Here is a 56,373-nt window from a genome sequence, read left to right as displayed (position 1 = left end):
CCTGCACACCGTGCGGGACATGGACGCCATCCGCGCCGCGCTGGGTGAGCGGAAGCTGACGTTCCTCGGCTACTCGTACGGCAGCCTCATGGGGCAGCAGTACGCCGAGGTGTTCCCGCACCGGGTCCGCGCGCTCGTCATGGACGGCAACATGAACCACAGCATCGACAGCGTGTGGGAGTTCATGCGCACCGAGACGGCGCCGATCGAGCAGGCGTTCGTCGAGTTCGCGAACTGGTGTGACACCACGGAGACCTGCGACCTGTACGGGCTCGACACCAAGGCCGTCTACGCCGACCTGAAGGCCCGTGCCAAGGCCGGCACGCTCGTGGACCTCGACGGCGAACCGGTCTCCTTCTACGACCTGTCCAACATCTCGTTCGCCACCTCCACCCCGCAGGTGTGGAGCCTGGTCGGCGAGTACCTCAGGCAGCTGCGGGACGGTGCGGGCGCGACCTCGACGGACATCAGGGCGGCGTTCGGCGAGCTCGTCAACTCCCCGTACCCGGTGATCTGGTGCAGTGACTGGCGTTTGCAGGTCCGGAGCTACGCGGAGTACGCCGGACTGCGGGCGCGGCTGGCGCAGCGTTTCCCGAACGTCGAGTACTCGCGGTACGTCGACCACGCGTTGACCTGCGTCGGCAGCGGGACGAAGACCACCAACCCGCAGCGTCCGCTCGACATCGACGACGCGCCGCCGCTCGTGATGATCGGCAACATCCACGACCCGGCCACGGTGTACGAGTGGACCCTGGCGGCCGCCCGGCAGAGCGGCGCCCGACTGGTCACCTACGAGGGTTGGGGCCACACCGCGTACGGCAACGGCGGCCCGAGCGAGTGCGTCAACGCCGCGGTCGACGCCTACCTGATCAACCTGAAGCCACCACGCCGAGGCCTGAGCTGCCCGTCAACAGACACCCCAGCCCTCACCACGGCAAAGGCACAGACACCACACCCCGCAGGCCCGTACCAGCACTAACCCCTCGCGTGTCCAACCGCACAGACCCGCGTGTCCAACGTTCTGGACCCGCGAGTTCAACAACTCGCGCATCGTCGATTTGTTGAACTCAGCGGTCTCCACTGTTGGACACGCGGGTCTCCAGCGTTGGACACGCGAGGGTTCAGGGCTTTTGGGTCAGGTAGGCGCGGACTTGGTGCATCGTGTCTTCTGGTTCGCCGTCGTTGTGGACCAGGAGGCGGGGGCCGTCCCGGGCGGTGTCCCACGGTTCGTAGACGAGTGCGGTGACCTGCGCCCACGTGGGCACGACGAGACCGAGGACGTCGCTCATCCGCGTCTCCACGCGGCGCCGGTGCTCGGCGGGGTCGGTCACCTCGACCTCGATCACCCAGAGGGAGGTGCCGGCCGCCTCGGCGAGCGCCACCCAGCCGGCGCGGGCGGCCGCGACCGGGCTGACGGCGTCCACGACCACATGCGAGCCGGCCCGTAGGCAGGACGCCGCGACCTCGTGCGCCACGGCGTAGCCGGCGACGCCGAGCGGCGGCGGGACACCACTGCGCAGGATCGCCGCCTCGATCTCGTCGATACGCAGGTGAGCGCCGGTGAGCTCCACGGCGGCCAGCCGCGCAAGAGTCGTCTTGCCGGTGCCCGGCCGCCCAACGAACACAACCAGCACTCGCTCATCATGCCGTGGCGGTGACCCGCTCGACGGATTCCTCGAGTTCTGTCAACAATGTGGCCACGTTCTCGGCCAGCAACCGCCCATGCCGCTTGACGATCCGCCCACCCACGAGGACGGTGTCGACCGCTCGCGTGTCCATCGCCAGTACCACCGAGCCGACCGCGTCGTGCACGGGCGCGACGCCCGGCAGGTCGGTGCGCAGGAGCACGAGGTCCGCGTGGCTGCCGGCCGCGAGGGTGCCGACCCCGTCGAGCGCCGCGGCCTTCGCGCCCTCGACGGTCGCGGCACGCAGCGCGTCGCGGGTGGTGAAGTCGGAGTCGAGCCGCGCGTGCGCGTAGGCCGACCGCATGAGGCTGAACATGTCGCCGGGGCCGTTGATCACGGTGTCCGCACCCAACCCGGTCGGAGCCCCGGCGGCGAACGCGCGGCTGGTGACCGGCGCGCCGAACCCGAGCTGCATCTCCACGACCGGTGACACCGAGAGTGCGCCGCCACTGTCGGCAATGGCCTTCAGGTGCTCGTCGGTGAAGTGGTTGCCGTGCGCGTAACTCGTGCGCGGGCCGAGCAAACGATTGCGCCGCAGGAAGTCCAGCCCGCGTTCCGCGCTCTCCACACCGTTCCCACCCATGTGGACGGTCACCGGGAGGTCGAGCTCCTTGGCGATCCGCCATTCCCGCAGCGCGGCCTCCTCGCTCACGATCTCGGGCCCGAACGGCGCGATGGCCATCGTGACGAGCCCGCCCGTTGCCGCCAGCACCCGGCGCGCGGTGGCGAGGTCGGGTTCCCTTGTGCAGTAACCGAAAACGACCCGGATACCGGCTCGCTCGAGCGCGTCGAGCGCGGCCGCGGTGTGGTCGGGCGTGTGCTGGATGTGGTTCCAGTCGACGACGGTCGTGATGCCGGCGTCGAGACATTCGAGCGCGCCGACGAGCGTTCCGATGTGGACGTCCTCCGGCCGGTACCGCGGCCCGACGGCGCCGAACACGAACTCGAGGTAGGTGGCGAGCGAGATGTCGGGGCGCCGGGCCCGCAACCCGGCCTGCCACGTGTGCCGATGCGTGTCGACGAACCCCGGCAGGACCAGCATGCCCGTGGCGTCGAGCACCTCGGTCTCCTCTGGCACGGGCAGGTCGGGCCCGACGGCCGCGATGCGCCCACCGTTGAGAAGAACGTCGGCGACCCGCACGGCGACGGGATCGGTGTCAACGACCGTACCTCCACGAATGATCATAGCCAGAAGACTATCTCAAAAGCTTTTCAGAAAGCAATCAGGACAGCTGTACGCTGATGATCGTGGGAGAGGACGAGGTCGACAGGCTGGCAGCCGGCTGGGCGACGTCCGGCATGTCACCGGCGGCCATCGCCCGGCTGGAGCTGAGCAAGCGGGTGTCGCGCCTGGCGCTCCGGCACGAGCAGGCCATGAAGCCGGCGCTGGCGGAACTGGGCCTCACGTACGCGGAGTTCGACGTGCTGGCCGCCCTCCTCCGCGCCGGCGGCCCCCTACGCCCGAGCGAACTGACCCGCGCGCTGTTCCTGACGTCGGGCGGCACGAGCAACGTGCTGCAACGCCTGACAGCGGCCGGCTACGTGGAACGCGAACCCAACGCCGAGGACGCCCGCGGCCGCTGGGTCCGCCTGACTCCCGATGGCGAGGCGATCACCACCAAGGCGATGGCGGTCTCGGCCCGTGTACACGAGGACCTGCTGGTCGGCATCCCGGACACGACGATCCGCGCCGCCGCCGACTCCCTCCGCGAGATCACCTCGGTGACCGACCGCCGCCACTGAGCCGACTCGTCTCCGAGAGCCGGCTGCCACCCAAACGTGATCTTCATCGACCAGGCTCACCTGATGCTGTTGAGACTGGGGGCAGTCGCGTTGCTGTGCGCGGCGCTGACCGGCTGCACGCCGGGGGAATACAAGGGCCGCGTGATCGCCGGCCTGGACGACAACGGGGCACTCGTCGCGGTACTGGGCGTGTGCGACGAGAACATACACGCGAAGATGACCATCTACACCGTGAGAGAGAAGCGCTCTGACGACCAAGGCCTGGACCGCGTCGCCGAGGCGGAACGTGACGACGCGAGCGTGGGCATGCGTGTCGAACTGCGGCCGGACGAGGCCCCGGACGCATGGACGAGTGACCTGTGGTCGATCCCTGACCACGGCACCATCAGGGTGGGCGTCCAGACGTTGTCATCGCGGGGACAGCAACACCAGATTCTGGAGGGCGCGGAGATCGACCTGGCCACCGCGCCGTCACTACCCGACGACGCGACGAAACTGGCCACCGAGGACTGCTGACCCGTCGCGAGCATGTCGCCTCAGCGCAGTCGACCGGTCACCACCGTCGCGCCGAGGTCGTCGATCACGACGTCGGGGGCCAGGCCCGCTTCGGCGACCATGGTGGCCGCGACCTCGGCCTGTCGGGTGCTGGTCTCGAACAGCAGGTGGCCGCCCCATCCCAGCCACACCGGGGCCCCGGCGATCACCCTGCGCAGCACGTCGAGCCCGTCGGCGCCGCCGTCCAGTGCCACTATCGGCTCGTGCAGCCGGGCCTCGGGTGGCATCAGGTCGACGGCCTCGGACGGCACGTACGGCGCGTTCGCGACCAGCACGTCCACCTGCCCGCACACCCGGTCCGGCAGCGGCTCGTACAGGTTGCCCTCGTACACGATGCCGCTGATGTTCCTGCGCGCACAGCGAACCGCGGCAGGCTCGATGTCCACAGCGAACAGTTCGATGCCCGGCACGGCCGCGGACACCGCGGCACCGACGGCGCCGGAGCCGCAGCACAGGTCGACCACAACGGCACCCGGTCGAGCCAGCGCGATGGCCTGACGGGCCAGCAACTCGGTGCGCCGCCGTGGGACGAACACGCCCGGCTCGACGGCGATCCGCAGGCCGAGGAACTCCGCCCAGCCCAACACGTGTTCGAGCGGAAGCCCAGAAACCCGCCGAGACACCATCGCGTCGAGGTCGGCCGGTGTCGTCGCCGCCTCCAGGAGCAGCCGCGCCTCATCCTCCGCGAACACGCAGCCCGCGGCACGGAGACGGGAAACAACAGAAGTGGACATGAGCGCCTCCCCAACACTGGGCGCTCTCGCCGGCTCGCTTCAGACCGGCGTAGGTGAGAGCACCCGACCCGTACGGACGGAAATGGTTCTCACCTCCTCGAGTCGCGATCGGACAGTGAGCACATTACCGCGCGGCCAGGCTGGCGAGGAAGTCGCGCAGGTGGGCCTGCGTACCGGCGTCACCCCAGAACGCCTCGGCCTCCGGGTCGTCCACGTCGCGCCGGGCAGCGATCCGCTCGTGCGCCGGCGCGTGCAGCTGTCGCTTGGCACGGGCGTACACGGCGGCGGGCGTGCCGGCCAACCGCTCCGCGCGGCGCACGGCCGCGGCCAGCAAATCGTCCGGGACGACGACCTCGTCGATCAGCCCGAGCCGGTGTGCCTCGGCCGGGTCGAGGCGGTCCGCGGTCAGGACGAGCCGGTTCACGGCCGGGCCCGCGGCGTACCGCATCACCTCCAGCGGCACGGTCGGGAACGGCACCCCGGCCGCCAGTTCGGTCAACCCGATCGTGCCGCCGGACATCAACCGCACGTCACAGGCGGCCGCCAGCACGCATCCGCCGGCGAGCGCGTGCCCGTTGACGGCCGCCACCACCGGGCGCGGGTGGTCGAACACGGCCAGCGCGGCGGTGCTGAGTGCCGGCAGGAACCGCTCGACGTACGGCAGGCCGCCGTCCACGATCCGTTTGAGGTCGACCCCGGCGGAGAAGCAGCGGCCGACGCCGGTGAGCACGACGGGCGCGTCGTTCGTCGCGCGCAGTGCCTCCGGCAGCGCGGTCAGCAGCTCCAGGTCGAGTGCGTTGACCGGCCCGTGGTTCAACGAGAGGACGGCGACGTCGCCGTGGGTGCTTGTCTCGATCACGGCTCTCAGCGTATGCGTCGGATGGCGGTACGTGGCACGGCGGGAAAGTCGTAAGGTTCTGCCGGTTCGGGGACTCCTACGTATCGCGTTGCCAAGGAGGTACCCCCGTGTCCGAGTACACCGACACCGAGCTGGTCGCCGGTGTGCTCGCCGGCGACCGGGACGCGTTCGCGGCCGTCTACGACCGCTACGCCGACCGGTTGCACGACTTCTGCCACTCCGTCCTCCGCGACCCCGACGAGGCCGCGGACGCCGTCCAGGACACGTTCGTCCTCGCCGCGCAACGCCTTGCTCAGCTGAACGACCCGGAGCGACTCCGGCCCTGGCTGTACGCCATCGCACGGAGCGTGGCGCTGCGCCGGGTGCGGGCCCGCAAGCGGGTCGTGCTCGACGAGGTAGGAGACATGGCGGACACGGATCCGGGGCCGCATCGCGCGGCCGAGCAGGAGGCGCTGCGTGAGCTCGTGTGGACGGCGGCCAGTGGACTGTCCGAACGCGACCGCGCCCTGCTCGACCTGCATGTGCGCCAGGGACTGGACGGCGCAGAGCTCGGCGAGGCGATGGGCGTCAGCGCCAGCCACGCCTACGTGCTGCTCACCCGGCTGCGTGACCAGGTGGAACGGTCGCTCGGCGCGTTGCTCATCACCCGCCTCGGCCGCGCGGACTGCGAGGAACTGGACAAGCTGCTGTCCGGTTGGGACGGAAAGTTCTCGCCCCTCATGCGCAAGCGGGTCGCCAGGCACGTCGACTCGTGCGAGGGCTGTTCGGAACGGCGGCGGGTGGCGGTCAGCCCACTGGCACTGCTTGCCGGTGTGCCGCTGCTGCCGGCGCCGCTGTTCCTGAAGGACCGCGTGATGGCGGAGGTGCGGCTGGTCGCCATGGAGCGCGACGTGGTCACGCCACTGCCTCCGCCCCGTGCCAGGCGCGGGCGCGTGGTGGCGGCGGGCGTCGCCGCGCTCGCGCTGCTGGGCGCGGGCTCGGCGGTCGTGTACTGGCGCACCGTCGACACCGGCGACAGTGCGCCCCTGGCCCTGGAGAACACCGTCACCCAGCCGACGACTTCCACCACGACGCCGCGGACCACCACCTCCCCGAGCCAGACGACCACGACGCCTGCGCCGACCACGACCACCAGCCCCACGACCACGACCCGACGCCCCACGACGACCACCCGCCCGACGACGACCACCACCAACGTGGTGGTGCCACCGCCCCCTCCACCACCTCCGCCCCCGCCTCCACCACCGCCTCCCCCGCCGCTCGACACCACCCGTCCGGTGATCAACAGCGGCACGGCCAACCCGCCGCGCGTCAACACTCCTTCTTGCGAGCAGGGACCGACCCAGAGCACCGTCGTCGTGACGGCCTCCGACGACGTCGGAGTGACCTCGGTGACCCTGACCTGGACCGGGCCGGGCGAGGACTCGGGGAGCGCGACGATGACCTTCAACGGCAAGACCTGGTCGGCCACCGTGGGCCCCTTCTCGTCCGGCGGCACCGTCAGGTGGACGGCGGTGGCCAGCGACAAGGCCGGGAACGCAAGCGAGGGACGCACCGGCACGATCACCGTCTCGAACTGCCCGATCATCGACTAAAAAATCTCTACGGAAAGTTGTAAGACCCTCCACAGCACGTGGCTCCTACCCGGCGACAGCGCCCACCGGGAGGAACACGATGACGAAAGCTCTACTCACCGCAACGCTTGTGCTCGGCACGCTGCTGGTCGGCGTCCCCGTGGCGACCGCCGCCCCGCCGACCGGGCCGCCGGACGTCGCCACGCCGGTCGCCCCTCCCGACCCGCATCCGTGCCGTCCGGAGCCGGTGGCCTGCGACCTCACCCTCGCACCGGCGACCGACGACCCGGGGACCACGGAACCGTCCACTCCGACCTCCAGGCCCCCGACCTCCGAGCCGACCTCGGAGACGGCTGAGCCCGCCGAGTCCCCCGAGCTGGCGGCGAACCCGCCGGTAACCGGCCCGACCGCCGGGTCCCGCTCCCGCGCCGTGAGCCCGGCCGGCACCACCACCCCGAGCGACATCAGCTGGTGGCTGGTCGCCGTCCCGATCATCGCCCTGCTCGCGCTCGCCGCCGCGGGCACCGCCCTGCTGATCCAACGAACCGAACGCCGCCCGTACTGAAATCCACACGCTGAGGGGAAACACCATGTTGGCAACCACACGCATCCACGTCCTGGTCCGTGCGACGGACCCGATCCTGCAGAACGGGATGTGCATGGCGCTGCGCACACGACCGGAGGTCTGGCTCGTCGACCAGAACGACGCGGACACGGCCGAGACCGTCGCGATCGTCGCCGCCGACCGGTTCGACGACCGGACCGGTGAGCTGCTACGGGCCGTGCAGGCCCGGGGTTTCGTGAAGATCGTCCTGATCGCCGGGGAGGTGGCCGAGGCGGAGGTCCTGACCGCGGTCGAGTCGGGGGTCTGCGCGGTCGCGCGCCGGGCGGAGGCGACCCCGGACGTGCTGGTGCGCCTGGTGAAGGCGGCGGCCGCCGGGGAGGGCGCCCTTCCGCCGGACCTGCTCGGCCGGCTGCTGAACCAGGTCTCCCGGCTGCAGCGGCACGTGCTCGAACCGCGCGGCCTGCAACTCCAGGGCGTCACGACGCGGGAGTCGGAGGTGTTGCGGCTGGTGGCGTCCGGTCTGTCGACGCGGGAGATCGCGGAGAAGCTGTGCTACTCGCAGCGCACCGTGAAGAGCATCCTGCATGACGTGACGAACCGCTTCCACCTGCGCAACCGGGCACACGCCGTGGCGTACGCGCTACGGGAAGGGCTGATCTAGCGGCGACTTGTGGTCGTTTTGGTCACACTGGGCGGCGGGGCGCCGGACGTGGTGTCGCCGCCGCCAGTTTCGCCGCAGGTCAGCGGGTTGCCGGTGGTCAGGGCTTCGCGCCGGGATATCCTGCCCGCGCAGGCCACGGTTGCGCGAGCCAGTAACCTGCACCGGTGTGGGCATTGCCTAACACAGGGGTTTCGCGGCAAGATCACCGAGCGTCTCCCAAGGGATGTGAAGATTTCCGTGCGCGATCAGACGGTGCAGGTTGACGACCTGAAGCTCGTCGCGCTGCCAAGCGCGGTGAACTGCGCCGACCTTTTCGTGCGGTTCACGCTGGTGGAGTGGCGAGTCGAGTCGATGGTGCCCGAGGTCCGGCGCGCCACGGAGGCGCTGACCAAGGCAGTGGTGGGCAACCCCAACCCGAAGGCGACGCCGACCATGCTGCTGTTCCGGCTGCGGCTGTCGGGCAACTGCCTGGCCATCGAGATCGAGGACGACCGGCAGACCCCCACGCTCGTGCTGCCGAGGTCACTTGCCGGCCCGCAGAGCGGCGTCACCATGCTGTCCTCGGGCAAGCAGCTCATCTGGACCGAGGTCCCACTGCCGAAGGGCATGGACGCGACGGTCGTCCCCCTCCCGCGCCGCGGCACCACCCGCGCCGCCGCGGCCGCCGCCCCACCCCCGGTGGAACTCCCGGCCGCCGACGACCTGTCACCCGACGTGATGGAACGCATCCTCGAAGGCCTACGCCGCGACCACGGCGAGCCCCCGCGAATCTGACCCTTCGCCACCCCTCCCGGCCTCGGCGAGGGCCCCGGGCTTCCTTGGGAACTCGCCGGCCGTGTATCCCGAAGGTGCGCTGAACCCAGCTACGCTACCGGCGCGCGGTTCTGGGACCCGGCAGGCAAAGCCCGCTTCGCGGGCGGTTTCCGCGCGCTGAAGGCCGCCTGCCACCGGCGCTGTCTCGAAAGACGCTTTCGGGTCGTTGAACGTCATCAGCGCGTCTTTCGAGACATCAGCGATGCCCCGAACGCGCCTTTCGGGACCCAGCGGGGTGCGCCTGACCAGGCCCACAACTTTCTCGCAAGGTGCGACATCCCGACAAGATCATCGGTGGAGCGAGGCGTTGAACGTCCCGAGGCCCTTCAGGACATCCAGGAACCAGCTTGGCCAAGCCGGTGCGGCGAAGGGAGCCTTCCTCGCGCTGGGCGTTATGAAGGTCGCCTTCCTCGCACGGCCACCGACTCGAGTCGCCCGCGAAGCGCGCTTCGCGGGCGCCCTGACGTGCTGCGAGAACAGCTCAGCATGATCCTGAGGTGAGCGTCCCGGAACGGCACGCTCGGCTCGGCCCCCACCCGATATCCGAACAAGCCGTTCATGATCAACGCCAACACAGATGGTTGCGTAGGCATCCCCCACCCATACCCGGGGGGCCACCCCGAGGCCATCGTACCAAGCCACACAGACAAAACCCCAAGTCACGGGGACCTGTGGACAACTTTCGTCGATGAGTCCGAGCGAAAGGGACATTCGTGCCCCAGTCCAGCGGCATGGGGGCGGTTTGACACGGCCGGCCTAATGTCGAACAATCACGACCGTTATACCCGTCCAACAGAAATCTGATGGCTTCCGAACCAAGGTAGACGCACGCATCAGAAATCGCGTTAATTCGACAAGACAACCGTGCGGACCCAGCCGCCACTCTCCGCGTCCGTCGAAAGCCAGCCTAATTCGGACGGGCTACCTCGAAAGCATGCAGAATCTCACTGCACGTACATGCACGTGCAGATGCACTTGCATTTTGTAATCGTTTCGGTGAATTTTCCCACCTGATCGATATCGAGACACAGCATCTCCGCAGGTCACGGGCCTACTCTCGTGTCAGACACCCTGCCGTTGGAGACCACCCATGATCAAAACGTCACGTATCGAAGTGGCCGGTAAGACGATTGCGAAAGCGTTGGGCGAGGAGTTGCGTCGCGCACGGGAGACGAAGGGATGGTCGCGCGCACAGTTCGTGGCCCGGCTGCCATCCGGAATCGGCGAGCGCACATTACTCGCGTACGAACACGGTCTGCGGCAGCTGACCGTGATACGACTCGTGGAACTGTGCGAGGCACTCGGCGTCACCCCACCGGGCACCCTCACGGTCGCACTGCAGAAAGCGGGAGAATATCTCCACAACCTCGAACTCCAGGTGGATCTGCGCCTACTGCTCGCGGACCGCGGCAACAAGTTCCGTTCCATCTTCCCGTGGGCGCGGAACCGACTCACCGAGGAACCCGAAGGAATCATCGAACTGGCGCCGTCAGCGGTCCGCGAGCTGGCCGCGTTCATCGGCTACCCGCATGACGACCTCGCCGGCTATCTCGCGAAGTTCACTCCGGAGGAGCAGTCAGGCGACCCCACTTGAGGCACGCCGGAAATTTCGTGACACTCGGCAATTGGCACCGACAACCAGCGGTGCCAACGGGTCGCCGTCATTAGCCGGAGGTCGACCATTCATCGCCGCGTTGTCGCTGGTCACACCGGCCATCGACCGACGTTCGGAACCGGTCAGACCTCTTTCGCCAAACTCGCTCACAACAATTCAGTTACGCAGGCGATCTGATCTATGTCGATTAGTAACATCGCTGCCGTTGGCAGGAGTTCTGGTCAGCTTTGTTTTGGGCCGGAAGCTGGGTGAACGCGATGTTGGGAATTCTGGGGACGACCGCTCTGCTGTTGGACAGTGGACCGGACGACGGGTGGGGCTCGCCGAAGGAGCGGGCCGTGCTGGCCACGCTCGTCGCGAACGCCGGACGTGTCGTCCCCGTGAAAACGCTGGTGGAATGGGTGTGGCCGGAAGACTCGGCGCCGCACGACCCGAAGCGGACCTGTCACGCGTACGCCACCCGGGTCCGCTGGGCGCTGGACCGGCTGCCGTCGCCGCCCACCCTGCGGTGCACCCAGGGCGGCTACCGGCTCGAGATCGACCAGTCACGCATCGACCTGCACCAGTTCCGTGGTGTCCTCGCGGAAGCACGCAAGCACATCGAACTCGCCCCGGACCGCGCCATCGACCTCGTCGAGGGCGCGATCTGGCTCTGGCGCGGGGAACCGCTGGCCGACCTCACCACCGAGCCGGCGCGGGCGTGGCGGCAGCGCGTGCTGCGGACGGACTGGCTGGCCGCGCACACACTGCGCATCGAGGCGCTGATCGGCCTCGACCGCTTCGACGACGCGCTCGCCGCGCTCGACGAGGTGCAGGAGGACTTCCCCGACGACGTCACCCTGGCCGAACAGCGGCTCACGGCGCTCTACGGCGGCCACCGGATCGCCGACGCCATCACGTACTTCTTCACGACCTGGCACCACCTTCGCGACGCGGGCGACGAAGACACCGCGAAGCGCCTCGCGCAGCACCACACCGCACTGGCCACCGGGCAACCCGACCCGATCAGCCCGCAGGCCACCACCGTGCCACGGCAACTACCGCACGACGTCAGGGACTTCGTCGGACGCCGCCAACAGTTCGCCGCGCTGGACCACGCCTGCGCGGAACCCACCGGCGTGGTGCTCCTCCACGGGCCCGGCGGCGTCGGCAAAACGACCCTGGCGATGCACTGGGCTCACCGCAGACGTTTCCGCTACCCCGACGGCGACCTGTACGTCGATCTGGGCGGCCACCAGGACCGGGCCGCACTCGACGCGGTGGTCGACGACTTCCTCACCGCCCTGGGCCAGCCACCCGACCCGGCACTGACACGCCGGCAACGCGAGCTACTCCTGAGCTCGCTGCTGTCTGGGCAGCGCACGCTCGTCGTACTCGACAACGCCCCCGACACCGAGCACGTCCGAAGCCTGGTGACACTGCTGTCGTCCTGCCAGGTGATCGTCACCAGTCGACACCGCCTCACCAAGCTGAGAGCGGCCCGCCGGATCGCGGTGCCCCCGATGCCCGCCGACGACGCGACACGGCTGCTGACGCTGCAGACGCACGGTGACGTCCCGGACGCCGCCCGGCTGGTCGACCTGTGCTGGGGCATCCCGCTCATGATCGCGATCCTCGCCGACGACCTTTCCAACCGGCCGGCCGCACAGCGGGCCGAGTTCGCCGCCCGGCTGGACCGCCGACGGCGACTCGTGGCCGTGGACCGCTACGGAGACGACGACCCGCCGTGCCTGATCTCGTCCTACCGCAGGCTCGCCGCGCCGGAGCGGCGTCTGTTCCGCCTCCTCGCGCTCCACCCCGGCCCGGGCGTCTCCGCGGAAGCCGCCTCCGCCTGCGACGGACGACCCCTGTTCGCCACGCTGCGCAGCCTGGAAATCCTGGTGCGGGCCCACCTTGTCCAGCAACCCGACGAGCTGGACCGGTTCCGCGTCCACGACCTGCTCGCCGAGTTCACCACCCACCGGCTGTACCTCGACGAGCCTCCGGGGACGCGCGACGCGGCGCGGGTGCGCATGCTCGACTTCTACGTCGCGTCCGCCACCGAGGCCGCACACACGGCGTACCCCGACTACCCGGCCCCAACCGACGGACCCGCCGATCAGTCGCCGCGCTTCGCCGGCGCCGCCGAGGCACTGAGCTGGCTACACCGCGAGCGCACGAACCTCACCGCCGCGGTCCGGGCCGCCCACGAGGCCTCATGCCACGACCAGGTCTGGCGGTTGACCGACCCGGTCGCCTTCTTCCTGGACCGATCCGGCTGCACGGCCGAAGGCCGGGACCTACGCGAGTTGGCGGTACAAGCCGCGCGAGCCGTCGGCCACCGTGCTGGCGAGACCACCGCGCTGATCGGGCTCGGCCTCGCGCACCTCACCCTCGACGACCAGGAGTCGGCGCGACAGGCGTTGGTGACCGCGCTGCGGATCGCGGACGAGATCGGGCTCGCGAGCGGCCTGACGTCCGCGTTGCACGCCCTGGGTCGGCTCGCCGCCCGCGAAGACGACCCGATCGAGGCCCTCGAGTTCTTCCACCGTGGGCTCGTGGCCGCCGAAAAAGTCGACGACCGGCACAGCCTGAGCCGGTTCCACCACGACATCGGCTCCTTGCTGCGCACCATCGACCGCCGGCAGGAGGCGATCACGCACCTGTGGCAGGCGCGCTGGGAGGCCCAACGCGCCGGTGACAAACTCGCGGAGTCGATCAGCCTGACCGAGTTGGGCAGGACGTTCCGCGAACTCGGCGACTGCGACCGCGCCGAGCACCACTACCTGGAAGCCCTTGCCATTTCGGAAACCGTCCCGGACCTTGCCCTGTCGGCACGGATCTGCGTCCGTCTCTGCGGGATCGACACCCGACGCCGCCGTTTCGAGCAGGCCGTCGACCACGGCCGCCGCGCGGTGGAACTCCTGCGCGGAAGCCAGGACATGGTGAGCCAGGCACAGGCCGCGGAGATCCTCGGGGACGCGTTGTACGCCGCGGGCGAACCGGCGGAGGCCGCACAGGTATGGCGTCGCGCCGCGGACCGCTTCGACCACATCGGAACCCACGGCGCCGCGATCCGCGTACACGCCAAGATCGACAACACCCACGCGGCACAGGAACGAACCGTCCCCTTCGCCCGCGGCGAAGCGATCATGGATCCACCGCACGGAAACCGTGACATCCACTTGGGACTCACTTGACCGTCGACAGACCCGGTTAGGAGGATCGCGCGCGGGTGTGGCAACGTTGCCACACGCTCGGGGAAAGGAAGCCCGTGACCGCGCTGCTGGCCGGCATCGACGTCGGCACGACCAACTGCAAGGTCGGCGTCTACACCCTAGACGGAATCGCTGTCGTGGAGCGGCGACGGGCGACTCCCGCCGATGCCGGCAACCTGGTGGCCGGTGTTTTCGAGGACCTGCGGGACTGCCTCGACGCGGCCGCGTCGACGCCGGTAGCCGTCGGTGTCACCGGGGTGGCCGAGGGCGGGGTGCCGCTCGATCATGACCTGAACCCGATGGCGCCGCTGCTCTGGTGGCATGACGAGCGCGCGTCGGCCGAGGCGCGGTGGCTCGCCGGCGAGGTCGGGCGGGCCGAGTTGTTCGTCGCGACCGGCGTCGACGTCGGGCCCGGGACGCCCCTCGCCACGTGGATGTGGCTGCGGCGACACCAACCTGACGTTGTCGACGGTATGCGGGTCTGGGTCGGCGCTCCCGAGCTGGTCGCCACCATGCTGTGCGGTGCGCCGCTGTCGCATCGGACGTTCGCGGGGCGGTCCGGCGCCTACGACCAGTTACGTGACCGATATGACCACAACCTCCTTGACATCGCTGCAGTTCGCGAGACTCAGCTGCCTGCGCACGTCACCGGCGCCGCGACCCGGGGACCACTCCCAGTAGGCACACCGGTCGTGGTGGCGGGCCACGATCACCTGGTTGCCGCACACGCGGCGGGCGCGCGTGACCCCGGAGATGTGGTGGACTCTCTGGGAACGGCAGAGGCGGTGGTGACGGTGTCCGAGCGGGTGGCCCCCCGCGCCGCGGCCGGTTCCGGCATGTCCTGGAACCGGAGCGCGGACGGCACGCGGTGGGCCATGGTGTCCGGTTTCCCCCACTGTGGCCGACTTCTCCGCTGGTTGTGCTCGCTCGCGTCACCGGCCGGTGACCTCGCGGGACTCGAGAAGGTGGCCGAGTCGGTCGGCGCCCGGCCGACCGGGATCGTGGTGCTCCCCTACCTGGCGGGCCGCGGTGCCCCGGCGCCCGACCCTGACCAGCGGCTGGCGGTGCACGACCTCACCCCCGGACAGGCGCTGCCCGACGTGATCGTGGCCGCGCTCGAGGGCGTGTCCTACCACGCCCGCTGGCTCGCCGAGCACCACGCGGAGCAGGCCGGCACGAAACTCGGCGGCGTGACCGTGTTCGGCGGACCCGGCCAAGACACGGCATGGATGGCGGCGAAAGCGCACGTCATGCCGGGCGAGGTGCGGGTGACGGCGGACGCGGACGCGGCCTGTGCCGGTGCGGCGCTGCTCGCCGGCGCCGCGGTGGGACTCCCGGCGCCGGTGCTACGTAGCGATGTGCTGCCACGTGACGACATCCTCGCCGACCGATACGACGCGATCTACCGGGACGGGTTCCTGTCCCGGGTACGGGAGGTGACATGACTAGCCTGACCGAGTTGGCGCGGCCGTCCGGTGGCCTGGCCATGGTGGCAATGGACCAGCGGGAAAGCCTGCGCGCCATGTTGAGCGCGCGCTCAACGGCGCCGGTGCCGGACAGTGACCTGACGAAGTTCAAGCTCGCCGTCGCCACCGTGCTCGGCGCCCACGCGAGCGGGTTTCTCATCGACCGGACGTACGGTTTCGACCAGGTCCTCGCCGACCGCCTGCTGCCCCCGTCGTGCGGGCTCATCCTCGCCGCGGACCGGCTACGACACCCGCCGGAAGGCGGCCCGGTCGTGGAGACCTCGATCGACGAGGAGATCAACCCGGTACACGTCCGCGAGCGTGGCGTGGTCGCCATGAAGCTGCTGCTGGTGTGGCGGCCGGACGCGCGCCGGGACCAGCGGCTCGAGATGGCCGCGGAGTTCGTGCGACGGTGCTCGGCGGCCGGGCTGCTGTCGATCCTCGAAGGCGTGGTGCGACCCCAGTCCGACCATGACTTCGACCAGCTGCAGCTGGAGGCAGCCACGGAGCTCGGCGCGCTGCGGCCCTCGCTGTACAAGGCACAGGTGCCCCGCCGCGGGATCGACCAGACCGAGGTCGGCCGGGTGTGCGAACGGATCTCGGCTGCCATCCCGGTGCCGTGGGTGGTGCTGTCCCAGGGCGTGACGATCGAGGACTTCCCGACCGCCGTGCGCACGGCGTGCCACGCGGGCGCCTCCGGCTTCCTGGCGGGCCGCGCGATCTGGAGCGACACACTCTCAGATCCGACGCCGCTGCTGAGATCCCGCGCGGTGGACCGCCTGAAGCGTCTCGCCGAGTTGGTGGACGGATCGGCCAGACCCTGGCAGGAGGCCGCTGCGTGAGCGGAGCTTGCGGAGCGAACCATCTGGCACTGCACGCCGACGAGCGGCGTCACCGAGCCTGCGAGGGGACGCCACGAGCGGCGTGCCGCGGAGCTTGCGGAGCGAACCATCAGCGCCACAACCGACGCCCGGCCTCTCGGAGCCTGCGAGGAGAGGGCGAGGTGCGGTTGTGACCGAGGTTGCCGCTCCTCGCCGCGTCACCATTGGTGACGTGGCACGGGCGGCCGGAGTCTCGCCGTCGACGGCGTCGCGGGCGCTGACGGGACGGGGGTACGCGGCGGCATCGGTGAAGGTGCGGGTGGCCGCTGCCGCGGACCGGTTGGGATACGTACCGGACGCCATCGCCCGCAGCCTGAAGCGGCGAACGAGCCGACTCGTCGGCGTGATGATCTCCGATCTACGTAACCAGTTCTACGCGGATCTCGCCGCCGGGATCGAGGAGGTGCTCGGCCGCGCCGGCTACCAGATGGTGCTGGTGAACGACGACGGCGACGCCGATCGCGAGCTGGCCAGGGCACGCACGCTGCTCGCGATGCGGGTGCCTGGCGCGATCGTCACGCCGCTGAGTGCGGAGGTCGGTGCGCTGTTGACCGCACAGGGTGTGCGGGTGGTCGAAGTGGACCGACAGATGGCGGAGAGCCGGTGCGACGCGGTGCTGGTCGACTCAGAGCACGGTGCCCGGGTGGCGACCGAACACCTGCTGTCGCAAGGACATCGGCGGATCGCGTTCCTGATCGACGAGCTGGAGTGGACGACCGGCCGCGGCCGGCTCGACGGTTACCGCGCGGCGCTGCGCGCGGGAAAGGTCCGCTTCGACCGGAAACTGGTGGCACGGGTGGGTTTCAGCTCGGCTGGCGCGGCGGGGGCACTGTCGTCGCTGTTGGACGAACGGCCCGATGTCACCGCCGTGTTCGCGGCCGACAACTTCATGGCGTCGGGCGTGTGGCAGGAGTTGCGGCGCCGGAAGCTGCGGGTGCCGAAGGACATCTCACTGGTGGCGTTCGGCGACCTGCCGTGGATGACGATGGTGCGACCAGCCGTGTCCGCGGTGTCGCAGCCGGTGGTGGCCCTCGGGGCACGCGCCGCGGAAGTGCTGCTGGCGCGCCTGTCCGGCGAGCTGACCGGGCCGCCGCGACGAGTGTGGCTGACGCCAACCTTCGAATCTCGCGGTTCGACCCGCGAAGTGAACGCCTGACCACTCCCGCCACCAGTGTGTCCACAGAGGACGACGGACGGACCTTCTGGATTAGCCGGCCCGATGCCGGGTAGGCCCCCGGTATCCAGAAGGGGGTGGGTCATGACCACCAGCAAGAGCCGGCGCGTCGTGGTGACCGGTGCCAGCGGGAACGTCGGAACGAGTGTGGTCAGGGCGCTGTCCCGGGACCCGGACGTGGGCACGATCGTCGGCGTCTCCCGCCGTCGTCCCGAGTGGACGGTCGACAAGGTGGAGTGGGTGTCCGCCGACCTGGGCAAGGACGAGGATCTCGAACCCGTGCTGACCGGGGCGGACGTGGTCGTCCACCTCGCGTGGCTGTTCCAGCCGGCCAGGGACCCGCTGACGACCTGGGAGACCAACGTGCTCGGCAGCATGCGGGTGTTCGAGACGGCGGCGCGGGTCGGGGTGCCGGCAGTCGTGTACTCGTCGTCGGTTGGCGCGTACTCGCCGGGGCCGAAGGACCAGTTCGTGCCGGAGAGCTGGCCGACCCACGGCTGGCCGACCGCCGCCTACACCAGGGAGAAGGCGTACCTGGAACGGGTGCTGGACGGGTTCGAGACACGGCACCCGAACGTGCGGGTCGTGCGGATGCGCCCGGCGTTCCTGTTCAAGGCCGAGTCGGCGGCCGAGCAGCGCCGGCTGTTCGCGGGCCCGCTGTTCCCCTATGCCCTGGCCCGGCCGTCGATGATCCCGGTGGTCCCGGACGTGCCTGGCCTGCGGGTACAGGCCGTGCACACCGACGACGCGGCCGACGCGTTCCGTGTGGCGGCGCTGAACGAGAACGCGTCCGGCGCCTACAACCTGGCCACGGACCCGGTCGTGGACGCCGGCCTGCTGTCCGAGCTGCTGGGCGCCCGCGTGGTCCGCCTCCCAACCTGGGCCCTCCGCGGCCCGCTGTCCGCGGCATGGCGCCTTCACCTGGCCCCGGCGGACCCGGACCTGTTCGACGCGGTGCTGCGCCTTCCCCTGATGGACGCGACGCGCGCCCGCACCGAACTGAACTGGACCCCGACCCACGACGCGGCGGAAACCCTCTCGGAGTTCCTGACGGCCTTCCAGAAAGGCACGGGCGGCCCGACACCCCCGCTGGCAGACAACACCCACGCCAAGGAACTGACGGCCTCCTGACCCGAAAACGTAACTCGCGGGGGCCGAACGCGAGACTCGCGGGGTTACTCGCCGTAGCGGGCCAGTACTCGGGCTCGGAGGTCCGGGTCGGTGCGGGGTACTGGTTCCAGGAAGATCTCGTCCAGGTCCGGGAAGGCGTCCTGTAGTTCGGCCGCGATGCGGACGCACGCCATTTCCAGGTCCGTCGAGGTCAGGTTCTCGCGGAAGTCCAGGCGGGCGCACAGGAGGATGCGGTCGGTGCCGGTGACCATCGTCAGCAGGTCGACCAACTCCTCGACCTCCGGTGCGGACCGCAGTAGCTCGCGAGCGCCGCGCACCACGGTGGGGTCCGCCTGGCGGCCGATGAGCAGGCCCTGGTTGGTGCGGCCCAGCAGGTAGGCGACGCCGGCCAGCAGCACGCCGATCAGCACGGACGCCAGACCGTCCCACACGGCGGAGCCCGTGACGTCGTGCAGGGCAAGGCCGGCGAACGCCAGCACGATGCCCACCAGCGCGGCCGTGTCCTCGAAGAACACCGTCTTGACGGTCGGGTCGTCGCTCAGCTGCAGGTAGCGGCGCAGGGGACGTCCCGACGCCGCCGCCTCCGCGCGGACCTGTCTGACCGCCCGCAGCCACGACACGCCCTCGAGCACGAACGCCACCGCCAGCACGACGTAGCCCACGATGGGGCTGGGCTGTGAGTGGTCGTCGCCGAAGATCGTGCGGAAGCCTTCGTAGAACGCGAACACCGCGCCCGAGGTGAAGATCGACACGGCGGCCATCAGCGACCAGAAGTACCGCTCCTTGCCGTACCCGAACGGATGTCTGCGGTCCGCGGGCTTCGCCGACCGGCGCAGCGCGGTGAGCAGCAACGCCTCGGTGAACGTGTCGGCGACGGAGTGCGCCGCCTCCGCGAGCATGGCGGCCGACCCGGTGATCAGGCCGGCCACCAGCTTCATCACCGCGATCGCGAAGTTCGCGCCCAAAGCGACCAATACGGTCAGCGTGCTCTCGGACTTCTCCTCCGCCACGAGAACGACACTAGCCCCGCGTCACGCGCCGAGCGCGTCGAGCACGGCCACGGTGGCTTCCTCAGTGGACGCGGTGCCGCCGAGATCCCTTGTCCGCACGGACGTTCCCGTCGCCGCGCTGAACACCTCAGCCGCGGCCTCCCGGTGTCCAAGGTGGTCAAGCATCAATGCCGCGGACCAGATCGCGCCGAGCGGGTTCGCGATGCCCTGGCCGGCGATGTCCGGTGCCGAGCCGTGCACCGGCTCGAACATCGACGGGAATTCCCGCTCGGGATTGAGGTTCGCGGACGGCGCCACCCCGATGCTGCCGGCCACCGCGGCGGCGAGGTCGGACAGTATGTCGCCGAACAGGTTGGAGCCGACGATCACGTCGAACCGCGCGGGGTCCAGCACGATCTTCGCGGCCAGTGCGTCGATGTGCTCCTGGGTCCATGTCACGTTCGGGTGCCGCGTGCCGGCCTCCGCCACCAATTCGTCCCAGAACGGCATCGTGTGGATGATTCCGTTCGACTTCGTGGCCGACGTGACGTGCCCTCGCCGCCCGGCCGCGAGCGTGAACGCGTAGTCCAGGATCCGCGTCACGCCAGCGCGCGTGAAGATCGACTCCTGCACGGCCATCTCGTCCGGGAAGCCGCGGTTGAGCCGGCCACCGATCTCCGAGTACTCGCCCTCGACGTTCTCCCGCACCACCACGAAGTCCACTTCGGACGTCGCGGTCCGGACCGGGCTCGGCACGCCGGGCAACACCTTGATGGGCCGCAGGTTCACGTACTGGCGGAACTGGCGGCGGATCGGGATGAGCAGACCCCACAGCGACACGTGGTCCGGCACCCCAGGCCAACCCACCGCCCCGAGCAGGATCGCGTCGTGGTGGCGGATCCGGTCGAGGCCGTCGGCGGGCATCATGGCGCCCTCCGCCCGGTAGCGGGCGCACGACCAGTCGAACTCGTCGTAGGTGAACGTGATGCCGTGCCGGGCGCCGGCTCGGTCGAGCACGGCACAGGCCGGTGGCAGCACCTCGGCTCCGATGCCGTCGCCGGGGATGAGTGCGATGCGGTAGCTGGTCATGACAAGCAGTCCACCGCGTTCGGCCGCCGCGCGTCCAAGACCAGGCGCCGCGACCGCTGATAGGTGCCGCCTATCGAGGGACGAACGCGGCCGCCGCGGGGCTCAGCCTGCCCTCGCGGTGCACGAGGCAGACCCGCAACACCTCGTCCGAGGCCAGGTCTTTCACGACCGCCCCGGCCGACCGCGCCAGCTCCCGCCACGACTCGCTCAGCACCGCCACGCCCACCCTGGCGAGCACCAGCGGCAGCACGGCCTCCCGGTGCTCCACCTCCACCGCGATCCGCGCGCCCGGCGATCTTCGCAGGACGTCGTCGGCGACACGCCGCATGCCCGTGCCGTGCTGGCCGACGATCAACCGACGTCCCGCGAGCGCGTCCATGGCCACCCGGTCCCCAGCCGGCAGGTCCCCGTCGGTGGCCGCCACCACCACGAACGACTGCGTCTCCAGCTGGTGCACCGACAGCCCGGCCAGCTCGGGACCGACGGTCGGTGTGCCCAGCATGCCCAACTCGGCGGTGCCGGCCCGGACCGCCGAGATCACCTCCGGCGGTGTCGCGGCCGCCCGCACCGCCACCTCCACCAACGGGAACGCGGCCCGGAACCGGCTCACCATCGGCGCGAGCGGGCTGACCGCCTGCGACGGCATGGACACGATCACCAACCGCCCCGAACGCAAACCGTTCACCGCCTCCACGGTCGCCCGCGCCAGCTCCACACCCCGCAGCACCTCCCGCGCCGGGTCGATCAGCCGCTCACCGGCCGGGGTGAGCACGAGCTTGCGCCCGGTGCGGTGGAACAGATCCGTGCCCAGATCCCGCTCCAGCGACCGCAACGCCTGCGACACGGACGGCTGCGCGACGAACAGTTCCTGCGCGGCCCGGTGCACGCTGCCATGGTCGACGATCGCGAGGAAATACCGCAGCTGCCGCACGTCCATGGATCGAGGCTATGGCCCCGTTGTGAACTAGGACATACTTCACCGCGTGGCGCGGGTGTCGGTGCCGGAGTTCCTCGGGCGGCGAGCCGAGCTCGCCGCCCTTCGCGCGGCTGCGTCGGCGCGGGACGTCCGGCTGGTGTTGATCGACGGCGACGCCGGTGTGGGCAAGACTCGCCTGGTCAACGCGTTCACGGCCCGGATCGGGGCGACCGTCCTGTCTGGAGGGTGCCTGCAGCTGGAGGCCGACATCCCGTTCGCGCCCTTCGTCGAGGCGCTACCGCACGTGTTCACCGGAATGGCGGATGGCGACCGGGCCGCCGAGTACCGGCGCTTCGCCGACGCGGTCCGGGCGGCGGGTGAACGGGTCGTGCTCGTCGTCGAGGACGTGCACTGGGCGGACGCGGCGACCCGCGACCTGCTGCTGTACCTGCACCGGGCCCTCGCGAACACAGCGGTGCTCATGGTCGTCACCTCCCGGACGGACGAGGTTCCCGCCCATCACCCCGTCGCGACGCTGCTCGCCGAGCTGGCCCGGTCCCGGCACACCCAGCGGCTCAGCCTCGCCCCGCTGGACCGGGACGGGGTTGCCGCGCTGGCGACGGCTGTGCTGGGTACCCGCCCTCCGGCCGACCTGGTCGACACGCTGGTCGCCCGCGCCGAGGGCAACCCGTTCTACACCGAGGAGCTGCTGGCCGCCGGCGACACCGTGCCGAGCACGGTCCGGGAGATCATCGTGACGCGCCTGGCACGGCTCCCCGAACCGGCGCAACGGCTGGCGCGGCTCGCGTCGGTGGTGGGCCGGACGGTGCCACACGACCTGCTCGCGGCGCTCGCGCCGGACGAGGACCTCGACCGAACGGTGCGGAGCCTTATCGACCACGGCCATCTGGTGATCGTCGAGCCGGACTCGTACGCGTTCCGGCACGCGTTGATCCACGAGGCGCTGTACCGGGAGCTGCTGCCCGGTGAACGGCGGCAGGCACACGCGGCGGTCGCCCGCTGTCTGGCCGAACGCCCGGAGCTGGCGATGTCACCGGCCGCGGAACTCGCGCACCACTGGGATGCCGCCGGCGAGGCGGCACCGGCGCTCGCCGCGGCCGTGCGGGCGGCGGCGGTCGCGACCGAGGGTCTCGCGCCGGCCGCCGCGCACGCGCACTACGAGCGAGCGCTACGCCGGTGGCCGGACGTGCCCGACCCGGCCGCGGTGGCCGGCCTCGGCCACGACACGCTGCTGGAGCAGGCGGCGGAGGCGGCGAGCCTCGCCGGCCACAACCAGCGCGCGGTCGAGCTGACACAGCAACGGCTCGCCGAGCTCCGCGACCCGGAACGCGTGGCCAACGCGTACGAACAGCTGTCCTACCAGGCACGCAGTGTCGGCAACTGGGAACTGGCGCGCCACGCGGCGGCGGAGGCCGTGCGGCTGCTGCCCGTGGGCTCGGCGGCCCGGCCAACTCTCGAGTCGTGGCGGATGATGCTGGACATGCTGGGAGCGCGGCACCTGGACGCGGTGCGGCACGCGACCCGCCTTCTGCCGGGCGCGGAAGGCGTGGCACGCAACCGCGCACTGACCGTGCTTGGTGCCGGCAACGTGATGCTCGGGCACGTGGACGAGGGCGTCACGTACCTGGAGCAGCACCGCGCGTTCGCATGGCAGTCCCGGGTGCCACGGTTCATCGGCGTCGGTTACGTGAACGCGTCGGAGGGTCTGATCTGGGCAGATCGTCACGAACAGGCTCTCGCGATCGCACGCGAGGGGCGCACCCGGGCCGGCGAGCTGGGCTTCGACATCTACCTGCTGCCGCTGGTCGGCAACGTCGTGCGGGCACTGACGGAGCTGGGTCGCTGGGACGAGGCCCTCGACACGACGAGCGATCCCGACGACCCCGCCGCCGATCCGTTCAACTGGATCTTCGTGGATCTGCCGAGGGCGGAGATCCTGGTGCGGCGCGGGGAGCTGACCGAGGCGGCGGAGCTGCTGAAACGGATCGGCACGGTCCTCGACGGCCAGGGCGACGCGCAGTACGGCTCGGAGCTGGCGCACCTGCGGGCCCGCCTCGCCGCGGCGGAAGGCCGGTCCGCCGACGCGCGGGTCGCGGTGCGGGAAGGCCTGGACCTGGCACTGCCCGCACAGGACATGTGGCTGGTGGCCCGTCTGGTGGCCACGGGTGTGGCGCTCACCGACGACCCGGCCGAGGCGGACGAGCTTGTGGCGGCGGGACGCGCCCACCGCGAATCGCTGACGGGGGCGATCCCCCTGCCCAGAACCCTGCGGGCCGTGGCGCTCGCCGAGGCCGAACGTAGCCGTGACCCGGCCGCGTGGGCCGCGGTCGACGGGGGCCCGGACCGCTATCTCTCGGCGTACGCGCGGTTCCGGGAGGCCGAGGCCTTGTTGTCCGCCAAGCGATCCCGCGCGCACGCGGCGGAGTTACTCGGCTTCGCCGCGGCCACGGCACAGGAACTCGGCGCGGCGCCGCTGGCCGCGCTCGTCAGCTCGGTCAGCGAGCGGGCGCGGCTCAAACCGGCGGGCACCCCGTCCGTGCTCGGGCTGACCGCGCGTGAGGCCGAGATCCTCGCGCTGGTCGGGCAGGGCAGGACGAACGCCGAGATCGCGGCGGAGTTGTTCATCAGTACGAAGACCGCAAGCGTGCACGTCTCCAACATCCTGCGCAAACTCGGGGTGAAGAGCCGAATCCAGGCTGCGGCACTGGCACACAGACAGGAGCACCGGTAGGTGGAGCGCAACTGGGCCGGCAACATCGCTTACCAGGCAAGGGAAATAGCACGTCCGAGGACGGTGGAGGCGTTGCGGTCGCTGGTGTCCGAACGGGACCGGGTACGCGCGCTCGGGTCGCGGCACTCGTTCAGCGAGGTGGCCGACGGGCCCGGCACGCTCGTGTCCCTCGATGAGCTGCCGGCGGAGATCACCGTCAGCGGCAACCAGGTCACCGTACCGGCCGCGACCCGGTACGGCGTGCTGGCGGAGTTCCTGCAGTCACAAGGGTTGGCGCTGCCGAACATGGCGTCTCTGCCGCACATCTCGGTGATCGGCGCGGTCGCGACGGCCACGCACGGCTCGGGTGACGCCAACGGCTGTCTGTCCACTTCGGTGGCCGGCCTCGAGCTGGTGACGGCATCCGGTGGCCTGCGCAGGGTGTGGCGCGGCGACCCGGAGTTCGCGGGCAGCGTCGTCGCCCTTGGCGCGCTGGGGATCGTGACCACCGTGACGCTCGACGTGCGACCCTCTTTCGAGGTGCGCCAACAGGTTTACGTCGACGTGCCGTGGGAGACGGCCGTCGCCGAGCTGGACACCGTGTTCGCGAGCGGCTACAGCGTGAGCGTGTTCACCGACTGGTCCGGCCCGGCGCAGGTGTGGGTGAAGAGCCTCGACGAGGTGAGCCTGCCGTTCACCCCGGCCGATGGCCCGGTCCACATGCTCGCCGGCGAGTCGGTGGCGGCGGTGACCGAGCAGGGCGGCGCGCCCGGCCCGTGGCTGGACCGGTTGCCGCACTTCCGGTTGGGCCACAAGCCGAGCGCGGGCGCGGAGCTGCAGAGCGAGTACCTGCTGCCCAGGGAGTCCGCTGTGGACGCGTTGGCCCGGCTGCGGTCGATGGGCTCCCGGATCACACCGCTGTTGCAGATCACGGAGCTGCGCACGGTCGCGGCCGACTCGCTGTGGTTGAGCCCGGCGGGTGGCCGCGACGTGCTGGGCGTGCACTTCACGTGGAAGCTGGACGTGCCGGGGGTGACCGCGCTGCTACCCGACATTGAGGCGGCGCTCCTCCCGCTCGGCGCGCGTCCCCACTGGGGCAAGCTTTTCCACACCAGGGACGTCGCCGCGCTGTATCCACGGTGGACGGACTTCGCCGAGCTGCGTGATCACCACGACCCGAAGGGCAAGTTCACCAACGAGTTCCTCGACCGGTTCTGATCAGTACCCGACGGTGAACCGGGTGCGCCGGTGCCTGGGCCGCTCCGCCTCGTCCAGCAGCACGACGGCCAGGTCGGCGTTCGAGATGCGGGACTCGCCGTGCTCGTCGGTGATGAGGTCGTCGGCGCCCAACCGGTAGCGGCCTGTGCGCGGGCCGGTTTCGAGCAGCATCGGCGGGCTCAGGTACACCCAGTCCACTTCGGACTCGGTCCTGCACACGGCGAGCTGGTCGGCGCACGCGTTCGCGATCGGCCGTAACGTGAGCGGGAAGTCCGGCGCGTCCTGGACCAGCACCCCGTCCGCCCTGCGCAGGGTGGCCGCGCCGCCGACGAGCAGGAGCCGTGTGCCGCTGCCCCGCAGTCCGGCCAGCAAAGCACGGGTGACGGCCGCCAACTCGGCTTCGTGTCCAGGATGCGGTCGCGTGGCGCTGATGACCAGATCCTGCCCCGCACTCACCCGGACGACGTCGGCCACGTTGGTGGCGTCCACTCCGGACGCTCGGCTCGCCGCCCGGACGTCGTGACCGCGTGTCGTGGCCTCGGTGACTACCTCGCGGCCGACGGCACCGGTGGCGCCGAAGACGGTGATGCGCATGGCTTCTTCTCCTTGGTCAGTTGGGGTGCGATGACGGCCGCGAGCACGAGGAGCCCGCCGGCCAGTTGTGCCGGGGTGAGCCGCTGGTCGAGAACGAGCCAGCCGAGCGCCGTGGCGACCAACGGGCTGAGCAGGCCGAGGAAGGTCACGTTCGTCGGGGACAGGGCGCGGATGCCGTGGAACCACAGCGGGTACGCGAGCGCGGCCCCGATGATCGAGAGGTAGGCGAATCCGGCGAGGTTCGCCCCGGTGAGCGCCGGCGGCAGCCCTTCGAAGACGGCCATGAACGGCACCAGCACGAGCCCTCCGGCGATGAGCTGCCACCCGGTGGTCGCGAGCGGCGAGACGGGCGACCGCCACCGCTTGGCCAGCACGACCCCGGTCGCCATCACGACGGCGCCGCCGAGCGCGGCGGCGACCCCCAGCGCGTCGAGCCGTGCGTCGGCACGCAGCACCAGCAGGCTGACGCCGGCGACCCCGGCCGCGCCGGCCACGATCGTGCGGGTCCGCAGCCGTTCACCGAGCAGCCCGGCGGACAGGCAGGCGACGAGGATCGGCTGTACCGCCCCGACGGTCGCCGCGACACCCCCGGGCAACCGGTAGGCGGCGACGAACAGGAGCGCGAGGAACGCCCCGATGTTGAGGGAACCGAGGACGAAGGCCCGCCACCACCAGTCACCCTGCGGCAGACGGCGGGTCATCGCGGTGAGCAGGAGCCCGGCGGGAAGGGCACGGACGACGGCGGCCAGCAGCGGCCGGTCCGGCGGGAGGAGTTCGCTGGTGACCAGATAGGTCGTCCCCCAGATGGCGGGCGCGAGGGCGGTCACCACCAGTCGATTGCTTAGCACTAAGACAATGTATCTCAGCGCTAAGATTTATGCCAGTGAGTTACCTCACCGCTAAGATGTCCGACATGGCAGATCACGTTGACCAGGTACTGGCGCAGTGGGCAGCGGTGCGCCCCGACCTCGACGTCTCCCCGATGGGGGTGATCGGCCGCCTGTCCCGCCTGGCCCGCGTGTTCGACGGCGAACTGTCCCGCACGTTCGCGACGCACGACCTGGACCGCCCGTCGTTCGACGTACTGGCCACCCTGCGACGCAACGACGCCCCACTCACCCCGGCGACCCTGATGCGTTCATCGATGATCACGTCCGGCGCGGTGACCCAACGCCTGGACCGACTCGCCGCCCGCGGCCTGGTGACCCGCACCCCAAGCCCCACCGACGGCCGAGTAGTACACGTGTCCCTGACAGCAGAAGGACGCGCACTGATCGACCGCGCCCTCCCAGACCACGTGGCAACAGAACACCGCCTACTGGCATCCCTGACCCCAGAAGAACGCGACACACTGGCAACAACACTCCGAAACCTGCTGGAGTCACTGGAAACCAAGCACTAACCCCCGCGAGTCTCGCGTTCAGCCCCCGCGAGTCTCGCGTTCAGCCCCCGCGAGTCTGGCGTTCAGCCCCGGCGAGTCTCGCTTTCGGCCCCTGCGAGTCACGTTTTCGGGAACGCCCGCGTCCCCAAGGGTCGAAACTCGCGAACTCGCAATGTTGAACTCGCGGGTCCCCGGTGTTGAACTCGCGGGTCCCCGGTGTTGGACACGCGGGTCTCCACCGTTGGACTCGCGCGCCGACCAGCTATCTGGCGTGGTGACGAACGCGAAGGGGTTCGGTGGTGGCGGCGGGCCCGGGGCGGGCAGGCGCCAGCCTGCCCGGTATTTGCCTGCCCCAGGGCGGTGGAGGCTCGCGGGTCAAGGGTGGGCGAAGCCCATCGGCGAAGCCGACGCCGAAGGCGCCCTTGAGGCGTGAGTGCACCGCCCGTAAAATCCGCCGCCACCACCGAACCCACAAGCCCCACAAACAGCACCAACACCCTGAGCGAAACACGAAACTCAGGAGTGCCGAACGCGCGACTCACAGGAGCCGAAACCGCGACTCGCGTGTACACGAAACCGCGACTCGCGGGAGCCGAACGCGCGACTCGCGGGAGCCGAAACCGCGACTCGCGTGTACACGAAACCGCGACTCGCGGGGGCCGAACGCGCGACTCGCGCAGGTTAGGGGCCGCCGGGGCCTAGGGGGTTTGGTTCTGTTGGGGGGCGTGGGTCTGGGCCCGGGGGTACCGGGGGTTGGGGTGGGTCTGTGGGCGTGGGGCCCGGGGTGGGGTTGTTCGGGTCCGGGATCGGGTCCGATGGTGGGATGTTCGGCTCGGTCATTGGTTTTTTCCCTTCTCCGGAAGCGGGTGCAACGGGCGGACCGCGGGGCCCTGGACCACTTTGCCGTCCAGGGCGAATCGGGAGCCGTGGCACGGGCAGTCCCACGTGCGCTCGGCGTTGTTGAACTGCACGAGGCACCCCAGGTGCGTGCATCGCGCGTTCACCGCGTGTAGCACGCCGGCCTCGTCGCGGTAGGCGGCGACCATCGTGGCGCCCTGGCGGGTCACGGTGGCCTCGCCCGGCGGCAGGTCGGACACGCCCGGCGCGCGCAGCGCACGGAGGTGGTCCCCGGCGAGGTACTTGGCGACCGTCGCGTTGAACGACACCAGCGCCGGCAGCGACACACGGCCCGGGTCGAACAGCGACGCCAGCTCCGAGGGCTCTCCCTGTACCAGGTCGCGCAGCAGGAGCCCCGCCGCCGTGCCGCCGGTCATCCCCCACTGGCCGAAGCCCGTCGCGACCCACAGGTGGGACGCGCGGGGATGGTAACGCCCCACGAACGGCACACCGTCCACAGTGGACATGTCGTGGGCGGACCACCGGTAGCGCACGTCGACGCCGAACCGGTCACGGGCCCACTCCGCGAGCCGTTCGTGCTTGGCCGCCACGTCCACGTGGTCGCCGACCCGGTAGTGCTCACCGCCGACCACCAGTACACCGCCCGGCACGGAGCGAACCGAGTGGTGGGTGACGGCATCCAGGTAGGTGCCCACCACCTGCCGACTGGCCGGACCCGCGACGACCAGGTCCCGGGTCGGCTCCAGCCTGGCGAAGAACACGCCGCGGTCGAAGATCGGGTAGTGCGTGGCGACGACGACGTCCTTGGCCCGCAGCGCGCCGGCCGTCGTCCGCACGATCGACGGCGAGCCCTCCTGGATGCCGAGGGCGCGGACACCCTCGATGATCCGGCCGTCGAGAGCCTCCAGCTCGGCCGCGAGCCCCAGCAACCACTTCCGGGGGTGGAACTGGGCCTGGTCGCGGAACCGCACGGCGCCGACGGCGTCGACCGGCAGGTCCACCTCCTCGACGAAGGAGGCCGGCAGCCCCGCCTTGGCCGCCACGTCCGCCTCCGTGCGCAGCTTCTCGACCTGTTCCTGGTCCGTCGTGTACACGTAGCTGTCGACCCGTTCGAGGTCGCACTCGATGCCGTACTTCTCGGCCGTGCGCACGACCCAGTCGAGGGCGGCGAGCTGCTCGGCGCCGTAGCTCGCGGCGGAGGCGGGGCCGCGGCGCGCCGCGATGCGGTGGTAGATCAGCTCGTGCTGCGCGGTCAGCTTCGCGGTGGTGTGACCGGACACCCCGGCGGCGATCTCCCCGGCCTCCAGCACCACCACCGACCTGCCGGCCTCGGCGAGCAGGTAGGCCGTGGTCAACCCGGCTATGCCGGCGCCGAGCACGAGCACGTCCGCCTCACGAGGCAGCGGCGGCTCACGCCGAGCCGGCGACGGTGCTGTCTCCAGCCACAACGAGCGCGTCATGACGCCTCCAGCACACATTTGTAGATCTCGTCGGGCTGCTGCTCGCAGCCCGCGGCGGCGATCCGCCAGCCGTTCGACAGGTCGACCAGGAACAACACGTCGTCGGCGGTGTGCACCTGCGCCCGGTCCGACCAGACGCTGGTCGTGCGGACCCCGCCGCCCGAGGGCAGGTCGAGCTCGGTGAGCGCGGTGGCGCAGTCGGTGCCGTCGCTGGTGAGGCTCTCCTCGGCGGGCGGGGACAGCATGGTGCACGCCGCCTCGCCGTCGCCCTGGTCGACGGCGTCGAGGAAACGCGTCGTCGCGGTCGTGACGGCGTCACCGTTGCCCGCGCAGGCTGTGCAGAAGCACAGCAGAGCGCAGATCGTCACCCACCGCCCGCGACTGGTCATGCGGTTCGAATAACCAGGTCAGGCCGGGGCTAAACGCGACAGCACCGGGGTAGGCCTGTACCGACGAAGGAGAAACGACCATGACGATTTCCAGCCGCCGCATGGCGCACCGTTGCCGGGAGCGACTCGCCGTGGATACCGCGATAGTGTCCTTACCTCAGCCCTCCGGGTCCCACGAGGCCGCCTCGCCCACTACGGTCGAGAGCACCAACGTGGCGGCTGAGGGGCAACAGGAGAAAGTTGACGCGGCGAAATAGCACACGAATCCCCCACCAAAGGGACCAGAATCGTCTCATGGCACCGACCCGGGTGGTTCTCGTCGAGGACCACGACATGGTGGCCGAGGCGATGGCGCTCGCGATGGATCGAGCCGACGACATCGAGATCGTCGCCAGAGCCCGGTCCATCGCCACGGCACTCGTCGAGGTGAGCCGCCATGCACCGGACGTGGTGCTGCTCGACCGAAGACTCCCGGACGGGGACGCGATCGAGGCGATCGGCCCGCTGGGCGGCACCGGTGCCCGCGTTCTCATGCTGACGGGGGAAGCGACCGCGACGATCGCTGCCAGGGTCGCCGAGGCCGGTGGCTGCGGCCTGGTGCTGAAGTCGGCCGGCCTCGACGAGTTGGAGGACGCGGTCCGCCGCGTCGCGGCCGGCGAGGTGGTGTTCGGCGCCGAGTTCCTCGCCGGCGTGCTGAGCAGGCTGACCGGCCGCACCCGCAGCGCCACGCTCACCGCCCGCGAACGCCAGGCCCTCGGCCTGCTTGCTGACGGAGCGAGTACGGCGGAGGTGGCCAGACGCCTCGGCGTCGCGCACAACACCGCACGCAACCACGTTCAGCGGGTGCTCGAAAAGCTGGGCGCTCGGTCCAAACTGGAGGCCGTGGCGATCGCGAGAAGAGAGGGCCTGCTGGACTGATGTTCGTCACTGGTGCATGTGCACTAGTCGCTGAGCATCATTCGCATCTCGTCCAAACCGTCCGATTAGCAGAGGGTGCTTTCGTGGAGACACGTGCACCGGCCGTAGCCGAACTCCGACTCGCCGAGCGCAACACCAGTGCGGCACTCGCCAGACAGTTCACCCGGTCGACCCTTGCCAGCTGGCAGAGAGGATCCGACGGGGAGAGCGTCGACGACATCGTTCTGGTCGTGTCCGAACTGGTCACCAACGCGCTTCTGCACGGCCACGGCACCCCGGTAGTCCGGTTACTCGACGGCGGGAACCAGGTCCGCGTCGAGGTGTGCGACGACAGTCCACTCCTCCCCGTGTCCCATCGGGTCACCCCGACAAGTGGTCTCGGCCTTCGCGTCGTCGAGCAGCTCTCGTCCGCCTGGGGTGCGTCACGCCGGGGACGGGGGAAGGTGGTGTGGTGCGAGCTGCCCGCCGCCCCGGAGACGACCATCCCCGGCTGACGCGCCCGCCGTGGTGCACAGTTGACACATGCGACCGGACGACGGGTACCGGCTACTGGTGCAGGGCGTACGTGACTACGCCATCTTCATGCTCGACCCGACCGGCCTCATCACGAGCTGGAACGCCGGAGCGAGACTCATCAAGGGTTACCGGGAGGAGGAGATCCTTGGCCAGCACTTCTCCGTGTTCTATCCCGCCGAGGACATCGCCGACCGCAAACCCGAGCGCGAGCTCGAACAGGCGATCACCCAGGGTCGCGTGGAGGACGAGGGTTGGCGCGTCCGCAAGGACGGCACCCGCTTCTGGGCCAACGTCGTGATCACCGCGCTGTTCGACGGGGCCGGCGAGTTGCGGGGCTTCGGCAAGGTCACCCGAGACATGACCGAACGCCGCGCCGCCGAGGAGGCGTTGCGGGCGAGCGAGGAGCGCTTCCGCCTGCTGGTGCACGGGGTGCTCGACTACGGCATCTTCATGCTCGACCCGGGCGGGCACATCATCAGCTGGAACGACGGCGCCCAACGCATCAAGGGCTACTCCGAGGAGGAGATCCTCGGCCAGCACTTCTCCGTGTTCTACCCCGCCGAGGACATCGCCGACCGCAAACCCGAACGCGAGCTCGAACAGGCGGTGGCCGAAGGCCGGCTCGAGGACGAGGGCTGGCGCGTCCGCAAGGACGGCACCCGCTTCTGGGCCAACGTGGTCATCACCGCACTGTTCGACGACACCGGCGAACTCCGCGGCTTCGGCAAGGTCACCCGAGACATGACCGAACGGCGCGCCGCCGAGCAGGCGCTCTCCGAGCGAAGACGGCTGCTCAACCACCTCGTCGAGGCCCAGGAGCTGGAGCGGCGGCGAATCGCGTGGGACGTGCACGACGACTCCATCCAGGCGATGGTGGCGGTCGGCATGCGACTGCAGCTGCTGGAGTCGCGGCTGCCGGACGAGCACCGGCCGGTCGTGCACCTGCTGGAGGAGTCGGTGCGTGCCTCGGTCGGCCGCCTGCGCAACCTGGTCGTGCACCTGCGGCCCACCACGATCGACCAGCACGGCCTGGTCCCGGCCCTCGCCGGCTACCTGCAGGACGTCGTCGCCGGCTGGGACCTCGACACGGACCTGTCCGCCGACCTGGCACAGGAGCCACCGCTCCCGATCGCGATCACGATCTTCCGGATCTGCCAGGAGGCGCTGACCAACGTGCGCAAGCACGCGCAGGCGACGCACGTCGAGATCACGCTGAACAGCAAGGACGGCGGCACACTGACGCGGGTCAGCGACAACGGCGTCGGCTTTCCCGACCCGCTGCCCGACAACTCGTACCAACAGTTCGGGTTGCTGGAGATGCGGGAGCGAGCCGAGACCGCGGGTGGCTGGTGGTCAGCCACGAGCTCCCCCGATACTGGCACCACGGTCCAGTTCTGGCTGCCGACAGCACCCGCACAGGAGTCGAGATGACCGATCAGCTGCGTGTCCTGGTCGCCGACGACGACCCGATGCTCCGCATGGCACTGTCCGAGGTCCTCGAGGCCGAGGTCGATCTTCATGTGGTCGCCACCGCCGAGGACGCGGAGGAGGCCGTCGACCTGGCCGAACGCCACGGCCCGGACGTCGCCGTGCTCGACGTGCGCATGCCAGGCGGCGGCGCCACGCACGCGACCAGGGAAATCCGGACCCGCTCCCCACGCACCCAGTTGCTCGCGTTCTCCGCGTACGACGACTCGGGCACCGCTGAGGAGCTGAAACGACTCGGCGTCCGCGAGTTCCTGGTCAAGGGCATCACCAACGCGGAGATCGTCGCCGCCGTCCGCCGTGCGGGCGCCGCTGTAGACGTCTGACCAGGGCTCCTGGACACATCTGGCGCACCGTGCAATGCTGGCTTGAGGTTGAAGCAACCGGCCGACGGGCGGCAACGAGGACGCCGTCGACGGAGTGGCATTTTTGATCGGCTCGCTCCGGACGCACCGCTCACGATCCCGACTTTGGGGAGATCCGATGAGCCAGAACACCGCGCCGGTCACCCACCGGGAGACTGTGCGCGAGTACCTGACCGTCCGCCAGGTCCAGGAACGACAGGATCTCGAGCGGGTCCACCCGGTCGGAGAAATCGACCTCTACACCGCCCCAGCGCTACGGGACGCGCTCGCCGACACCGACCGCCGCGAAGTACCCAACGTCATGGTCGACCTGTCCCAGGTCCACTTCCTCGCCCTGATCGGCATTCAGGTGTTGCAGGCCGCCGGCGAGCGGAAGGCCGAGGCGAACCGTCGGCTCGTGGTGGTCGCGTCCACGCCCAACGTCCAGCGGGTGCTCAGCCTCACCGACGTTGCCGCCGATCTGGAGATCTATACGTCCACTTCGGGCGCACGTTCCGCACTGGCCCGGTAAGGCGAGTTTGGCTTGACATGACCGGAGGCATCCTCCGGCCATGTGGCTCACCTGCCCACCGGGCGTCTACCTTCCGCAGCACGACACCTCGTTGCTGTCCACCGCACTCGCCGCGGCCGGTATCCGGCCCGGCGCCAGGGTTCTCGACATCGGCTGCGGCACGGGCGCGTTGTCCATCGCGGCCGCCCGCACTCACCCGTCCAGCATCACCGCCGTCGACGTGTCCCGGCGCGCGGTGTGGGCAGCACGTCTGAACACGTTGGTGCGCGGCATAAGAGCCAACGTGCTACGCGGCGACGTGTTCGAACGGGTCGCCGGCCGAATGTTCGACCTCATCCTCGCGAACCCGCCGTACGTGCCGGGAACGGCACGCAAACCTCACGGCCGGCACCGCGCGTGGGATGCCGGTGTGGACGGTCGAGAACTGGTGGACCGGTTGTGCGCCAACGCTCCCCTGTTGCTGACACCCCGAGGAACACTGCTCGTGGTCCACTCAGGACTGTGCGACACCGAGAAGACTCTTCGACAACTGCGTGGCGGTGGACTGAAGGCGGCGGTGGTCGCACGTGCCGAGGTGCCGTTCGGCCCGGTGATGCACGGCCGCCGGCGGGAACTGCTCGCACTGGGCCTCATCGACCCGGACCAGCGATCCGAGGAACTGGTGGTGATCCGCGGTGACCTCCCAGCGACCCCGTAGGGTCCGCATGATCCAGGACGGTCCCCTTCTCGTGGAGGGCCCGGTGGACCTGGTCACGGAAGACGGCACGACCGTCCACTCAGACCGGTTCGTGGTCGCGGTGTGCACCTGCCGCCGCAGCAAGCGTTTCCCGCTGTGCGACACGAGCCACCGCAAACGCGTCCGCGAGTCGGCGTGATGTCTCGAAGGGCACCTTCAGGACGCGAGTGGGCGTCGTAGGGAGGTTCGGGGCTCGTGCCATGCGGTCAGTACGTGTTCGGCGAACCGGGACTCCAGGAACTCCGTCGCCTGGATGCCGAACACGACGTCCGCCGCCAGGTCGGGTTCGCGGGCCAGCAGGTCGCCGATCACGTCGTGGCGCAGGATCTGCTCGTGCACGGCGTCCGCCTCCACGTGTTCGGCGAAGAAGTGCGGGTCGCCGCCCAAGCGGTCGATCGCCTTCACCAGGCGGGCGGCGCTCGGCGGGGTGGTGATCTCCGCCGCCGCGAAGTGGCCCACCATCGCGCCGCGTAACCTCCTGTGCAGCCCGAACATCGACATCATGTTGACCACCGCGATCACGGGCGCCGGCACGTCGTCGAAATAGGACAGATAGCCGGTGTCCAAACCGGACGCCGCCATCATGTCCCGGTACAGCTGGGCGTGCACGCGGTCCCCACGCCCGCCGCCGAACTCGTCGAACTCCACCGCCACCAGCGCCGCCTTCGCCTGCCCCCACAGGCGTGGGATCACCCAGGCATGCGGGTCGGCCTCCTTGTGGTGGTAGATCGACCGGTGCACGAGGTACTCCATCAACTGCCACCGCTCCCCCTCGTCACGCAGGAAGTGGGACACCCCGTTGCCTGGCACCGGCTCGACCAGCAGTTCCTCGAGCACGGCGCCGACGTCCGTACTTGGCTTGACCGAGTCGCGCAGCGCCTCCTCGAACACCCGCTCCAGCTCGTGACGGAACCCGAGCAGCACCGGCGACCACTCCCATTCGGCCGCCACCCCGGCGAAACCCTGGTAGTGCAGCTCGTAACACGTGTGCAGCGCCACCGCGAGGTCCTCCCCGAAGGGATCACCGGCCACCTTGACCCTGGGCGCCGTGCCGTCCCGCAGCAGCGCCACCACCGCGGCCGACAGCGGGCCACGCGGTGTCGGCAGGAATGCTTCAGTCCTCATCGGACACTCCAATCGCCAGAGACCGCACCACGTCCTCGCCGGCGGTCCGCTGCCGCTCGGCACCCGTGCCGTTCCGCAGGAGGTCGACGAACAGCTCCCGCGCGGCCGCCAGGTCGCCGGACTCCGCGAGCGCAGGCGCCACCCGCACGATCAACTCGTGGAGCAGGTCGGTCACCGGCACGCGGCACTCCCGCACCGGGTGCACGCCCTCGCCCGCGAGCCCGTACCGCGCCGCGGTCCACACGGCGGCGGCCAGCACCTGCTCGTCGAGCAGCGGGGCCTCCCGGCCGCGGTCCAGGTCTGCGAGCGCGGTCATCACGAGCGCACGCGAGAGTGTGGCCTGCAACATCGCCGCCGGCACGTCGATGGCCGTGTCGGCGACCCGGAACTCGATGGTCGGCCACGCCGGGGACGGTCTGACCAGCCAGAACGTCATGGCGTCGTCCTCGAGTATCCCGCAGTCGACCAGCCGCTCGACCCGCATCCCGTAGTCGGCGGCGTCGCGGAACCGCGGCGGCACACCGGAACCGGGGAACCGCGACTGCTCGACCATCCGCCAGCTCGCGTAGCCGGTGTCCCGGCCCTGGTGGAACGGCGAGTTCCCCGAGAGCGCGAGCAACATCGGCAGCCAGGGCCGCACGTGGTTGCAGACGGCCACCGCGGTCTCCAGGTCGGGCACTCCGACGTGCACGTGGCAGCCACACGCCTGGTAGTCGTGGACGATCTCGGCGTAGCGGGTGGCGATGCCCTCGAACCGGTCGCCGCCGGTCACGTCGGTGGGGCCACCGAACGGCGCCGACCCGCTCGGCACGAGCCACACGCCGCACCCCCGCGCGGCGGCGGCCAGTCTTTCCCGCCCCTGCCGGAGCTGGCGCTCGAGCTCGGCGAGCGTCTCGCACGGCTCGGTCGCGGCCTCGGCCTGCGTCAGCTGTAACTCGGCGTGCACCATCCCGCCCGGCTCCTCGCGGGCGGCCTTCAGCACCTCGACCGCGGCCGGGACAGTCTGTCCCGTCGCCGGGTCGACGAGCAGGAACTCCTCCTCGACACCGAACGTGTTCACCCTAGTCGCGGTGTCACTTTGTCGCGCCAGAACTGGAAGAACTCGTCCTGACGGGGTCCGATCTGCGCCACGTACACCTCGTCGAATCCGGCATCCACAAAGGACCTTACGCGCTCGACGTACGGCTCGGGATCCGGGCCGGTCGGCAGCGAGAGCATGTCCTGCGTGACCAGCTCGCTGGCCTGCTCGAAGTGCTCGGGCTGCGGCAGCACCTGCGCGAGCTCGCCCGGCAGGCCTTCGTTGGGCCAGATCCGGTGCGCCGTCTTCAGTCCATCCTCGACAGTCGGTGCGTGGCACACCTTGAACCCGCCCTGCGCGGGGCCCTTCCCACCGGCCTCGCGGTAGGTGCGCAGGATGTCGGCGTCGGGCATGACGGACACGAACCCGTCTCCGATCCGCCCCGCGAGCTGCGCGGCCTTCGGGCCGAACGCCGAGACGTAGATCGGGACGGGCTGCTCGGGCAGCGTGTAGATCCGGGCGTTCTCGACGGTGTAGTGCTTGCCCCGGTGGCTGCGGCTGCCACCCTGGTGGAGCAGCCGGATGACCTCGACGGCCTCCTCGAGCATCTCCAGCCGCACGTCCGCGTTGGGCCACGGGTCACCGAGGATGTGCTCGTTGAGGGCCTCGCCGGAGCCGACACCGAGAGTGAACCTGCCGTTCAGCTGGACGGCCGCGGTGGCCGCCGCCTGGGCGAGCACGGCGGGGTGGATGCGGACGGTCGGGCAGGTCACCGCGGTGGTGACGGGCAGGTCGACCGCCTCGGACAGCGCCCCGATGACCGACCAGACGAACGGGCTCTGCCCCTGGACGTCGTTCCAGGGGTGGTAGTGGTCGGAGATCCAGAGCCGCTCGAACCCGGCGTCGGCGGCCTGCTCGGCCTGCCGGACGAGCTCCCGCGGCCCGAACTCCTCGCAGGACAGGAAGTATCCCAAGCTCACCATGCCGGGCGGGTACCCACTCACCCCCACGTCAACCCGCGTGTCCAACACCCAGAACCCGCGTGTCCAACAGTGCGGACCACCGAGTTCAACAAAACTCAGTCACGAATTGTTGAACTCACCCGTCGTGAGCGTTGGACACGCGGGTCTGGAGTGTTGGACACGCGGTGGTCAGCTTGGATGTGTGGCCTGGCCGGCGTCGAGTTGATCGTGGTAGCGCTGGTGCGCCTCGCGGAGCAGCTCGCTCGACAGCCAGGCGATGGGCGCCACCTCGTCGAGCAGCGGCTCGTTGTCCGGACCGAAGTCGATCACCTTGCCGGTCAGCACCCAGGGCCGCGCGCCTTCGTCCAGCTCACGGATGTACTGGCACACCCGCCGCGCCACCCAGTCCTCGGGCGACCGGGTCCACCACTTCGGCGGTCGTAGCGGGTTGGCCGACAGGCCGGGCATCAGCAGCCCACTCTCGTGATCCCTGCTGGGGTGCGCCGAGTCCGCCGCCGGGCCGGGCGAGTACCGCAGGTAGACGGGCACGTCGTGTTCCAGCAGCAGGGTCAGCTCGGCCAGCCGGTTGAGCACCGGCATCTCGGTCATGACCCCGGGTGCCCATGGCTTCCGCACCCGAAACGAACCGGTAACGTGGAGGTTTCACAGAACCCGTTATGATCAAGTAACTATCGTTCGCCAAGGATGTCGAGGCCGTTCCTGCCCACCTTCCGTGGAGGCCACCGTGGCGCCAAAGCCACCGACCGACGACGAACTGAACACGTTGATACGGGCTCGTCTCGCGCTGCTCGGCATTGACCTCGACCAGTTGCCGCCTGGCACGGCACCCGACCCGGTCACCGGCGCGCCGGGAAGGGAGACCGCGCTCGCGAGCCTGCGTTCGTTCCTGCGCACGACCGTGCTTCCCCTTGGTACGTACCGGTTCGGGCCGGACCACAGCCTCGCGCAGCAGACCGCGCCGCCGCTGCTGTACCCGTCGATCACGGAGGCGTGGACGCGGTGACGGAGCCCCAGCGCGTGGACCGGCGCGCGTTCCTGGCCCGCACCGCGGCACTGGGCGCGGGCGCAGCGTTGCCTGCGATCGCTTCCGCCACACCGGTTTCCGCCACGACCGCGCCCCCGGACGTCGAACCGAGGTCCCGCGACCTCACCGAGCTGACCATCGCGGAGGCGGCCACGCTGATCCGTCGAGGCCGCCTCGACCCGAACGACCTCCTCGCCGCGTACCGGGCACGCATCGACCGTTTCGACGGCGTGTACCAGGCGTTCAACCACGTCGCCGAAACGCAGCGGCCGAAACGTGGTGTCCTGCACGGGATCCCGCTCGCGATCAAGGACAACTACTTCACGGCCGGCATCCCGACCACCGTGAACTCGTTCCTGTTCGAGGGTTTCACGCCACCGTACGACGCGACCGCGGTCGCCCGGCTGCGAGCGGCGGGAGCCGTGCTCGTCGGCAAGACGCAGATGGGCCCGCTGGCGACGACCCGTGCCACCACCCCGGACGGCCGGATCACGACGGTGAACGCGTGGGCGCCGAACCGGCCCGAGGTCGACCCCGGCGGTTCGTCCACGGGTACGGCCACGGCCGTGGCGGGCCGGATGGCCGCGGGCGGTACCGGCACGCAGACCGGCGGTTCCATTACGGCACCGTCGAACGCGCAGAACCTGACGGGCCTGAAGCCGACGATGGGTCGGGTGTCGCTGCACGGGATCGTGCCGCTGAGCTACACGCGTGACCATCCTGGCCCACTGGCTCGCGACGCCATGGACGCGGCGATCCTGCTGTCCACAATGGCCGGCGCGGATCCGGCTGACCCGCGCACACAGGGACTGCCGAGGGTTCCCGACCTGGTCACGGCCGCCACTCCGGTTCGCGGCCGCCTTCGCTGGCCGACACGGATCGGCGTGCTGCCCGGCTATACCGCGGACCCGTTCCGAAAGTCCTTTATAGACACGCTGGCGAACGTGCGTGGCGTCACGATCGTCGAGGTGCCGCTACCCGAGGAGTGGGACCCGCTGACCGGCGGTGCGTTCAACAACGTCCGGCTGCCGGAGCGCAGTGAACCGTTCCTCCCTTACCTGGCAACGGATCTACGCAAGTTCGGCGTGTCGGTGCTCGGCTGGCTACAGGGCGCGCTGCTCGGCGCGAACGAGTACCTGATCGGCCAGCGCGCGAAGACGCTGTTGCTGGAACGGGTCCTGACCGACACGTTCGGCCGCTGTGACGTGGTGGTCCAGACCGGTCCGGTCCCGTTCGACATCCTGGGCCTGCCGGAGCTGGCACTTCCCATCGGCTTCACCGCCGATGGCCTGCCAGTGGGCGCCATCCTGGGCGGGCAACCGTTCGCGGAGGACCGCCTCCTGTCGATCGCGGCGGCCTACCAGGCGGTGACCGACTGGCACCACCGCCGCCCGGCCGACCCGACGGGAGCCACGATCCGTGCCGCGGGCCGCCTGACGGCAGAGCAGGTGGCGCAGACCATGCAGTGAGTCATGCCGCCGCGCCCGCCCGCGCGGCGGCATGTTTGGCTCAGGCCACCACGAGCCGGAGCCCGTACACCCCGAGCACCTCGTTCACCGGCTGGAACCAGGTCTCCCCGCCGGAGGAGCAGTTGCCCCATCCGCCGGAGGTCATCCCCTGGGCCTGCTCGCCGGTGATGAAGGAGCCACCGGAGTCGCCTGGCTCGGCACACACGCTGGTCTTGGTCATCTGGTGGACCGCGCCCTGCTGGTAGTTCACCGTCTCGTTCTTGGCGAGCACGGTGCCGCAGTGCCAGCGCGTGGTCGACCCGGACCGGCAGATGGACGACCCGACGGGTGCCTCGGCGGAGCCACGCACCAGCCGGTCGGGGACGGTGCCCCACCCGAGCACGACGGGCACCGTCCACCAGCCACCGCCGATGCGGATGAACGAGTAGTCGTTACCGGGGAACGAGGAGCCGGCGAACGTGCCCATCCAGGAACCGTCCCAGCCGTTCACACTCGCGCCGGCGCCGCCACAGTGCCCGGCGCTGACGAACCCGCCCTCCACCGAGAACCCGATGGAACAGCGGACCCGCCCGTTGATGATGTACGGATCGCCACCGACCGTGCCGGCCGCGAACGTCCGGGGCATCTCGTCGGTCTCCTCGACGGTGATCGGCCCGAGTTTCCGCGCCGCGGCAAGGAAGTCAGTGGCGTCGCCACCCCGCCGCACGACGACGACCACGCTGCCGGTCCGTGGCTCGACCCGCCAGCTGGCGACATCCCGCGGCGCCTTCAGTCCGTCCAGCCCGGCCTTGACCGCGTCGAGCTCGGCCAACGTGCGCGGAACGCGGACAACGGTGGCCCCGGTGGCCCGCACGGCTTTGGCGTTGTCCAAAGTAGACAAGCCGACGACGAGGGAGCCCCGCGCCGGGTCGAACCACGAGCCACCGTATGCCGCGCCGGCCACTTCCCGCGCGGCCGGATCGATTTCCATGGCAGTGGCTTCCTGCCGCATCCGGGTCAGGGCCCGCGTCTCGGTCAGACCGAGATCGCGCTGCATGGCCGCGACGAACGGATCGCTGGAGACGGCCTCACTCACCGCCGGCGCACCACCGGCGAGAACGGCGCTCATGGCCAGGAGCGCGGACGCGCCCGCCAGGCCGAGCGTTCGTGCCTTCTTCATGATGCTCTCGTTTCTCAGCAGGGGTTGAGAGGGATGAGAGCGCTCTCACGAACAACCGTGAAGTATCCGGTGCAGTCTCGTCAAGGTCTAGACCAAAGTTCGTTGATCTAGGACAATGGATCGCGGTCCCCACCCATCCCGCACGTCATAGCCCGTAGAACTCACCGCCCGACGACACGACCACCACACTGTTGTCCGCGAGGGACGGGCCGGCGACCGCCGCCCAGCCTGCCCGTAGCTCGTTCGTGTTCTTCTCCTTGGGCAGGTCCGGCCTGGGTAGGCCGGTGTAGCCGCCGCCGACGACCACACCGGAGGTGTTCACCACGAACACACACTCCGCCCGGCGACCGTCCACCAACGCCCATCCCCGCAGTTCCACCCCGCCCCGCACCGGGCCCGTGTCGACCGAGCCGACGCCCCGTTTGAGGCTCGGGACCCGCGACCCCAGCCGCATCCCGCAGCCGAGGTCGAGGTCGTCGACGAACGGGTAGAACCCCGCCCGCTCGGCCACTTCCCACACGCGCGGCTTCAACCGGTACTGCCGGGCAACGTCGTCCGCACCCACCCGCATCGCGACCGCGACCAGTCGCTGGTTCAGATACTGGTTGCGCACGTTCACCGACTCCATCGAGCCGGCGGCGAACGTCGCCAGGGCCACCGCGCACGTCGCGACCGCGACCCGCACCGGGGGCAGGGCCGGTCTTCGAAGCACGACAAGGGCCAGCACGGCACACGCGGCGAGGCCCGACAGCGTGGCGTACCGGGCGGTCAGCCCGATCGTCGGGCCGTAGTCCTCGCGGGACAGGCCGATCATGGCCGCGGCGCCGAGCATGTGGGTGCCCAGGCCGACCCAGCCGACCGCCGCCACCGGCAGCTTCGCTAATCGCTCCCGGACGGCGAGCACCACGAAACCCGCCAGCACGACCGCGATCGCGCCACCCACCGCCAGTGACAGCGGCGCGCCGTCCTCCACGCGGATCGGGCTGAGCACCCCGGCTATCGCGGCCAGACGCGTGTCGATGCCGAACTCGCCGCCGGGGCCGACACCACCCGGCGGGGCCGGGAGCAGCGACCACCCGACCGCCAGCGCCACCACCGCGCCCAGCGGCGCCAGCACCCGCCACAGCGCGTCCCCACGCAGCCACGCGACCAGGGCCAAGGCCGGCCACAGCGCGAACGCCGTGCCGTGCCCCAGGTTGGCGAGCACCCCGAGCAGCAGCGCCGCAACGGTGTGCCCCCGGTGCGCACACAGCATCGCGAACATCGCCGGCACGAGGCCGAGCAGCCAGGACGCGCCGCTCATGCTGATGCCGAACATCTCCAGCGCACCGGAGGAGAACACGAGGAACGCGAACGCGACGGTGAGCGCGCCCTTCTTCGTGCCGTCGAGGTCGCCCGGCAGCATCGCACGCAACGCGACGACGGCCGCCGCCGCGAGCAGGACGTTCACGAGCCCGACGACGTTGTTCGAGCCGTCGGTGATCGTGGCGTCCGCCCAGAACACCAGCCCCGGCGTCACGATCGGATGGCCGTTGTGCAGTTTGAACAGCCCGCCGACGTCCAGTCCGCCGGTGCGTGTCGTGGCGTGGGTGAGGATCTGCCAGTAGTCGAGGAAGTGCAGCCGCGGCGACCGCAACACCTCCACCACCATGAGGACGACCGGCACAGCGGCCAGTGCGGTCCAGGTAACGGTGGATAACCATCTGCGCCGCGCAGCGCGAACGTCGACGACCATCGACGATCCTCCCCAGGTGAACGCCAGGTGGCAGAACCTACCCGGGCCTCGGGAGCCAGCGATAGGCGACGGCCGTGAACGAGACACGCGAACGACGCACGGCTATCAGGAAGGCGAGCCCCTGAGGCTCAGCGAAGGTGAGTACGGGACCGGCGGAGTTCTTGGAGTCCCGGATGCCGAACACGGCCTCGTCCCGCGCGATCTCCACGCACTCACCGCCACCCGAGCCACTGAAGCTGGACTTCCGCCACGTGGACGAGCTGTCGATCATCACGTGACCTCCTTGACGGCCCTCTCGATGATGCCACGAGACACGTGCGGATCAGCGGCACGCGCACGGAGTTCGATCACGGCACGCCGGTACTCGGCGATCTCGTCCGCGTTCTCCACATACGTGCCGCCGGTCAGCGACTCCAGGTGGACCAACCCCGGATCGCCCTCCATGTCCGGAGGGAACGTCATCACCACGAAGTTGCCGCCGTCCACCGCGGGCGTGGGGCCGGCATCGAACGGAAGGACCTGGATCTCGATCCGGGGGCGCTTCGACATCTCGATCAGATGCGTCAGCTGATCGCGCATGGTCGCGGTGTCGCCCCGCTGTCGGTAGAGCACCGACTCATCGACAACAGTCCGGAAAATAGCTCGATCCAGGATCCGCTGGCGGCCGACGCGAAGGTCGGCTGCCTTGGCGAGCTGCTCCCTGGTGAAGTTGGGGTTGCCGCGCAGCACCGCCTCGGCGTACCGGCGGGTCTGGAGTAGGCCCGGTACGACGATCGTGTTGTAGGTGAACAACTCCGCCGCTCCGGACTCCAGACCGAGGAAGAGGTCGAACCACTTCGGCACCGCGCCGGACGTGGCCGTCCACCAGTTCTTGGCCTTGCGGGCGGCGGAAAGCAGGTCCCGCATGAAGGGAATCTGGTCTGCCTTGCCGTAGAGCCCCAGCAGCAACTCGAGGTCAGCGGCTGTCGGCAGCTGGCCTGCCTCGATGTTGCTGATGTGCTGGATGGTGCGATCGAGCCGCTTGGCGGCGTCCTTCTGCGGGAGCCGCGCCTCGAGACGCCATTTCTTCAACGACAGCGCGATCATTCGCTTGAACAGCGCCGGACTGCCGTTTCGAAGCGCCACGGGAAGACCTGACTCGTTCACCCCAACCCACCAGTCCAATCGAAACAGGCGAGTTCAGTTCGCCGCGAGACGAACCTAGCGGCCGGGATGCCACCACTTCCCACAGCTTCCACGGTGTCCACCCAATCGAGTGACGGCCCACCGCGAGCAACTCAACGGTTCTCCAGGAACTCCTTCGCTCCCTTGACCTCTCGTTCGACGTCGGGGCGCAGTGTCCGCCGCAGAACCGGTTCGGCGAACCACCGGAGAAGCGGGGAGAAGCCGAACTCGATGGTCCGGCTCACCCGCGTGCCACCGGCGACCGGCGTGCAGACGAAACTCGCCGCGAACGTGCAGAGGCGCCGGACGAGCCGGTTCCACGGCGGCGGCGCGTACTCGACGTCGACCCGCTCACCGGGCGTGAGCCGCATGCGGGAGACCACCTTCATCGGCGGCCCGGGCAGGCCGGGCAGCTGCGAGCGGAAGCGGAAGTCGGTGACGTTGCCATCGCTTCGCACCCAGTCGATCGTGCCCAGCTTGTCGTCCACCTTCGCGTACTGCTCGGCGTCCATCACCAGCGCGAGGTACTCGTCGGGCGTGCACCGAACGGTCTGCTCAACTGTCACTCGAACCATAAGAAAGAGAGTACTCTCTTTCCATGGCGAGAACGACTCCCGGCGTGACCAGGGAACGCATCCTCGACGAGGCCATCCGACTGTTCTCCACCCGAGGCTACGACGCGACCTCGGTGGTGGACATCCAGGTGGCGTGCGGTCTGGCGCCCGGCTCAGGCGCGCTGTACAAGCACTTCCCGTCGAAGCGGGCACTGCTGGAGCAGGCCGTCCGCCGCAACCTGGAGACGATGGCGAAGCAGCACGCGGACGCCCTCGCCGAACTCCCCGCCGACCCGCGTGCCGCACTCCAACTGCTGGCCCAGGTGGTGTGGGCGGTGATGGACAGCGAGCGCGACCTGGTCCGGATCATGATCCGCGAGTTCGCCGGCTTCCCGGAGCTCTTCGAACAGATGTGGCAGGGGGTGCTCGACCACCTCTACCGCGAGTGCACCGAATGGATCACCGGGCTGCGCGACTCCGGACAGGCCGACGTCACCGACCCCGAAGCCACCGCCGCCGTCCTTCTCTCGTCGCTGACGTACTACCCGATCCTCGACATCCTCATCGGCCACACCCCGGGCGACGTGGCACCGCAGCGGTTCCTGACCAGCTGGCTCGACCACGCCGCGAGCACGCTCCGGCTCACCGACTAAGGCATCTGTTAGTCCATCCGGGTACCACTTCATATCCCGACGCTTGATCACCAGTTGTATCCCGCATGTCCATTGCCGCGCTTGCGCTGCGGATCACGCAGCCGGAGATCGAGACCACGGACAAGCTGATCGCGTCGATCGACGCCTTCGCGACCCATGTCACCACGGGACACCGGGCCCGATCCGGCGGCGACCGCGGCGATGCGATGAAGGACGCTCCTCACCGTGCGGGCGTGATGAAGGACCGCATGGCCGCCCGCCCTTCGCCACGCGCCCGCGATGCCCCAAGGGTGCCCCGGGGTCCTGAGGGTACCCTTCAGGGCACCCGGGAGCCGGCCTGACCTGCGAAGTCCTCGGTTCGCGCATCGAACGCGGTCCATCCGCCCCAACCTATTGGAATGAAGCATTCCGTTCTGCTAGTCTTGAACAGAACGAAGCATTCCGTTCCTTAGGAGAACACCGTGACCACCACCCTCGAACGGCCAGTCGCCGAGCCGGTTTCCCCAGCTCACCCACGCCGCTGGCTGGGTCTCTTCGCGATCCTCGGTGCCGACCTGTTGAACCTCCTCGACTCGACCGTCGGGACCATCGCGGCCCCTGCCATCCGTGCTGACCTGGGCGGATCGACCTCGACGCTGCAGTGGATCGCCGCCGGCTACACGCTTGCCATGGCCGTCGGGCTGCTGGTCGGCGGCCGGCTGGGCGACATGTACGGGCGCAGGCGGATGATGATCGTCGGCGTCGTCGGGTTCCTCGCCGCGTCGCTGCTGTGCGCGGTGAGCGTCTCCCCCGAGATGCTGCTCGCCGCCCGGGTGCTCCAGGGCGGGTTCGGCGCGGTCATGGTGCCGCAGTCGTTCGGACTCATCCGGGAGTTGTTCGGCGCCGACGTCGGCAAGGCGTTCGCGCTGCTCGGGCCGGTCATCGGGCTCGCGACGGTGTTCGGGCCGGTCGTGGCAGGACTACTCGTCGACGCCGACCTGTTCGGCACCGGCTGGCGGATGGTGTTCGCGATCAACCTGCCGCTCGGGCTGTTCGCGCTGCTCGTCGGGCGCCGGGTGCTGCCGGACAGCCCGCCGACCGCCCGAGGGGAGCGGCTCGACGTGCGGGGCGCGCTGCTCGCCGCCACCGGCATGTTCCTGCTGGTCTACCCGTTGACCCAGGGCCACGAGCTGGGCTGGCCGCTGTGGACCCTCGGCATGCTGGCCGCGTCCGCGGTCGTCTTCGCGATCTTCCTGCGCGCCCAGAAGGGCCTGGTGCGGATGTCGGTCTTCGCCAAGCGGTCCTACTCCTCCGGCGTCGCGTTCGTCGTCGCGTTCTTCGGGACGATCACCGGGTTCTCGCTCGCCGTCGGTCTCTTTCTGCAACTCGGGCTGGGCTACTCGCCGCTGAAGGCCAGCCTGACCATGGCGCCGTGGGCGGTCGGCGCGTTCGTCGGGTCCGCGGTCGGCGCCACGGCCCTCGCCAACCTCGGCCGGCACGTGCTGCACCTCGGGCTCGGGTTGATGGCGGTCGGCCTGGTGTGGCTGTACGTCAGCATGTCGATCGACGGGCCGCCGATCGCGCCGCTCGTGGTGTTCGGGGCGGGGATGGGCATGATCTTCGTGCCGCTGTTCGACATCATCGTGGGTGATCTGGCCGACGACGAGGTCGGCTCCGCGTCGGGGGTCCTGACCTCCGTGCAGCAGCTCGGCGCGTCGCTGGGCGTCGCGGTGCTGGGCACGGTCTTCTTCGCCAACGCGTCGGCGGGTGCGTTCGTGGGCGCCGCGAAGATCGTGACGCTGGTGGCGCTCGGGCTGACGGCCGTCACCTTCGCGCTCGGCTTCCTGCTGCCCCGCAAGGCGAAGGCCGCCGCCCACTAGGCTCGATGATCCAGTAAGGAGGATCCCGTGACGGCTCCGCTCAGCGGCCGCAAGGCACAGGCCGCCCGCAACGACCGGCTGATCGTCGAGGCGGCGCGCGAGGTGTTCGTCGCCGACCCGACCGCGCCGGTGGCCGCGGTCGCCGAGCGGGCCGGCGTCGGGATCAGCGCCCTGTACCGGCGCTACCCCAGCAAGGAGGATCTGCTGCGCAAGCTGTGCGCGGACGGCCTCGAGCTGTACACGAAGATCGTCGAAACGGCGGTCCACGACGAGGGTGACCCGTGGGAGGCGTTCGCGACGTTCATGAGGGACGTCGTGGACGCCGACACCCACTCGATCACGATGGCCTTGGCGGGCACGTTCACCCCGTCGGCGGAGCTGTACGAGATGTCCACCCGCGCCGGCCAGCTCAACGAGGAGCTGGTGTCGCGGACCCGACGAGCCGGCGTGATCCGCCCCGACCTGGACGTCGGCGACCTCGGCGCACTGTTCGAGCAGCTGGCGGTGATCAGCGTCGGCGACGCGGCCCGCACCCGCGACGTCCGTCAGCGCTACCTGACGATCATCCTCGACGGCCTGCGCATCCCGCCGACGACCACACCGCTGCCGAGCATCGCCCCCACGCTGGAGGAACGAGCCGGCCGGTGGACCCCACGCTCCTGAGTTGAGGGCCTGCCCAGCGGCACCATCCACCCGATCCTGGCGCGGCTCGAACGAGCGGGTTGGCTGACCAGCCGGTGGGAGGAGGTCGACGCCCGCGAGGAGGGCAGGCCCCCGCCGCCGGTACTACCGCATCAACCCGGCCGCCCTCGGGATCGTCCAGGCCGCGCTGCCTCGTGCGGAGACCTCCGCGCGGGGGCCTTCCCGCCTCCGAGCACACCTGGCGGACGGTGCCTCATGAACACCGCCGACCATTTCCGCACCCGTGCCCACAAGGACACCGTCAACTTCGGCCGGGCAGTCGAGCGGGACTCGCGCAACACGGCTCCCGCCGCGCACTCCCCGCGACTGCTGGTGCGGGCTCCCGCACTGCGGTTGGCGTTGCGGCGGGCACATGTGTGCGCGTACCGGGAGAGCAGATGAGGCGACCACGGTTGGCGGTGCACCGGAGCGTCCTGGTCGTGGACGTCGAGGGGTACGGGCAGGAGTGGCGGACGACGCCGCACCGGCTGGCCGTCCGCGAGGGCCTGGAACGGTCGCTGCGCAGAGCGTTCGACGACACCGGTCTGCCGTGGGCCGACTGCCGGGTGGAGGACTGCGGCGACGGGGCCTTCGTCCTCGTGCCGGCCCAGGTGCCCAAGGGTCTCCTGATCGAGACGCTGCCGTACGCGCTCGCGGATGCGTTGCGGCAGCACAACAAGACCCATGAGGCGCAGCCGGTGAAGATCGCGCTGCGGCGGTCGCCCGGCGTGCTCGTCGTGGTCACGTCGGAATGGTTCTTCGACGAGGTGGTCCGGCAGAGCTGCGCCATCGACCCGGCCACCTTCCGTCCGGTGTGGATCGCCGTGAAGGAAACGGTGACCACGGGCTGGATCTTCCGACCCGATCACCCGTCCCCGGCCGAGAACAGGGTGGTCGCGGCGTCATGACGCGTGCGAACTAGCCGATCAGCGCGGTGATGGCCTCGACCACGACGTCCGGCTGCTCCTCGGGGAGGAAGTGGCCGGACGTCGGCACGTCGACGATCCGCACGTCGGTGCCCCGCCCCTTGAGCTGGTACTCCAGGTAAGGGCTGGCCAGGGAGGCGATGCCCAGCATGGGCACGGTGATCGTCCCGTACGCCTTCTGGTCCTCGATGTCCTGGTGGAGCGACTGGTACCAGGAGTTGCCGACGCGGATGGTGTCCAGGGTCGCGTACGCCGCCGCGTAGAGCGCGCGGTCGCGGTTGCCGATCGCCGACTGGTCCACCAGCAGCAGCTCACACAGGTGGTCGACGAGATACCGGGAACGGCCGGCCAGCAACTGCTCCGGCAGCCCGCGCAGCTGGTTGAACGCGAACCACCACGGGTGCGGCTGACCCGGCGGCGCCAGCAGTGGCACCTCGTACAGGTGCTCGTCAGGATGCGCGACGTCCATGATCGTGACGGTGCGGGTCGCGGCCGGGTGGTTGGCGGCGAAGCTGAACGCCACCATCGCGCCGATGTCGTGGCCCGCCACGTGGACCGGGCCGAGGCCGAGTGCCTGCACGAGCCCGTGCACGGCGCGGGCGATCGACTTCTTGTCCCCGGCAGCCGGGCGCGACCCACCGATGCCGGGCAGGTCGACGGCGATCACCCGGTACCGCCGCGCGAGCGCCGGCATGATCTTGTGGAACTCCCACCACGTCTGCGGCCAGCCCGGGATCAGCACCAGCGGTGCGCCGGTGCCACCCGTGACGTAGTGCAGCCCGGCGGCGTGCCCCTCGCGAAATCCCGGCAGCACGGCACGTGGCGTGGCTGCCGCGGCTTCCGTGACCCCGCCGGTCGCCGCCAAAGCCGCCGTCGACACGCCCAACCCGAGCAATCCCCTGCGATCAAGTCTCATGCGGGAATCCTGCGGCTGCCGGACACCGGACCGGGATAGGCGATCAGGCCAAACTAGGTCGGTTTCACGCCGAACGTCTCCCGGTACGTCGCGGGCGCCACCCCCACGGCCCCGCGGAAGTGCGGGCGCAGCGCGGAAGCCGACGAGAACCCGCACTGCCGGGCCACCGCGTCGACCGGCAGCTCCGTGGACTCCAGCAGCTGCTGTGCGCGGATGACGCGCTGGTGGGTGAGCCAGTTCGCCGGTGTGGCGCCGGTGATCTCGCGGAACCGCCGGTCGAAGTTGCGGCGGCTCATGTTCGCCCGCCGCGCGAGCGTGTCCACCGGGAGCGCCTGGTCGAGCCGGCCGAGCGCCCAGCTCATGGTCTCGCCGACAGGGTCGGCCAGGTCGGGCTCCGGGACCGGCGACTCGATGTACTGCGCCTGCCCACCGGGCCGGTGCGGTGGCACGACCATGCTGCGTGCCAACGTGTTGGCCACGGCGGCGCCTCGCAGCACGCGGATCAGGTGCAGCCCCAGGTCCATGCCGGCCGCCCCACCGCCTGCGGTCAGCACGTCGCCGTCGTCGATGAACAGCACGGACTGCTGGACCTGCACCTTCGGGTACCGCTGCGCGAGCAGGTCGGCCATGGCCCAGTGCGTGGTCGCCGGCCGGTCGTCCAGCAGCCCGGCGGCGGCCAGCACGAACGCCCCACTGCACAGCCCGGCGATGCGGGCGCCCCGCGCGTGCGCGACACGCAACGACTCCAGCAGTGGCGCGGGCGGGGTTTCGCCGGCACGCGACCAGTTCGGCACGATCACGAGGTCGGCGTCCTCGACGGCGGCCAGGTCGTACGGCAGCGGGCAGGTGAGCCCGCCGCCGGCCAGCGCGGCGTCCGGCTCGCCGGCGACCACTCGGACGTCCAGCTCCGGCATCGCGCCGTAGTGCACGGCAAGGTCGAAAACGCCGAACGCGAACGACATGATCCCCAGGGATGCGCCACGGAACAGGACAACGGTCAGGCGGGTCGAGTCAGAGTGCGGCATCGAGATCCGCCCACAGGTCCTCGACGTGCTCGCAGCCGACGGACAGCCGCAGCAGCGACGGCGGCACGTGTTCCTGTCCGGCGAGCCGGGCTCGGCGCTCGATCGTGGACTCCACACCGCCCAGGCTGGTGGCCGCGTTGATCACGCGCAGTGCCGCGCACACGGCGTCGGCGTCGCCCGCGGTCTCGAACGACAGCATGGCGCCGAAGCCACGCATCTGGGCCTTTGCCCGCTCGTGGCCGGGGTCGCTCGGCAGTCCCGGGTAGCGGACGCGGGTCACGCGCGGGTGCCGTTCGAGCCGGACGGCCAGCTCCCCCGCCGACTCCTGGGCCTGCCGGACCCGCAGCGCGAGAGTGCGCAGGCCCCGCACCGCGAGGAAGGCCTCCATGGTGCCGGGGGTGGCACCGGCCAGGACGCGGTGCTGCCGCAGCCGTGCGGCCAGGTCGTCCTCGGCGGTCACCGCCAGCCCGATCAGCAGGTCGGCGTGCCCGCCGATGTACTTGGAACCGCTGTGCATGACCACGTCCGCGCCCAGTGCGAGCGGCTGCTGGAGCAGCGGCGTCGCGAACGTGTTGTCCACGACCACCGGCACACCCGCCGCTCGCGCGCCAGCACACAGCGCCGGCAGGTCGGCGACCTCCATCAGCGGGTTGCTCGGCGACTCCAGCCACAGCATCCCGGCGCCCTCGACGGCGGCGAGGGTGGCGTCTGTGTCGGTGCAGTCCTGGAGATCGACCGTGTGCCCGCGTGCGGCGACCAGGTGACGGACGGCCGTGTAGGAGTCGGCGGGCACGATGACCCGCGAGGCCGGCGACAGCAGGTCGACGATGGCCGCGGCGGCGCCCATGCCCGAGGCGTACGCGGTGGCCGTCCCGCCTTCGAGCTGTCCGATGGCGGACTCGAGCGCGGCCCAGGTCGGGGTGCCCTCGTTGCGTGCGTAGTCGTACTCGCCGCCGATCCGGAAGCTCGTGGCGAACACGGGCGGCACGTTCAGCGGCTCGCCAGGGCCCTCGGTGCGACCCGCGCTGACGCAGACTGTCTCGTCCCTCACGGGGTCCATCTAACTCACTCGCGCCGCCAGTCGGCGATCCGCACACTTCCTGACGTGGAGAGAACAGTCAGCGCCATCGTCACGGACGGCGACCGATGTGTGGGGTCTCTCGGACCGTTCGCCGTGGCCGTGCCGTGGTGGGCCGAGGTCGAGCCGGTCGTCGACCGGCTGCGGGAGTCGCTCGGGGTGCCGGCGTACGTGTTGCGGCTGCTGCGGGTGGACGGCGGTGACGGCGCGCGGGACGGGCACGTCACCTACCACGTCGAGGCGCCGGGCACGGCCGCGGTACTGCCCGCCGCGACGCTGGTCACCTACGACGAGCCGCTGCGCTCCCCGTGGGCGTCCGCGGCCGGGCTGCGCGAGCTTTTCGACTGGGCCCGCGACAATGTGCGTGTCACCGGCCCGGTCGAGCAGCGCAAGACCTGGAACCTGGCGGGCCTGTTCCGCCTCCCGACCGCGGACGGACCGGTGTGGCTGAAGGCGACCCCGGGGTTCGCGGCCGACGAGGCACGGGTGATCGCCGCGTTCGCCGCCGTGGACCCGACGCTGGTGCCGACCGTCCTCGCCGCCGCGCCCGGCCGGATGCTGTTGGCCGACCTGCCGGGCGAGGACGGCTGGGACGCACCGGAAGCGGTGCTGGCGAACGGGATCCACCGGTTCGTGCGGGCCCAGTCGGCGCTGGACACCCGGCCGTCGTGGCTGACGGCACGGGACGACATGGGCGACGAGGTCCGCGCGCTCCTCACCCGCGACCTGGGCCTGACCGCCGAGGAGGTGGCCGCCGCGCACGCGTTGCTGCCGAGATGGGCGGAGCTGGCGGACTGCGGCCTGCCGAACACGATCGTGCACGGCGACTTCCATTCCGGAAACTGGCGCGGCGAGCCGCCGGTGATCCTGGACTTCGCCGACGCGCACTTCGGCAACCCGGTGATCGACGGGTTGCGGGTGATGGATTTCCTCGCCACGCCAGCGAAGAAAGCCGCGGCACGGGCCGCGTGGATCGAGGCGTGGCGACAGGCCCGTCCGGAAAGCGACCCGGCACGAGCGCTTGCGGTGGCCGAACCGCTGGCGCACCTGTACTACGCGGTCCGGTACCAGGAATTCCTGGACGGCATCGAGGAATCCGAACAGATCTACCATCGGGGCGACCCGGCGTCGTCGGTGCGGGCCGCGCTGGGCATTTGATCGCCTTTCTTCGAATATCGCGATCGGGCCGGCTCGGGTACCCTCGGGCGAGCAGGCACAGGCACGGTCGGGGGGTTCGGTGTGGACAGTCGGCTCGGCTATCTACGGAGTCAGGCCGAAGGCGCCATGGCGGCGCACGACTTCGTGTGGGCGGCCGACGCCTTCCGGCAGTTGATCGTCGAACTCCACCATGCCGTCGGCCCGTTCGACTACGAGACACTCGTCGCGCGTTTCGAGCTCGGCATCTGCCTGATGCACACGCGGCAATGGCACGAGGCCGCCGGGCTATTCCGCGAGCTGGCCTCGATCTTCGAACGACGAGGACTTAACCGGCTTTCACTGGAATCCAGTGGGAACCTGGCGGCCAGCCTAGCCAACGTGGGCGATTACACGTCGGCGGTCCGCATTTTCGAGCACCTCATACCCGAGTTGGAGCGCGCCTTCGGCAAAGACGACGAGAGCGTGTTCGTCGCTCGGCACAATCTGATAACCGACCTCGAGGCGCTCGGCAAGAAGTCCCAGGCACAGCGTCAGGTCAACAAGCTGATTTCCGACCTCGAACGCACGCGTTCGCCGATGGACTACCTGATCGTCCAGGCCCGGCAGACACGGGAACGGATCAAGCGGTCCTGAGCCGGACGGACAGGCAGGTCACGCACCCCTCGAGCTTCTCGAACTCGCTGATGTCGACCCGGACCGCGTGCAGGCCACGGCTCCCGAGAAGCGCGGCCGTCTCCGGCGCGCTGGCGGCCATCAGCACCGTGTGGTCGTCGAGCAGCACGACGTGCGCGCCGCTCTCCTCGGGCACGGCGAGAAACCGGGGGAAGGCGGACGGGTCGTCCACGAGCGGCGGGTAGCCGATGACGGTGCCGTCCGGCAGGGCGGTGACCGCGGTCTTGAGGTGCAGCACCTTGGTCACCGGCACCGGGACCACCGTGGCGCCGGGCAGGTGCGCGGCCAGCTGTCGGATGCCCTCGTCGTTGGTGCGGGTGCTGCGCCCGACGTAGATCGTGTCCCCGATCTTGAGCACGTCACCGCCGTCGAGCGTGCCGGGCTCCTCGATCCGCCGGATGTCGAAGTTGTCGAGGGCCTTCTCGACCCCGCCGGTCTCGGCCCGCCGCTCCGGCGCCCCGGACCGCGCGATAACGGCGGTCCCGCCGTACACGACGACGGGATCCTCGACGAACACGGCATCCGGACAGTCATCGGCCGGCGCGACCTCGACCACCCGCCACCCGGCGCCGGTGAGTGCGTCCACATAGGCCTGCCACTGCCGCAGCGCGAGCCCGAGGTCGACCTCCTGCCGCTCGACATGCGTGAGGAGCCCTTGAGCAAGCCGCGGCCCCGGCCGCCGAACCAACGCGATCACGCCGCCCAGTCTCGCACGTCAGAACAGGATGGCGAGTTCGTCGACGTGGTGGGTCGGGGTGCCGAGAAAGAGGTCGGCCTGCGCTGGCCCGTACCCGGCGTTGTAGGTGTCCAGGCGGTAGGACCACTCGTGGTACCCGGAGAACCGGAAGTTGACCTGCCAGCGCAGCCACTCTCCTGGCGCCAACCGGCGAGCCGACGGGCGCCGGTTCCGGCGCGGCGAGCCGTATGGCGTCACCACGAGGTGGACTCGTAGCAGTTCGTCGACCTCCTTGAGGAGCACCCCGGAGTCGAGGCTGGAGGCGGGCAGGTCGCGAGTCGCGAGTCGTGGCTGGAAACCGTCGTGTTCGTGCATGACGGCCTCGTGCAGAAACGGGAGCGGCCTGTTCGGGAGCGGGAACGCGATCGGGGCCGCGTTCCGGCGCGCGGCCTCCTGGCCGCCGCGGGACCGTTTGGTCCACCACGTGCGCACGCACTGAACGGCCACCTCCATGGGGCTGATCCTGCGGCACGGGCCGGCGTCCGCGCCAGCACATTTCCCTGTATTGGTTTAGACCTTGCCGTACGTTCTGGTCTAGACCAAACTGAGGTCGGGAGATCCACGGTGCTCTTCGTTCCCTGCGCGAAGGAGTTCCAACGATGCGTAGATGGCTCACCGGGCTGGCGGCGGCCGGCCTGTTATTAGGCCTGGTCACAGCACCCGCGAGTGCCGCGCCCGGGTTGACCGCCACGTTCACCAAGGTGTCCGACTGGGGCTCGGGCTTCGAGGGCAAGTTCACCGTCACCAACTCGTCCGGCTCGGCGCTGAACGGCTGGACCATCGAGTTCGACCTGCCCGGCGGCTTCTCGATCCCGACGTTCTGGGACGCGCGGCACACCGGCAGCGGCCAGCACCACGTGTTCAGCAACCCGACCTGGGCGCCGACGCTCGCGGCCGGCACGAGCACGACCTTCGGGTTCAACGGGAGTCCTGGCAACTTCTCCGGAATCCAGAACTGCCGCTTCAACGGCGACCCGTGCGACGGCGGCGGTGGCAACCCCGGCGCACCGAGCACGCCGGGCACCCCGTCGGTCACCGGCACGACCGGCTCCTCGATCTCGCTGTCGTGGGGTGGCTCGTCCGGCACCGTCACCGGGTACCGGGTGTACGAGGGCACGAGTGTCCGGGCCACGGTGACCGGCACGTCCACGACGATCAGCGGGCTCGCCGCGTGCACGACCCACACCTACGCGGTCGTGGCGTACAACAGCGCCGGCGAGTCGGGCCGCAGTGCTTCGGTCACCGGCACGACCACGGGCTGCCCGACGGCCGGCGGCCGGGGCGCGCCGTACCTGTACATGGGTTGGGGCGACCCGCCGGCCGTGAGCTCGGTGATGTCGGCGACCGGTGTCCGGTGGTTCACGATGGCGTTCGTGCTGTCCGGTGGCGGCTGCACGCCGGCGTGGGACTCGACCCGGCCGCTGACCGGTGGCGTGGACCAGCAGACGATCAACTCGATCCGCGCGGCCGGCGGTGACATCGTGCCGTCGTTCGGCGGGTGGAGCGGCAACAAGCTGGGCCCGAACTGCTCGACGCCGCAGGCGCTGGCCGGCGCGTACCAGCAGGTGATCAACGCCTACGGCCTCAAGGCGATCGACATCGACATCGAGAACTCGGACGAGTTCGAGA

Annotated in this window: 59 protein-coding genes (2 of these 59 only partly in view); 34 read left to right on the top strand and 25 right to left on the bottom strand. The window is 70.2% G+C overall.

Going from position 1 to position 56,373, the window contains the following annotated elements:
- Nucleotides 1-979: the 3' portion of an alpha/beta hydrolase gene (locus tag VF106_RS46700; RefSeq protein ID WP_330846547.1), read on the top strand. 536 nt of this gene lie to the left of the window's left edge; 979 of the gene's 1,515 nt are visible here — the last part of the coding sequence; its start codon lies beyond the left edge, outside the window; the stop codon is at nt 977-979.
- Between the two features lie 142 nt (nt 980-1,121).
- Here the strand turns inward: VF106_RS46700 and VF106_RS46695 are convergent, their stop codons facing one another.
- Both VF106_RS46695 and VF106_RS46690 read right to left on the bottom strand, forming a co-directional pair.
- The gene (locus VF106_RS46695; protein ID WP_330846546.1) at nt 1,122-1,634 is read right to left on the bottom strand and encodes a P-loop nucleotide/nucleoside kinase family protein; all 513 of its coding nucleotides are present in this window, start codon (nt 1,632-1,634) and stop codon (nt 1,122-1,124) included.
- Nucleotides 1,635-1,641: 7 nt separating this feature from the next.
- Nucleotides 1,642-2,871, bottom strand: a complete 1,230-nt coding sequence (locus VF106_RS46690) for an amidohydrolase family protein (protein WP_330846545.1) — start codon at nt 2,869-2,871, stop codon at nt 1,642-1,644.
- Nucleotides 2,872-2,933: 62 nt separating this feature from the next.
- On the opposite strand from VF106_RS46690, the gene VF106_RS46685 reads away from it, so the two are divergent.
- Both VF106_RS46685 and VF106_RS46680 read left to right on the top strand, forming a co-directional pair.
- On the top strand, nt 2,934-3,428 hold the full coding sequence (locus VF106_RS46685; RefSeq protein ID WP_330846544.1) for a MarR family winged helix-turn-helix transcriptional regulator: 495 nt from the start codon (nt 2,934-2,936) through the stop codon (nt 3,426-3,428).
- 63 nt (nt 3,429-3,491) lie between these two features.
- A complete protein-coding gene (locus tag VF106_RS46680) occupies nt 3,492-3,944 on the top strand; it encodes a hypothetical protein (RefSeq protein WP_330846543.1) in 453 nt (150 codons plus the stop codon).
- Nucleotides 3,945-3,964: 20 nt separating this feature from the next.
- On the opposite strand, the gene VF106_RS46675 is transcribed toward VF106_RS46680, so the two are convergent.
- Nucleotides 3,965-4,717: a putative protein N(5)-glutamine methyltransferase gene (locus VF106_RS46675; RefSeq protein ID WP_330846542.1), complete on the bottom strand. Its 753-nt coding sequence runs from the start codon at nt 4,715-4,717 to the stop codon at nt 3,965-3,967.
- Between the two features lie 124 nt (nt 4,718-4,841).
- A complete protein-coding gene (locus VF106_RS46670) occupies nt 4,842-5,576 on the bottom strand; it encodes an enoyl-CoA hydratase/isomerase family protein (RefSeq protein ID WP_330846541.1) in 735 nt (244 codons plus the stop codon).
- Between the two features lie 107 nt (nt 5,577-5,683).
- Here VF106_RS46670 and VF106_RS46665 point away from each other — a divergent pair, with 107 nt between their 5' ends.
- From VF106_RS46665 to VF106_RS46620, 10 genes are all read left to right on the top strand, one after another.
- Nucleotides 5,684-7,171 carry a sigma-70 family RNA polymerase sigma factor gene (locus VF106_RS46665; protein WP_330846540.1) on the top strand — a complete coding sequence of 496 codons (1,488 nt, stop codon included), beginning with the start codon at nt 5,684-5,686 and terminating at the stop codon, nt 7,169-7,171.
- Nucleotides 7,172-7,250: 79 nt separating this feature from the next.
- Nucleotides 7,251-7,715, top strand: a complete 465-nt coding sequence (locus VF106_RS46660) for a hypothetical protein (RefSeq protein ID WP_330846539.1) — start codon at nt 7,251-7,253, stop codon at nt 7,713-7,715.
- Between the two features lie 25 nt (nt 7,716-7,740).
- On the top strand, nt 7,741-8,376 hold the full coding sequence (locus VF106_RS46655; protein ID WP_330846538.1) for a response regulator transcription factor: 636 nt from the start codon (nt 7,741-7,743) through the stop codon (nt 8,374-8,376).
- A gap of 237 nt (nt 8,377-8,613) precedes the next feature.
- Nucleotides 8,614-9,150 carry an ATP-binding protein gene (locus VF106_RS46650; RefSeq protein WP_330846537.1) on the top strand — a complete coding sequence of 179 codons (537 nt, stop codon included), beginning with the start codon at nt 8,614-8,616 and terminating at the stop codon, nt 9,148-9,150.
- A 1,129-nt stretch (nt 9,151-10,279) separates the two neighbouring features.
- The gene (locus VF106_RS46645) at nt 10,280-10,783 is read left to right on the top strand and encodes a helix-turn-helix domain-containing protein (protein WP_330846535.1); all 504 of its coding nucleotides are present in this window, start codon (nt 10,280-10,282) and stop codon (nt 10,781-10,783) included.
- Nucleotides 10,784-11,061: 278 nt separating this feature from the next.
- Nucleotides 11,062-13,983, top strand: coding sequence for an AfsR/SARP family transcriptional regulator (locus VF106_RS46640; protein ID WP_330846534.1), 2,922 nt, complete (start codon nt 11,062-11,064; stop codon nt 13,981-13,983).
- Nucleotides 13,984-14,057: 74 nt separating this feature from the next.
- The gene (locus VF106_RS46635; RefSeq protein ID WP_330846533.1) at nt 14,058-15,446 is read left to right on the top strand and encodes an FGGY-family carbohydrate kinase; all 1,389 of its coding nucleotides are present in this window, start codon (nt 14,058-14,060) and stop codon (nt 15,444-15,446) included.
- A complete protein-coding gene (locus VF106_RS46630) occupies nt 15,443-16,309 on the top strand; it encodes a hypothetical protein (protein ID WP_330846531.1) in 867 nt (288 codons plus the stop codon). The genes VF106_RS46635 and VF106_RS46630 overlap by 4 nt, the downstream gene beginning before the upstream one ends.
- Nucleotides 16,310-16,478: 169 nt before the next feature.
- Nucleotides 16,479-17,504 (top strand): LacI family DNA-binding transcriptional regulator, encoded by a 1,026-nt coding sequence (locus tag VF106_RS46625; RefSeq protein ID WP_330846530.1) that lies wholly within the window; start codon nt 16,479-16,481, stop codon nt 17,502-17,504.
- Nucleotides 17,505-17,606: 102 nt separating this feature from the next.
- A complete protein-coding gene (locus tag VF106_RS46620) occupies nt 17,607-18,653 on the top strand; it encodes an NAD-dependent epimerase/dehydratase family protein (RefSeq protein WP_330846529.1) in 1,047 nt (348 codons plus the stop codon).
- Between the two features lie 44 nt (nt 18,654-18,697).
- Here the strand turns inward: VF106_RS46620 and VF106_RS46615 are convergent, their stop codons facing one another.
- The 3 genes from VF106_RS46615 to VF106_RS46605 all read right to left on the bottom strand — a co-directional run bounded on the left by VF106_RS46615 (nt 18,698) and on the right by VF106_RS46605 (nt 21,668).
- Entirely contained in the window at nt 18,698-19,663 is a 966-nt protein-coding gene (locus VF106_RS46615; RefSeq protein WP_330846528.1) for a cation diffusion facilitator family transporter, read from the bottom strand.
- Nucleotides 19,664-19,684: 21 nt separating this feature from the next.
- Nucleotides 19,685-20,731 (bottom strand): tartrate dehydrogenase, encoded by a 1,047-nt coding sequence (locus VF106_RS46610; protein WP_330846526.1) that lies wholly within the window; start codon nt 20,729-20,731, stop codon nt 19,685-19,687.
- Between the two features lie 70 nt (nt 20,732-20,801).
- The gene (locus VF106_RS46605; protein ID WP_330846525.1) at nt 20,802-21,668 is read right to left on the bottom strand and encodes a LysR family transcriptional regulator; all 867 of its coding nucleotides are present in this window, start codon (nt 21,666-21,668) and stop codon (nt 20,802-20,804) included.
- A gap of 46 nt (nt 21,669-21,714) precedes the next feature.
- On the opposite strand from VF106_RS46605, the gene VF106_RS46600 reads away from it, so the two are divergent.
- Both VF106_RS46600 and VF106_RS46595 read left to right on the top strand, forming a co-directional pair.
- Complete coding sequence (locus tag VF106_RS46600) at nt 21,715-24,399, top strand: helix-turn-helix transcriptional regulator (protein WP_330846523.1); 2,685 nt, start codon at nt 21,715-21,717, stop codon at nt 24,397-24,399.
- A complete protein-coding gene (locus tag VF106_RS46595; RefSeq protein WP_330846522.1) occupies nt 24,400-25,596 on the top strand; it encodes a D-arabinono-1,4-lactone oxidase in 1,197 nt (398 codons plus the stop codon).
- On the opposite strand, the gene VF106_RS46590 is transcribed toward VF106_RS46595, so the two are convergent.
- Both VF106_RS46590 and VF106_RS46585 read right to left on the bottom strand, forming a co-directional pair.
- On the bottom strand, nt 25,597-26,190 hold the full coding sequence (locus VF106_RS46590) for an NAD(P)-dependent oxidoreductase (RefSeq protein WP_330846521.1): 594 nt from the start codon (nt 26,188-26,190) through the stop codon (nt 25,597-25,599).
- Nucleotides 26,142-27,038 carry an EamA family transporter gene (locus VF106_RS46585; RefSeq protein ID WP_330846520.1) on the bottom strand — a complete coding sequence of 299 codons (897 nt, stop codon included), beginning with the start codon at nt 27,036-27,038 and terminating at the stop codon, nt 26,142-26,144. Before VF106_RS46585 ends, VF106_RS46590 begins: the two co-directional genes overlap by 49 nt.
- 65 nt (nt 27,039-27,103) lie before the next feature.
- On the opposite strand from VF106_RS46585, the gene VF106_RS46580 reads away from it, so the two are divergent.
- Entirely contained in the window at nt 27,104-27,592 is a 489-nt protein-coding gene (locus VF106_RS46580; RefSeq protein WP_330846519.1) for a MarR family winged helix-turn-helix transcriptional regulator, read from the top strand.
- A gap of 815 nt (nt 27,593-28,407) precedes the next feature.
- Here VF106_RS46580 and VF106_RS46575 read toward each other — a convergent pair.
- Together VF106_RS46575 and VF106_RS46570 are read right to left on the bottom strand one after the other, a co-directional pair.
- The gene (locus VF106_RS46575) at nt 28,408-29,889 is read right to left on the bottom strand and encodes an FAD-dependent oxidoreductase (RefSeq protein WP_330846518.1); all 1,482 of its coding nucleotides are present in this window, start codon (nt 29,887-29,889) and stop codon (nt 28,408-28,410) included.
- Complete coding sequence (locus tag VF106_RS46570; protein WP_330846517.1) at nt 29,886-30,278, bottom strand: hypothetical protein; 393 nt, start codon at nt 30,276-30,278, stop codon at nt 29,886-29,888. Before VF106_RS46570 ends, VF106_RS46575 begins: the two co-directional genes overlap by 4 nt.
- A gap of 294 nt (nt 30,279-30,572) precedes the next feature.
- Between VF106_RS46570 and VF106_RS46565 the strand changes: the two genes are divergently transcribed.
- The 7 genes from VF106_RS46565 to VF106_RS46535 all read left to right on the top strand — a co-directional run bounded on the left by VF106_RS46565 (nt 30,573) and on the right by VF106_RS46535 (nt 34,948).
- Nucleotides 30,573-31,196, top strand: coding sequence for a LuxR C-terminal-related transcriptional regulator (locus tag VF106_RS46565; protein ID WP_330846516.1), 624 nt, complete (start codon nt 30,573-30,575; stop codon nt 31,194-31,196).
- Nucleotides 31,197-31,279: 83 nt separating this feature from the next.
- Nucleotides 31,280-31,690, top strand: a complete 411-nt coding sequence (locus VF106_RS46560) for an ATP-binding protein (RefSeq protein WP_330846515.1) — start codon at nt 31,280-31,282, stop codon at nt 31,688-31,690.
- Nucleotides 31,691-31,718: 28 nt separating this feature from the next.
- Nucleotides 31,719-33,143 (top strand): PAS domain-containing sensor histidine kinase, encoded by a 1,425-nt coding sequence (locus VF106_RS46555; RefSeq protein ID WP_330846514.1) that lies wholly within the window; start codon nt 31,719-31,721, stop codon nt 33,141-33,143.
- Nucleotides 33,140-33,523 carry a response regulator gene (locus VF106_RS46550; RefSeq protein WP_330846513.1) on the top strand — a complete coding sequence of 128 codons (384 nt, stop codon included), beginning with the start codon at nt 33,140-33,142 and terminating at the stop codon, nt 33,521-33,523. Before VF106_RS46555 ends, VF106_RS46550 begins: the two co-directional genes overlap by 4 nt.
- Nucleotides 33,524-33,680: 157 nt before the next feature.
- Entirely contained in the window at nt 33,681-34,073 is a 393-nt protein-coding gene (locus tag VF106_RS46545; RefSeq protein WP_330846512.1) for an STAS domain-containing protein, read from the top strand.
- A 40-nt stretch (nt 34,074-34,113) separates the two neighbouring features.
- On the top strand, nt 34,114-34,770 hold the full coding sequence (locus tag VF106_RS46540; RefSeq protein WP_330846511.1) for a HemK2/MTQ2 family protein methyltransferase: 657 nt from the start codon (nt 34,114-34,116) through the stop codon (nt 34,768-34,770).
- A 7-nt stretch (nt 34,771-34,777) separates the two neighbouring features.
- A complete protein-coding gene (locus VF106_RS46535) occupies nt 34,778-34,948 on the top strand; it encodes a CDGSH iron-sulfur domain-containing protein (RefSeq protein ID WP_330846510.1) in 171 nt (56 codons plus the stop codon).
- A gap of 17 nt (nt 34,949-34,965) precedes the next feature.
- On the opposite strand, the gene VF106_RS46530 is transcribed toward VF106_RS46535, so the two are convergent.
- From VF106_RS46530 to VF106_RS46515, 4 genes are all read right to left on the bottom strand, one after another.
- Nucleotides 34,966-35,934, bottom strand: coding sequence for an iron-containing redox enzyme family protein (locus VF106_RS46530; protein WP_330846508.1), 969 nt, complete (start codon nt 35,932-35,934; stop codon nt 34,966-34,968).
- A complete protein-coding gene (locus VF106_RS46525; protein WP_330846507.1) occupies nt 35,924-36,994 on the bottom strand; it encodes a carboxylate-amine ligase in 1,071 nt (356 codons plus the stop codon). Before VF106_RS46525 ends, VF106_RS46530 begins: the two co-directional genes overlap by 11 nt.
- Nucleotides 36,991-37,935, bottom strand: a complete 945-nt coding sequence (locus tag VF106_RS46520) for a TIGR03557 family F420-dependent LLM class oxidoreductase (RefSeq protein WP_330846506.1) — start codon at nt 37,933-37,935, stop codon at nt 36,991-36,993. The genes VF106_RS46525 and VF106_RS46520 overlap by 4 nt, the downstream gene beginning before the upstream one ends.
- Before the next feature lie 168 nt (nt 37,936-38,103).
- Nucleotides 38,104-38,514 (bottom strand): DUF6098 family protein, encoded by a 411-nt coding sequence (locus tag VF106_RS46515; RefSeq protein WP_330846671.1) that lies wholly within the window; start codon nt 38,512-38,514, stop codon nt 38,104-38,106.
- 145 nt (nt 38,515-38,659) lie between these two features.
- Here VF106_RS46515 and VF106_RS46510 point away from each other — a divergent pair, with 145 nt between their 5' ends.
- Nucleotides 38,660-38,938 (top strand): hypothetical protein, encoded by a 279-nt coding sequence (locus tag VF106_RS46510; RefSeq protein ID WP_330846505.1) that lies wholly within the window; start codon nt 38,660-38,662, stop codon nt 38,936-38,938.
- On the top strand, nt 38,935-40,428 hold the full coding sequence (locus VF106_RS46505; protein WP_330846504.1) for an amidase: 1,494 nt from the start codon (nt 38,935-38,937) through the stop codon (nt 40,426-40,428). The genes VF106_RS46510 and VF106_RS46505 overlap by 4 nt, the downstream gene beginning before the upstream one ends.
- Before the next feature lie 40 nt (nt 40,429-40,468).
- Here the strand turns inward: VF106_RS46505 and VF106_RS46500 are convergent, their stop codons facing one another.
- The 5 genes from VF106_RS46500 to VF106_RS46480 form a co-directional block, all read right to left on the bottom strand.
- Complete coding sequence (locus tag VF106_RS46500; protein ID WP_330846503.1) at nt 40,469-41,587, bottom strand: S1 family peptidase; 1,119 nt, start codon at nt 41,585-41,587, stop codon at nt 40,469-40,471.
- Between the two features lie 145 nt (nt 41,588-41,732).
- Nucleotides 41,733-43,322: a hypothetical protein gene (locus tag VF106_RS46495; RefSeq protein WP_330846502.1), complete on the bottom strand. Its 1,590-nt coding sequence runs from the start codon at nt 43,320-43,322 to the stop codon at nt 41,733-41,735.
- A gap of 37 nt (nt 43,323-43,359) precedes the next feature.
- Nucleotides 43,360-43,593, bottom strand: coding sequence for a DUF397 domain-containing protein (locus VF106_RS46490; protein WP_330846670.1), 234 nt, complete (start codon nt 43,591-43,593; stop codon nt 43,360-43,362).
- The gene (locus tag VF106_RS46485; protein ID WP_330846501.1) at nt 43,593-44,447 is read right to left on the bottom strand and encodes a Scr1 family TA system antitoxin-like transcriptional regulator; all 855 of its coding nucleotides are present in this window, start codon (nt 44,445-44,447) and stop codon (nt 43,593-43,595) included. Before VF106_RS46485 ends, VF106_RS46490 begins: the two co-directional genes overlap by 1 nt.
- A gap of 152 nt (nt 44,448-44,599) precedes the next feature.
- Nucleotides 44,600-45,061 (bottom strand): SRPBCC family protein, encoded by a 462-nt coding sequence (locus VF106_RS46480; RefSeq protein WP_330846500.1) that lies wholly within the window; start codon nt 45,059-45,061, stop codon nt 44,600-44,602.
- Nucleotides 45,062-45,084: 23 nt separating this feature from the next.
- Here VF106_RS46480 and VF106_RS46475 point away from each other — a divergent pair, with 23 nt between their 5' ends.
- From VF106_RS46475 to VF106_RS46450, 6 genes are all read left to right on the top strand, one after another.
- Nucleotides 45,085-45,693, top strand: a complete 609-nt coding sequence (locus VF106_RS46475; protein ID WP_330846499.1) for a TetR/AcrR family transcriptional regulator — start codon at nt 45,085-45,087, stop codon at nt 45,691-45,693.
- Between the two features lie 65 nt (nt 45,694-45,758).
- Entirely contained in the window at nt 45,759-46,034 is a 276-nt protein-coding gene (locus VF106_RS46470) for a hypothetical protein (RefSeq protein WP_330846498.1), read from the top strand.
- Between the two features lie 120 nt (nt 46,035-46,154).
- A complete protein-coding gene (locus VF106_RS46465; RefSeq protein ID WP_330846497.1) occupies nt 46,155-47,552 on the top strand; it encodes an MFS transporter in 1,398 nt (465 codons plus the stop codon).
- A gap of 27 nt (nt 47,553-47,579) precedes the next feature.
- Nucleotides 47,580-48,215 (top strand): TetR/AcrR family transcriptional regulator, encoded by a 636-nt coding sequence (locus VF106_RS46460; protein WP_330846496.1) that lies wholly within the window; start codon nt 47,580-47,582, stop codon nt 48,213-48,215.
- 234 nt (nt 48,216-48,449) lie between these two features.
- On the top strand, nt 48,450-48,635 hold the full coding sequence (locus VF106_RS46455; RefSeq protein WP_330846495.1) for a hypothetical protein: 186 nt from the start codon (nt 48,450-48,452) through the stop codon (nt 48,633-48,635).
- Nucleotides 48,632-49,141, top strand: a complete 510-nt coding sequence (locus VF106_RS46450; protein WP_330846494.1) for a hypothetical protein — start codon at nt 48,632-48,634, stop codon at nt 49,139-49,141. The genes VF106_RS46455 and VF106_RS46450 overlap by 4 nt, the downstream gene beginning before the upstream one ends.
- Before the next feature lie 10 nt (nt 49,142-49,151).
- Here the strand turns inward: VF106_RS46450 and VF106_RS46445 are convergent, their stop codons facing one another.
- Genes VF106_RS46445 through VF106_RS46435 form a run of 3 tightly spaced genes read right to left on the bottom strand, consistent with a single transcriptional unit; the run spans nt 49,152 to nt 52,160 of the window.
- Entirely contained in the window at nt 49,152-50,075 is a 924-nt protein-coding gene (locus VF106_RS46445) for an alpha/beta fold hydrolase (RefSeq protein ID WP_330846493.1), read from the bottom strand.
- 53 nt (nt 50,076-50,128) lie between these two features.
- The gene (locus VF106_RS46440) at nt 50,129-51,100 is read right to left on the bottom strand and encodes a GlxA family transcriptional regulator (protein WP_330846492.1); all 972 of its coding nucleotides are present in this window, start codon (nt 51,098-51,100) and stop codon (nt 50,129-50,131) included.
- Nucleotides 51,087-52,160 (bottom strand): trans-sulfuration enzyme family protein, encoded by a 1,074-nt coding sequence (locus VF106_RS46435; RefSeq protein WP_414639229.1) that lies wholly within the window; start codon nt 52,158-52,160, stop codon nt 51,087-51,089. The genes VF106_RS46440 and VF106_RS46435 overlap by 14 nt, the downstream gene beginning before the upstream one ends.
- Nucleotides 52,161-52,205: 45 nt before the next feature.
- Between VF106_RS46435 and VF106_RS46430 the strand changes: the two genes are divergently transcribed.
- Together VF106_RS46430 and VF106_RS46425 are read left to right on the top strand one after the other, a co-directional pair.
- Nucleotides 52,206-53,336 carry a phosphotransferase gene (locus tag VF106_RS46430; protein WP_330846490.1) on the top strand — a complete coding sequence of 377 codons (1,131 nt, stop codon included), beginning with the start codon at nt 52,206-52,208 and terminating at the stop codon, nt 53,334-53,336.
- Between the two features lie 81 nt (nt 53,337-53,417).
- On the top strand, nt 53,418-53,969 hold the full coding sequence (locus tag VF106_RS46425) for a tetratricopeptide repeat protein (RefSeq protein ID WP_330846489.1): 552 nt from the start codon (nt 53,418-53,420) through the stop codon (nt 53,967-53,969).
- Here the strand turns inward: VF106_RS46425 and ddaH are convergent.
- Both ddaH and VF106_RS46415 read right to left on the bottom strand, forming a co-directional pair.
- The gene (gene ddaH / locus VF106_RS46420; RefSeq protein ID WP_330846488.1) at nt 53,956-54,705 is read right to left on the bottom strand and encodes a dimethylargininase; all 750 of its coding nucleotides are present in this window, start codon (nt 54,703-54,705) and stop codon (nt 53,956-53,958) included. The genes VF106_RS46425 and ddaH overlap by 14 nt on opposite strands.
- Nucleotides 54,706-54,723: 18 nt before the next feature.
- The gene (locus tag VF106_RS46415) at nt 54,724-55,197 is read right to left on the bottom strand and encodes a hypothetical protein (protein WP_330846487.1); all 474 of its coding nucleotides are present in this window, start codon (nt 55,195-55,197) and stop codon (nt 54,724-54,726) included.
- A 146-nt stretch (nt 55,198-55,343) separates the two neighbouring features.
- Here VF106_RS46415 and VF106_RS46410 point away from each other — a divergent pair, with 146 nt between their 5' ends.
- On the top strand, nt 55,344-56,373 hold the 5' portion of the coding sequence (locus VF106_RS46410; protein WP_330846486.1) for a cellulose binding domain-containing protein. It continues 512 nt past the right edge of the window; 1,030 of the gene's 1,542 nt are visible here — the first part of the coding sequence; the start codon lies at nt 55,344-55,346; its stop codon lies off the right edge, out of view.

Origin of the sequence: Actinophytocola sp., from assembly GCF_036378875.1 — a bacterium.
Classification (GTDB): domain Bacteria; phylum Actinomycetota; class Actinomycetes; order Mycobacteriales; family Pseudonocardiaceae; genus Actinophytocola.
The sequence above is the reverse complement of the archived record's forward strand: the minus strand, read 5'-3'. Positions and strand labels throughout refer to the sequence as shown.

Excerpts from the sequence above, each read along its gene's own strand:
- VF106_RS46690 (WP_330846545.1), bottom strand. The coding sequence starts at position 2,871 with ATGATCATTCGTGGAGGTACGGTCGTTGACACCGATCCCGTCGCCGTG.
- VF106_RS46680 (WP_330846543.1), top strand. The coding sequence starts at position 3,492 with ATGCTGTTGAGACTGGGGGCAGTCGCGTTGCTGTGCGCGGCGCTGACC.
- VF106_RS46675 (WP_330846542.1), bottom strand. The coding sequence starts at position 4,717 with ATGTCCACTTCTGTTGTTTCCCGTCTCCGTGCCGCGGGCTGCGTGTTC.
- VF106_RS46660 (WP_330846539.1), top strand. The coding sequence starts at position 7,251 with ATGACGAAAGCTCTACTCACCGCAACGCTTGTGCTCGGCACGCTGCTG.
- VF106_RS46655 (WP_330846538.1), top strand. The coding sequence starts at position 7,741 with ATGTTGGCAACCACACGCATCCACGTCCTGGTCCGTGCGACGGACCCG.
- VF106_RS46645 (WP_330846535.1), top strand. The coding sequence starts at position 10,280 with ATGATCAAAACGTCACGTATCGAAGTGGCCGGTAAGACGATTGCGAAA.
- VF106_RS46640 (WP_330846534.1), top strand. The coding sequence starts at position 11,062 with ATGTTGGGAATTCTGGGGACGACCGCTCTGCTGTTGGACAGTGGACCG.
- VF106_RS46630 (WP_330846531.1), top strand. The coding sequence starts at position 15,443 with ATGACTAGCCTGACCGAGTTGGCGCGGCCGTCCGGTGGCCTGGCCATG.
- VF106_RS46620 (WP_330846529.1), top strand. The coding sequence starts at position 17,607 with ATGACCACCAGCAAGAGCCGGCGCGTCGTGGTGACCGGTGCCAGCGGG.
- VF106_RS46610 (WP_330846526.1), bottom strand. The coding sequence starts at position 20,731 with ATGACCAGCTACCGCATCGCACTCATCCCCGGCGACGGCATCGGAGCC.
- VF106_RS46605 (WP_330846525.1), bottom strand. The coding sequence starts at position 21,668 with ATGGACGTGCGGCAGCTGCGGTATTTCCTCGCGATCGTCGACCATGGC.
- VF106_RS46590 (WP_330846521.1), bottom strand. The coding sequence starts at position 26,190 with ATGCGCATCACCGTCTTCGGCGCCACCGGTGCCGTCGGCCGCGAGGTA.
- VF106_RS46580 (WP_330846519.1), top strand. The coding sequence starts at position 27,104 with ATGGCAGATCACGTTGACCAGGTACTGGCGCAGTGGGCAGCGGTGCGC.
- VF106_RS46575 (WP_330846518.1), bottom strand. The coding sequence starts at position 29,889 with ATGACGCGCTCGTTGTGGCTGGAGACAGCACCGTCGCCGGCTCGGCGT.
- VF106_RS46570 (WP_330846517.1), bottom strand. The coding sequence starts at position 30,278 with ATGACCAGTCGCGGGCGGTGGGTGACGATCTGCGCTCTGCTGTGCTTC.
- VF106_RS46565 (WP_330846516.1), top strand. The coding sequence starts at position 30,573 with ATGGCACCGACCCGGGTGGTTCTCGTCGAGGACCACGACATGGTGGCC.
- VF106_RS46555 (WP_330846514.1), top strand. The coding sequence starts at position 31,719 with ATGCGACCGGACGACGGGTACCGGCTACTGGTGCAGGGCGTACGTGAC.
- VF106_RS46550 (WP_330846513.1), top strand. The coding sequence starts at position 33,140 with ATGACCGATCAGCTGCGTGTCCTGGTCGCCGACGACGACCCGATGCTC.
- VF106_RS46545 (WP_330846512.1), top strand. The coding sequence starts at position 33,681 with ATGAGCCAGAACACCGCGCCGGTCACCCACCGGGAGACTGTGCGCGAG.
- VF106_RS46540 (WP_330846511.1), top strand. The coding sequence starts at position 34,114 with ATGTGGCTCACCTGCCCACCGGGCGTCTACCTTCCGCAGCACGACACC.
- VF106_RS46535 (WP_330846510.1), top strand. The coding sequence starts at position 34,778 with ATGATCCAGGACGGTCCCCTTCTCGTGGAGGGCCCGGTGGACCTGGTC.
- VF106_RS46530 (WP_330846508.1), bottom strand. The coding sequence starts at position 35,934 with ATGAGGACTGAAGCATTCCTGCCGACACCGCGTGGCCCGCTGTCGGCC.
- VF106_RS46520 (WP_330846506.1), bottom strand. The coding sequence starts at position 37,935 with ATGGTGAGCTTGGGATACTTCCTGTCCTGCGAGGAGTTCGGGCCGCGG.
- VF106_RS46515 (WP_330846671.1), bottom strand. The coding sequence starts at position 38,514 with ATGCCGGTGCTCAACCGGCTGGCCGAGCTGACCCTGCTGCTGGAACAC.
- VF106_RS46500 (WP_330846503.1), bottom strand. The coding sequence starts at position 41,587 with ATGAAGAAGGCACGAACGCTCGGCCTGGCGGGCGCGTCCGCGCTCCTG.
- VF106_RS46495 (WP_330846502.1), bottom strand. The coding sequence starts at position 43,322 with ATGGTCGTCGACGTTCGCGCTGCGCGGCGCAGATGGTTATCCACCGTT.
- VF106_RS46490 (WP_330846670.1), bottom strand. The coding sequence starts at position 43,593 with ATGATCGACAGCTCGTCCACGTGGCGGAAGTCCAGCTTCAGTGGCTCG.
- VF106_RS46480 (WP_330846500.1), bottom strand. The coding sequence starts at position 45,061 with ATGGTTCGAGTGACAGTTGAGCAGACCGTTCGGTGCACGCCCGACGAG.
- VF106_RS46475 (WP_330846499.1), top strand. The coding sequence starts at position 45,085 with ATGGCGAGAACGACTCCCGGCGTGACCAGGGAACGCATCCTCGACGAG.
- VF106_RS46470 (WP_330846498.1), top strand. The coding sequence starts at position 45,759 with ATGTCCATTGCCGCGCTTGCGCTGCGGATCACGCAGCCGGAGATCGAG.
- VF106_RS46455 (WP_330846495.1), top strand. The coding sequence starts at position 48,450 with ATGAACACCGCCGACCATTTCCGCACCCGTGCCCACAAGGACACCGTC.
- VF106_RS46450 (WP_330846494.1), top strand. The coding sequence starts at position 48,632 with ATGAGGCGACCACGGTTGGCGGTGCACCGGAGCGTCCTGGTCGTGGAC.
- VF106_RS46445 (WP_330846493.1), bottom strand. The coding sequence starts at position 50,075 with ATGAGACTTGATCGCAGGGGATTGCTCGGGTTGGGCGTGTCGACGGCG.
- VF106_RS46440 (WP_330846492.1), bottom strand. The coding sequence starts at position 51,100 with ATGCCGCACTCTGACTCGACCCGCCTGACCGTTGTCCTGTTCCGTGGC.
- VF106_RS46435 (WP_414639229.1), bottom strand. The coding sequence starts at position 52,160 with ATGGACCCCGTGAGGGACGAGACAGTCTGCGTCAGCGCGGGTCGCACC.
- VF106_RS46415 (WP_330846487.1), bottom strand. The coding sequence starts at position 55,197 with ATGGAGGTGGCCGTTCAGTGCGTGCGCACGTGGTGGACCAAACGGTCC.